Genomic DNA, 57,671 nt, shown 5'->3' on the forward strand with positions numbered 1-57,671 from the left:
CGTTCGCGCTTGCGGACGGCCAGCGTCCAAATGGCGGCTACCAAGAGGGCAATCAGCAGCGCCACGCCCCAGTTGGCATAGCTCGCCAGCCCCCAGCGGCCGCTTTCGCCCGGTATTTTCACAAAATCCACCCGGTAACCGTTCAATGCCGAGAAGAATTCGAACAGTGTTTTAGCGGTGAAAAATTTGGTGTACCATTCCACACTCAGCGGGATGATCAGCAGCCCGAAAAAGACTACCGCGATGCGGAAAAGGATCCGCTCCCAGCCGGCCCACTGCGGAAAAGCATTCTTCGCCGTTGCCGCGGCCAGCTCCGGTCCCGGTTTATCCATTTGTATTTCAGCCATGGTGTTGCTGTTTAATGTATCTCAATTGATTTTAATAGGTCGCCGGCGCCCTTCGTTGAGCAGATATTTGCGGTTGATTTTCGAGAGCACAATGCGCACCGAATCCTGGTTTTCATTCCTTCCCGACAGCACGATCGTGGCCGAATCCGGGCGCGCGTAGCGAAAATGCAGATCCGGCGAAGCACTGTTGCGGGCGTGCAGCGTAAGTTCACCGACCAGGGTGTCGAGCTCGTAGCTGTAAAAATGCCGTGACGCATTGCCTGCATACTCGTAATTCCGCTCTGTAATGGACGGGACAGAAAGGTCGAGCCGCGCAGGCCGGTTCCTCTTGATACTTATCGTGTTCCATTTTTCAAAAACCACATTATTCCAACGTTCGGGATCGGTGAGCGAATAAGGAATCGTGTCCTGATTGACCCGATATTCAGACACATTGTAAAAACCATAGGCATTGCTCAGCCCCGCTTTTGCAGGAAATGGCCAGTTATCGCTGCCTGCATAGGCCTTCACCCCGTAAACCACGAGAAACACCGCGACAAGTATTTTAACCGCGAGCTGAGCGCGGACCACCCAGTTGCTCGCAAATGCAGGTTTGAAGCTCTCAGCACGCGTAAACTGCCTTTTGACGAATACGTTGTACAACCGCGGCAGGTCATACGCAAGCAAGAAAAGCGCAATGCTGAGCAAGTAGGCGCTGTATACATGCTCGCCGAACTCGTAGGCGAAGTTGGCGATCACAATGTTGGTCAATACAAAGATCGCGATGGAAGCACCGATTGTCGCGGTTTTTCTGAAAAGCAGCAACACCGCCGCCGCCAGCTCCACCAGCCCGATCGACTGCTCGTAATAAGCCGAGCCGATGCCGGTCGTCAGTGAATAGATTTTCCAGGGCAGGTAATCGCCGTAGCTGCTGTGCAGGTCGCTCAATGTCGGCTCCGGCAGCTGGATTTTGAACAATTTCAGAACCCCATAACCGATCAGGCCCACAGCCAGGCGGTACCGGAGCAGCACGCGCAGCCCGTAATAGAGCACGTTGTATTCGCTCGGCTCTCTTTCAAGAAATCCCCACAAAACGGCCCCTGCCACCGCGATGACCAATGCAATAAGCCAGTTCGCAAAGCTTTCGATACCCCACACGCCCGCCGAAACGAATGCGGGCATGTAAGTAGTGAGGGCAAAAAGGTCGTGAAACTGCGGGTTCAGCCAATTGGTGCCGAAAAAGCGTCCGTCGAGGGGTAATACCTGGATCACAAAGTAGATCGCCGCAACGCGGAATGCCACGATTTCCGCCCTCGACCATGATTTCAATGCTGCCATAGGATTGGATTGAATGAAAGCGTAAATCAGTAGCCTTTGTTCTGCACCAGGTCCTTATCCGCGGCCAGGTCGTTGAACGGGATCGGGAAAATCCATTTGTTCGCATCGTTCACGCCCAGTACCGCCCCTGCCCTGCCCGTCCGCACGAGGTCGAACCAGCGGTGCGGCTCCAATGCAAACTCGGCGCGGCGCTCGTCCTCGATCGCCTTCTCGATGGCCGCTTTGTCGATACTTGCAAAAACCGGGACTTTGGCGCGGTTTTTCACGGCATTCAGGTCGGATACGGCTCCCGCGAGGTCGGGCGTGGCCTTTTTAGCACGGGCTTCGGCGCGGATCAGGTATTGCTCGGCAATGCGGAAAATATACGTCGGGTTGTCGTTCGTTGAGCGCCAGTAGAGCAGCTGCACGTAGTAGTTGAGAATGGCCGGCGTGGAAATGTCCTTGATCAGCACTTTGCGATCGCCGCCGGTGGCAGGATCTTGCAACAGCTTATACAAGGTAGGACTTGGGCAAAACTGGTTGCGGTAGCCGTCGCTGGACCACGCGCCATAATGCGAACTACGATCTGCTGTGCTGTAAGCGAGCTCAAAAATCGATTCTTTCGAATTTTTGCTGTTGATAAATGACGACCAGCTGATGAGCTCGTAGTTCGAATCGGAGATCAGTTTAGTCGCATATTCCTCCGCTTTTTCATATTCACCCAAATACAAATGCAGCCTCGCCTTGAATGCAAAAACAGTCTTCTGCGTCACCCGGTTGCGATCGGTGGTGTTGCCGAGCAGGCCTTCTGCCTTGGTAAGGTCTGCCAGGACCTGCCGGTACACCTGCTCCTGGGAGCTTTGCTTCACACCATCGAAATCGTTGGGAGAAGTAGTCGGTTTGAGCACTACCGGCACATTACCCCAGGCGCGGGCGAGGTCGAAGTAAGCCAGCGAGCGGAGCACGTAAGCTTCCCCGGAAATCTGCTTGCGCTGCGCCTCGGTAATGGCCTTGGCATCGAGCTTTTCAACCTTATCGATCACATTGTTGGCGCCGTTCACGACGGTGAAGATCGAGTACCAGACGCTGTTGAGCAGCGTATTGTCGGAGCGGTAAGTGTGTGTGATGAATGTCGCATAATAGTTGAGCGTACCCACCCACAGGTTATCCCCGCCGGCCAGGTAAGCGGCCGCCTGGTAGCCGTCGCCGCCGTAGTAGTTGCCGCTTTGCACCTTGTCGTACACCCCGAGCAGGGCAGTTTCGGCCGTGGCGCCGTCCACGATCACGGAAGCGTCGGAAATGGATTGCTGCGGCTCGGCATCCAGGAAATACGACTCGCAGGACGATGCCAGCAGGCCCGTAAGCGCCAGCACCGCGATTTTATATCGGAATTGAAAAGTGAATTTTCGCATGGGATTGAATTAGAAAGTAAGATTGATACCGAACTCGATCGTGCGCGGGTGCGGAGGCATGGAGAAATCGAGCCCCTGCACGGTAGCATTGGCCGTGTCCTGCGCCGTGTTGATTTCCGGGTCCGGGCCCGAATATTTGGTAAATGTGAGCAGGTTGGTCGCATTCACGTAAACCTTCGCATTGTCGATCCGGACCTTCGAAAGCCAGTTTTTAGGCAAGAAATAGCCCAGGTAGGCGCTGCGGAGGCGGATAAACGAGCCGTCTTCCATAAACCGGCTGCTTTCGAAGTTATGGTTGTAGCTGCCATCCTCGTTGGGCAGAATGGTCACACGCGGGATGTCGGTAACGTCGCCCGGTTTCTCCCAGCGATCCAGCATGCTCGCCAGCATTGACCACGACGTTCCCCGCGAGCCGGCATGCTCCTGGAAGTAGCGGTTCATGTTGAACACCTTGTTGCCTTGCGAGAAATAGAAATTCACCGAGAAGTCGAAGCTCTTGAAACGCACCGAATTCCGCAGGCTTCCATAGTAAGCGGGCCATGCATTGCCTACGATCTGGCGGTCGGCGGTGGTGATACGGCCGTCGCCGGTGCGGGAATCGTCGTACACGGCATTACCCGTTTGCGGGTCCACGTAAAGCTGCTTGTAGAGCCAGAAAGAATACATCGGTGAACCTTGTTCCAGGCGCACCCAGTCACGGTTGTATTGGGTAAATGAAATGGGCAGTTTTTCGATGCGGTTCGCATTGTGCGCCACGTTGAAGCTGGTCGTCCACTCCCAATTTTTGTTGGATATATTCGTCGAGGTGATCTGGAACTCAAAACCTTTGTTGCTCATTTCGCCCAGGTTCTGGTAGGACGACGAGAAACCGGTTTTAGCAGGCGTAGGCACAGAAAGCAGCAGATCGGTGGTGTACTTGTTATACACATCGAATTCAAATTTCAACCGGTTGTTGGCAATGCCGCCTTCGAGGCCGATGTTCCATTGACGCGTCGTCTCCCACTTCAAACCACCGTTACCCAGCTGGGCCGGCGCGACGCCGGGCTTGTCGAGGTAGTTGTTACCGCCCGACCAAAGGCCCAGCGATGCAAAATCCGGAATGCTCTGGTTACCCGTCCAACCGATGCTCGCTTTCAGTTTCAAATCGTTCAGGAACGTCACATTGTCTTTCACGAAATCCTCTTGCCCGATCCGCCAGGAAGCGCCCACCGAGGGGAATGTTCCCCAGCGGTAATCGGCCCCGAAGCGCGAAGAGGCGTCGCTGCGGACGTTTACATCCACGCTATACTTGTTGTCGAAACTATAATTCGCACCCCCGAAATAGGAAATCAGGCCCGAGTTGGTCACGCCGGTGTTGGTACCGGTGGTAATGGCCGCAGCCGAAATGGTCGTAAACTGCGTGCTCGGGAAGTTGGTGCCCGTGATAACCGAACGCTGGAACTGATTCTTTTGCAAGGTGTTACCCAAAAATACCGACAAGAAATGCCGCTCGCCCAATGGAGCCGTGTAATTCAAAAGCTGCTCGGCGATCCAGGTGCGGTCGAGGGTGGTAGCATCGGTGGCGCTGCCGTTCGAGGCTTTTCCTTCCGTCAGGTTAGCATTGTAATAAACGGCTTCCTTATAATAATTGTCGTCGAGGCTCCAAGAGCTTTTAAAGGTCAGGTCGTTGGTAATGTTCCATTTGAAATACCCATTGGCGATCAAATGCTTGCCGTATGCGTAGTTATTGCTGTTTTCAAACAACACATAAGGATTGTTGAAACGCTCGCTGCGGTTGTAGGAGCCGTCGGCGGCGAAAAGCGGGGTCAATGTGGGCGTGTGCAGACCGGTGTTCAGTATTCCACCCGTGTCGCCCGTGCGTGCAAGCTGGCGTTTGGTCGCACTGTAAGATGTGCTGACCCCGATCTGCACCTTGCTGTTGATATTGTGATCGACATTGATCCGGAAGCCCAGCCGGCGGAAATCCTGCAATTTCAGGATGGAATTCTGGTTCGTCACCTCGCCGCCAAGATAGAACTGCGTCTTGTCATTCCCGCCGGTGACCGACAAATTGTTGGATTGTTGAATAGCTGTGCGAAACACCAGGTTCAGGCGATCGTAAGTGCCCTGATCCTCGGGGTTCCCCTGCCCGCCTTCGCTCACCGGCCTGAATGGCCGCGTCGCAGCCGGGTTACCGTCGTTGATCCACTGCTCGTTCATGATCTGCGCGTGCTGCGGGCCGGTGGTAAGGTCCCACAGCTTGGGCGCTTTAGCGATACCGAGCGAAGTATTGAAGGACACTTTCGTCCTTCCGCCTTTCGCACCGCGTTTAGTCGTGATCAGGATCACGCCATTGGCACCCCGCGCGCCGTAGATGGCGGTCGCATTGGCGTCTTTGAGCACTTCGATGTTCTCGATGTCGGCGGGGTTAATGTCGGCCAGCGGGTTGGTGGTTTGCCCGCCCGTGCGCACGCCCTGCAACGATTGGCTGTTGATAAAAACGCCGTCGATCACATACAATGGGTCGTTACCCGCATTAATGGACGTCGCCCCGCGCAGGCGCACGAGCACGCTCCCGCCCTCCACGCCCGAGTTGGACGAAATCTGCAAGCCGGGTGTAAGCCCCTGGATTTTTTCACTGAAACTCACCCCGTGCTGGTTGGTAATCTCACCACCCCTGATATTCGAAATGGCGCCCGTCGCCGCACCTTTTTTCAGCTGCGTGTAACCTACCACCACGATTTCGTTCAGCTGCTTCTCCGACGATTCGAGATGTATTTCAAAAAACCTGCGACTGCCCAACGGAATCTCCTGCGTTTGGAAACCCACGAAAGAGAATACCAGCACCGGATTGTCTCCTGCCGCCGGCTCCGGCACGTCCAGCTGGAAACCACCCTCGATATTGGTGGAAGTACCGATGCTCGTGCCCTTCAAAACGATGTTCACACCGGGAATCCCCTCACCCTTGTCATCGGTGATCTTGCCGGTGACCTTCCGCAATGGCTGGTTCGCACCGGTCTGGGTCGTGGGCGCAACGGCCCTCACGCCGCGCTCTACGAGTACGATTTTGCCGTTCTGCTCCTGGTAATCCAGGTTGGTATTTTTCAAAACTTTGGCTAAAACCTTCGCCAACGTCTCGTTACCGGCTGATAAACTTAGTTTAGTATATGGACTAACTAGTCTTTCAGAGTAAACAAAAACGACCCCGCTTTTTGCCTGTATTAAATCCAAGATTTCTTTCAGCGATTTCTTCTCGACCTTCACCGAAATCTTGATCTCCTTAATAGAACTGTCGGTAAGCGCAAAGCCCGGGAGCGACGCACCTATGCCACCCAGCAGCATGACAGTCAATGAAATATAACGCAGCCAGGCTCGTCCCGACGGCTTTTTTCGCATAGTTTTCCTCATGTCCGTAAATGCGGGTTAAATGATAATGATTATGTTCTGTAAAATGGTTGGTGCTATCGCGGGGCAAGCGTTATGGTCTTGCCGGATCTGGTATAAGTCAGGTTTTCGGCCAGGCAAAGCACTTCGAGAATGTCGTCCAGCTGCTCCGTCGCCCCGAAACCCGCGCTGAACCGCAGGTCGCCGATCGCCCTGTCGTGAAAGCGGATCGTCGTATCGAAACGGTTCTCGAGGGTCAATGCAATCGCTTGAAGACTTTCATTATTAAACTTTAATTTACCTTCCGTCCAGCCGATGAAATCCGCCGCATTCACGTCCGCCCGATGGAATGTGGTATTGTCAAAACTAGCCTGCTGGTTTTTGACCAGCATTACCGCGTCTTTCGGGCCGTTGCCGGAGGCCGTTACCCCTACCTTGCCACGCATGACGATGACCTTGGTTTCCGGTAGCGAGCGGTATGCTTTCACTGCGAATGCGGTACCCAGTACAGTCGTCTTCGTTTTGCCCGCGTAGACGATAAACGGCGTGGCAGGATCGTGTTTAACATCAAAGTATGCCTCGCCCTCATCGAGGTACACTTCCCGCAATGCGTCGCCGAATGCACTGGAATACCGAAGCCTGCTGGCCGCATTGAGCCAAACCTGGGAACCGTCGGGTAATGATAGCTTTCGCAATTCCCCATTTCGCGTCGCTACTGCCCGGTAATCTACCGCACTCGCAGTCCGTTCCTGCCGGGCCTGATTGCTGCGATAAATCAGAAATGAAAGGCCCAACACGAAGATCACGCTGGCCGCAGCCACGAGCGGATGCCGGAGCCAATGGCGTTGGGCAGCTTTTTGGCCGGCAATGTTTCGTTTGATCTGCTTCCAGGTCGCGGTATGCCGGTTTTTCAGGTCTGCCTGTACAGTGCCCTGCTGCCTGGCATTTTCCAGATACCATTGCTCCACCCAGGATCGCTCCTCCGGCGTGCAGCGGCCTTCCCGGTATTTTTGCAACAGCTTTCTTGTGTCCTGCTTATTCATCGGTGGTAAGACAGCCCGGAAGCGGTTTGGGAGTACGCGAAGGTGATTTTTTTGAACAAATTTTCTTAAACAAAATACAAAACACTGATTATCAAGTAGGTTAATGAATCAACTGCGCGTAAGCTTCAAGCAGCAGAAAGCCATAGGAGATTTTCAGTTTCAGGATTTTCAATGCTTTACTAACCTGCTTTTTAACCGTCTTGTCGGAAACGGAAAGCATCTCGGCAATCTCCCGGTGCGACAGGTTTTCGCGCCGGCTCAATTCGAAGATTTCCCGCATTTTGGGCGGCATTTGGCTTATCTCCGCGTCGATGATCTCTGCCAGCTCCTTCTCAATCACCAACTCATCCACAGATGCTTCCACCGTAGCAAGATAATGCCCCAACGACTCGACATAATGGTCGTGGACGCGGTTGTGCTCAAAGACGTTCAGCACCCGGTTACGCGTGGACGCATACAGGTAAGCCGACAAGCTGGTGGTCAGATCGAGTTCGCGGCCTTTGGTCCAAAACGCCGTAAAAAGCTCTTGAATGAGGTCCTGGGCTTCGTCCGGATCGCGCAGCATTTTCAGGGCGTGCGGGTAGAGCCGCGGGAAATAGCGGTTGTAGATCGCCTCGAACGCAGCCTCTGAGCCGTGCTGGAACTCGGTCAGCAGCTGCCGGTCGGATGGTGCTTCTTTCAATAGCGCGCTCATGGCCGGGTGCATTGTTTAATAGGTTGCATGAAAGGCTCCCGCATGTTGAAATAGCTGCCGCTGGGCTGCCACCGGTTTGCTATATACGCTACAAAGAAACAGGCGGGATTGTGCACATACGTATTGCGATTGAAAGGAGAAAAGCAAGCTTGACCACCTTCGAAATGTGCACTACGGAGCCCCGTGACGAAAAGAAATGCTTTCACGGCAGTGACAGATTAGTAAATCGATTTATTGGTGGTAATAAATTCGAAGATATACTCTATTAATTTGATAGACAAAGTAAACTATGAAAGATCCGAAATGCAAACTATTTATTAATTTTTTTAAAGAGCAGCCGTCGATCTCAAAGGTGTATCGTAGCGGAATGGACAATAGGCTCGATGTGGCCCTGGCCGAATTGTGGCCACTCAAAAAAGCTAGGTAGCCTTGAATAATACCTGGCCATCCGCCTGCAAATACCAGGCTGTGACGGGGTTGAAATGGTAACCCATGTTCCCGCCGCGAGCAGCCATAAGCTGCTTCAAAAACGGCTGCACATAACCGGTTTCATCCACCGTGCGGCTCATAATTTCGGTCGGCTTCCCATCCCAGTGCCATAAATACCGGAATGCGACAATCGCCTTGTCGAGCACCGGGTCCTGTAAGGCTGCATTTTGCCACGTTTTCCCGGTGTCAGTGCTCACCTCTACCCGGGCTACCCTACCCCGGCCACTCCACGCGATGCCCCGTATTTCGATCCAACCTTTTTCGACACTGGCCGGATAAGAAGGATAGGTAATGATCGAGCGGGCGTCCATCGTGAAGCTGAACTGGCGGATTTTACCTCAGCCCACTGCCTCGGTGTATTTAGATGTTTCTTCCCGCGTCATAAAGGGCGCGTCGGCCAACTCGATACGGCGTAGCCATTTCACATTCGCATTACCTTCCCAGCCGGGCAGGAAGAGACGAATCGGGTAACCCTGTTCCGGACGGAGCGCCTCACCATTTTGCCCGTAGGCGATGATGGCGTCGTCCCAGCCCTTGTGCACCGGAATGCTGCGGGTCATCACCGCCGCATCGCCCCCTTCGGCCAGAAACCAGGTGGCTTTCGGCTGCACACCTACTTCTCTGAAAATGGTAGACAACTTCACACCCGTCCATTCGCTCTGACTGGTGAGGCCGCAAATCTCCTGCGGACGTATTTTGCCGTCACTACTGCCGCGGTAGTTACCCGAGCATTCCAAAAATGCAATGCGGGATATGGACGGGAAGCGTTTCAGATCGGCTAATGTAAACACCATCGGCTTCTCCACCATTCCGTGAATAACCAGCTCATGTTTGGCGGGATCGATGGCTGGCACGCCGCCATGATGCCGCTCGTAATGCAGGTCCGAGGGTGTGAGCATGCCATGCAGGTCCTGTAAGGGCGTGCGCGAGGAAGTTTCGGAAAAAGTCTTGACCGGCTTTTCAAATGGGGACCGCGTGCCCAACGCGCCCGGCGGCACGCCCGGTACTTTGGTAGGATCGTCGGCTAGCTCCGAGGCCGTGAGCGCAGCCTGGAAAGCCTTGCCGCTAGTGGTTTGCACGAGTACCACGGAAGCCGCGGCGGCACCTGCCAGCAAGTTCCTCCGGCTCATTTTGCCGGAGGTAATCAGGGTCTTTTTATCGTCGGGTCGATGCATGGTTATCTGATTTCGGGGCCATCCTTTCGGTCGTCGGGTATGAACTGATCGCGGGCGGGCATTTGTATTTTCGGGAGGTTTCGGGCATTCAAAACCGCCGTCTCGTCCCAAAGGACGAAGAAAAGGTAAAAAATTATGTAAAGGCATATCAATCCAAGGAAGTGGAAGCAGCTGCGGCCAAGGTATTCCAGGGCGGCGCGATCAAAGGTTGGTGATTTGCTTGCACCTGATTTTACCGTGATAATCGTGCTTTATGGCTTCCCTCGCTGGTCACGGGCCAATTCCAACTCGATGGCATCTTTCACGGCATTCGCCATTTCTTCGAGCAGTTTAGGCGAAGTCGTCGACGCGTCATCCAGTGGCGTATGAAAAAGGGCGAATGAAGCGGTGCCCACAAGCCCGATGAATCTGGAATAGCCTTTTTGCTGCGCCACCACCAGTTCGCCGTAGGCTTTGTCGGGCGCTTTGTTGATCTTGACATTTTTAAATGCCTCGTCCAAAGGCTTCGAGAAATCACCCGAGTAGTAGACAATGCGGTTGCCGTCTGCTTCGGGTCGCTTTGCTACGCCTCCGGCGGTTTTGACATAATTATGAGTGGCGAAGCTGGCACCGAGGTGAAACCATAGCCGCACATCTTCGGGCTTGGGTGCCTTTTGATGCAGAAAAATGTGCGTGCCCTGGTGCTGGGCCAGTTCATGACCGGAATTGCCGGTAAAGATGAATTTGTAGGGCAATTTCTTCTCGGCTACCCATTTGGCCAATGCATTGAAGGTGGCAATGCCCGGACCACGTTCGCCGCCGCAGGTAAACCAACCGCTGATCGGCGTGGAGATGATCACCGTTTTTTCGCCGCTGCCGATGGTTCCCTGTATATTTCGCGCGGTCACTTCGCGAAGCTCGCCGCGAATGTTCAGCGATGCCGTGGCGCCGTCTTTGAGATGGGGTAAGTCTTTCGGCGCTAATTGTACCACCGGCACAGCCCAGCTATCCCCCGGCGACGTATTGATGGCTGCGATTTCCCCGGCCGCATTGTCCGCGATAAGAACAATGGCCTTCGCGCCGAGATCAATAAACTTTTTGATGACCTTCGCATTGTCCTGGTCGAGAAAGCTGAATGAGCGCTCCTTCGAAACCTGACTGATCCAGACAATCTTATCCTTAACGACCTCTGTGCCGTTCTGCGCATCGACAAGCGCACCGGTGAGTTGTACGTTCGGATTAGCGACCGGCCATACCGGGAATACTTCCAGTGCCTTGCCGCCAACAGTCAACTGCGTTTTTTCAGGAAAAAATTGTTTCACTGGAAAGGTCACATACTCAGTCTTGAAGCCATTTTTATCGAGAATGCCTTTGATCCATTCCGAGGTTTTGTTATCTCCTTCGGTGCCGGTGCGGTGGATGCCGAGTTTCACATAATGCACCACATCGGCATACAGCGCCGCGCCGTCGAACCGGTCGGCGAAGACGTAATGCTGGGCAGAGGTTTGGACATACAGCAGCAACAATGCCAGGAATATCACGAAGTTTTCTACGGGAGTTTGCTTTTTTCTTTCCACCGGGCCAGTGCGTTATTTTTTCAATTCACCAATTGCGATCCCGCTTTCGGCAGCCACCGAATAGAGCAGATACCATTTGCCGTTTTCTTCGAAAAAAGCCGGGTCTCTCAGCTCACGCAGGCGCTCGTGGGCAGCGCCCTCTTTGGAGACCGTCAGCGGAAGGTCGCTGCCTTCGTATTTCGTCTCAGGAATTGCTACTACCTGTGGTTCTGTGGGCTTCCAATTGTTCCAGTCACCGTTCAGATGGATTTTGGACAAATAAATCCGCTCGGGACTGTCGCCAATACGGGAATGGAAGACCCATAGCGTGTCGCCGGTCAATTTCACGGCGGCGTGCCGGAGCGTCGAGGCCGGTTGCTGGATCTTGTCGAAAGGATTGGGCCCGCGTTCGAATGCCTGGATACCATCGGGCGAACGCCATAAGATGCCAAGCCGGGAAATGGCATAATGCTGCCCCTTCCATTCAAAGACACGGAAATAGGATTCGCCGAGCTGCGTCGTTTCGGGTTTGAAATGAATGCCGTCTGCGGACGTCGCTCTGAGTGTGAGTTGTTTGTAATTGCGCTTGTCGGCCTTGTCGCCGCTGACGAATAACGGACAATGAAAGTACATTACCAGCTGCTTATTCACAGGATCGATGTGAAGATCCGGAGATGCGATGTGTCGTCCGGCTTTCAGTTCGTCCGCTTCGCCTTTGCAGGCACAGTCGTCCATTTTGAGTGTGCCGGGCTCGTATACTTTCCACGGGCCTTTCAGCTCGTCGGCAAAAGCAAGCCGGATATACGTCCCATTATGGTCGGCGAAGTACAGGTAGTATTTACCCAGGCGGCCGGTTACCCAGTCGGGAACTTTGATCAGCGACGGGCCATTGATATTCCTCCCGTGGTTACCAGACAGTAATTCGGGGCCGATAATGGGGTTTTGCTCAAAGCGCTGCAAGCGGATCTGCTGACCCGCCGCATTTTGCCCAATCAGAAACGCCAGCGACACTACGGCTAAAAGTCTCCTCATTTTTTGGACGCAGTGTTTTGAAGCTGCTCCGCAGGCAAGCCTTCCGCTTTTAGCTGCTCGAACCCGCCAATGTTGTAATATGACTGAAAATCCAGTGTTTGGAGCGTGTCCGCTGCTTTTCCGCTGCGGTTGCCTGAACGGCAGTAGAGGTATACCGGCTTGTTTTTGTCGAGTTTGGCGATTTGCGATTTGAAATCCGGGCTGTTGAAATTGATGTTTTGGGCGTACTTCAAATGTCCGCCGTCGAATTCCTCGGGCGTGCGCACATCTACCAGATAAGCCTTGCCGGCTTTGATTTTGGCTAGTGCCTGGTCATCGGCTTTCACGACGTTTTTAGGAGCCGCGTGCTGAGCTTGCGCAACGAGTGCCGATGCGAAGAACAGCATGATTAGAAAAGTGAACTTTCTCATGGAGTATAAATGGTCATAAAGTTTCAGGCAGTGAATGCGCTTTCGTGTCACTGGCGGGTCTCATTCTGGTGAGGAATGTAAATGCAGTGGCTGAAACGAAATCTGGTGGTGGCTGGTGGCCAAAACTATCAAAAACTATTTAATCTACCAATTTAATAGTTTAAAAATTTGGAAGCTTTGCAGCGAAGAACCGACCGCTCAAATGGATTGTGATATGAAAGAACAAAGCCAGGCAACCGCATGGATTACCTGGCTTTGACTTGTATACAGGGAGGGTCACCCCTTCATCCCCTCAACACGCTGGAAGAAAAACACCAGCTCCTTGAATGATGTAAAAATGTCCGCCGCGCGAGCATTGTAGCCTAGCTCGCGTTGCGAGAGCCTGCGCGGCCCGGCATATAACCCGTATAGATGTCCCAAAGGTCATCTATCCAGTTTGACGGGCTGCTTTGGGTTAGCAGCTCTGCCACTTCCCGGCCGAAGGCCAGGTGCCGCGAGTCCGGGGACTCGGTGGTGGTTGATAGTGTGTTGTTCATTTTACCTTTGATTTTAGGATAAAACGTGGGGCCCTGTTTTAGGTGTCCTAATGCTCAAAAAGCCAAGCATCCGGGGAGTTTTCACCGATCCCGCACCTTGCGCACAGTCACCAGTTTGGTTAGGCTACTTATCAAGCCATAAATGTCCATAATCAAAAAGATTTGCCGCTCGCAACTACCTTCCTTTGCCATCACCAAGCAATGTACATACGAGTGCGTAAGTATAAAATAAAATCGGACAGGAGGTTGCACTTAACTCCAACCTTCTCGCAACGCCCGGAGTAGGGAAAAAGGTTTGGAGCCGGAAGAGCTACCAGGTTGTTGCTTGAATGCTTCATTGCCTGTTTTTAGCTCCCACAGTAATGGATCCCATTTCAACTCGTCTATTAAATAATGTAAAACGTTACTGCGTGTTGCAAGAAAATTCTTCCTTATCCATGAAGCGCGCGGATCCCGCCCATATTGTATTTTCAAATTTCGGTTGTATGCTCGTCGACTTGCCTGGGAACTATTGTTTTAATGTTTACTCTAATCTTACATAAAGCAGAAAGGTGCATATTTTCGGCAGTTTCCAGAGTATGAGGGCTTGAACTCCAAAAGTAGTGTAAACCAAAACGGAACCACGTCACACTTACAGATATCGAACGAGAGTTTGAACTAACACAACTAAAACTCTGCGTTATGGAAGCTAAAAACTTATAATCAATAGCCCACGTAACGATTCATCAGCATCCCTGTTTCAGTATTTCACCACTCTTTTTGCGACTTATGAAAATTACACTCTGGAATCCAATCCTATTATCGGTGTTTGCTACCTTATCCTATTTGGCACAAGCCCAAAACAACAACATCGTTATTGGCCACATCGACAGCCTCTCCTCAAAAATCCTCAACGAGAAACGTAAAATCTGGGTGCATGTCCCCGCTAGCTATCAAAATGAGGTGTATGCCAAACGACATTACCCGGTAGTTTATCTACTGGATGGAACCGATCACTTTTCGTCGGTGGTGGGCATGATTGAACAACTAAGTGCCGTCAATGGCAACACGATTTGCCCGGAGATGATCGTGGTGGGGATTCCCAATACCAACAGGCTGCGGGATCTAACACCCACACCGGGCGGCGGATTGATTCCATCGGCTGCCGACAGTATAAGACTGAAGAACTCGGGCGGAGGGGAAAAATTCACCGCCTTCATCGAACGCGAACTGATTCCTCACATTGACTCCCTGTATCCCACTGAGCCGTACAAAGTATTCATCGGGCATTCGCTGGGTGGGCTGATGGTTATCAACACGCTCATTCATCACCCAAACCTGTTCAACGCCTACGTGGCCATCGACCCGAGTATGTGGTGGGCTAATCAAAAGCTGCTTAATACCGCTAAGCAGGTTATAGCCAGCCAAAAGCATGCGGGGAAAGCCCTGTTTATCGGTGTCGCCAATACAATGGAGCCAGATATGGATACCTTACGGGTACAGGCGGATACGAGTGGCTCTACCAAACACATTCGCTCCATCTTAGCCCTGGATCGTTTGCTGAAGGCCAATGGACAAACAGGCTTACGCTACCAGGGGAAATACTACGGCCTCGAAGACCATAGCTCCGTGCCACTCATCACAGAATACGACGCGCTCCATTTCATTTTTGATTCCTACCGATTAAAGCTGACCGACCAAGACTATGAGGAAGACAATACCCTGCTAGCCGATAAAATAACAACCCATTTTACTGCCGCCACCAGGCAGTTGGGCTATAAGGTGAAGCCTCAGGAAAGTTTGGTCAATGAACTGGGCCATTATATGGTATCCCAGAAGAAGTTTAAAAAAGCAGAAAGTCTGTTCAAACTCAATGTGGCGAATTACCCAACCAGTTTCAACGCCTATGCCTCGTTTGGCGATTACTTTGTGGCCAAAAAAGACACCGCCAGTGCCATAGCAAATTTTCAGAAATCTCTTTCGCTGAAAGAAACGCTCACAACACGCAAAAAGCTGACGGCTCTTTTAGGTCGGGCCACCCCGGAACCGACAACGAAGAAATAATCCTTAAACTCCGGACAGATCAATCGGAGCGCTAGTTTCTCCTTTCCCTACGCACATCGCATCCGTACACATTTTAACGAAAGTTAAAAGCGCAAACGTTCTGGTCAAGCTGTTGCTGGCTTACCTCGGTAAAACTTACGGAAATCTATATGGCCAGGCGGGCTACCATCACCTGGCCCAAAGATGTGTACCGGAAAAAGGTGGCCTCCCTATTGGCCGCCCGGGGTGCACTTATTTTCTCAAGGTATTTGAAGCCATGGGGGCTGGTGACATGGAGGCTTGGAATCGGTGTGGTAGACGGGCAAGTCGCTTACCTTGGAACACATCAGTGGCTCATTTTAAGTAGTTGTTCAGGGTCTAGTCAGCAAGACCTGTGCCAAATCTTAAGGAGGCCTGTAAAAGCAACTAACTTTGTCAAACCCTAAATATTTTAACGATGGAAAATGACCCAATCGCCGACTTGGAAAAGATCAGAAAGGAACACGGTCGCCTGATTCAGGGTCTCGAGAAGATGGTGCTCAATTTTAGCGCCGTGCACAATATACGGTTCTGGTACGCCTGCCTGTCCAACTTTCCGGTTTCCGAAAACATCTATGAAGATCTCATGCAAATGGATGCCTATACGATGAGCATTATCATCTCTTACGGTCGCTTATTCGGCGAGGGCGACGGTGCTACAAAACTCGACAAGAATATTGTTCCGGAAAATCTTCGGGAGGTACATCAGGATATCCTTGATCTTAGACATTCCCGTTACGCCCATCATGGAAAGCACGATACGATTCAAATAAGCCTGGACTTGCAACCGATCGACTCGTCGATCTTGGTCACACCGCGCATGATCTTTGGAACCTACCTCGGCGCCCCTCCGCAATGGGCTCCACTTTTCGAGTGGCTCGATGGATATATGTATCATGCCCTCCACAAACGCCTGGAAATGCTGACCCTGAAAACCGGGCTGGAATGGAAAATAGAATCCGGACCGGAGCCTCGATGGGGATAAATCCTGACAAAGAGTGACAAAATTGCAAAAAACAACACCTGCAATAGGGTAAAAATATATACGGGTATGTATCGTCTTTTCATCGGCGTTCAAAATAAACAAGATCTCCTGACCCACAAGACGATAGAAATAATGCGAGAAACAACAATAGTAACTTGGCAATTTTCATGAGACAAGGGTGCTGGCTTTTTGCTGAAGTTCTTTCCGGTAAAATTTTGTTTAAGAGGCACTTAGTCTTCCATTATCCATTGAGACAGATCATCTACAGGTCTTGGCAGTCTCCCATGAAGCCACTCAGTCAACAAACCCGGTGAAAAATCCTGTTCTGTTGTCTCAATAACCCAGGACAAAAAATATTCTGGTCCCCCGTTCAGGTAAGGTGCTGGTGAAACAGGAAAAAAAATAGTCGGCAGGCGTTCGTCTATCGACAGGTAATTACATACACAACCAATTTCCTGGACAACTTGCCAGGCAAGCGGATGATTTATATCAATGCGAAACTTAGCCCACCAAAGGCCATTGTCATAATATCCAAAGCTGATGGCACTATCAACAGCTGGCACTCTTGTAAGATACCCTTTCAAAGGGTTAAAAACCCGTTCATCCATCTTTGCTTGATTTGCACGCAATATACGGGATGAAGTCTCGACCCGATTTTGATTACGTCCAGAAAAACACCATTTTGAAAAGCTCATGCTTATGCGCTCCTAACGCGCATAAGAGAGAAAGTAAGCGCGAGTCGCCTTCGATACACAATTGGCCTAATAACATGGATTACTGGAAAGAAATCGAAACACTAATTTCAGATTTGACCTCAACCAACCCAAATGAGGCTGAGGATGTATGTCTTCAAACTAACTTGGACAACAGCTTAGAGAGTATTTTCAGGTTTATAAAGCGATTAATTTTTGGTTTAGATACTGGATTTTGCGCTGCCTGAGGGTCTGAATTTTGATATGCTCCCTTCTTTTCAAAATGAGCTCACCCCGACCAAAATAGACGTCAGCAGGCGTCAGGTTATTCAAGGACTCATGGTAGCGCTGGTTGTTATAGCAGCCTACGAATTGACCGATCGCATCCCTAAAGCTGGTCTGGATGAAAGAAATTTTCGAGCTTGACCACATTTTTCATTGTTCTGTGATAGCGCTCAATTTTCCCCTGGGTCTGGGGATGGGCCGGTCTACCGTGCACTTGCTGCATTTGAAGCGTATTTTTTAGATAATCGCTCAATTCGCTGGATATGTAACACGCTCCGTTGTCTGAGAGTAACTTGGGTTTAACTTTAGTTTTAAAGCGAGCCTTTTTCACAGCAAGCTCAACAGTCCTTTTAACATCGTCGGCCTTCATACTGCTACACAACTTCCAGTGGATGATATACCGGCTATAATCGTCCAAAATCGTGCTTAGGTGATAATATCCCCAACCAACTACTTTGAAATATGTAAAGTCAGTCTGCCACATCTGGTGAACAAAAGCTGTTTTATCTTTGAATTGATCCGATGCGCCTATCAAAATATGGGTTGGGGCATTGATCAAACCACGTTCTTTGAGTATCCGGTAGACGCTTGATTAAGAAATGAATACCTGCTGCTCGTCAGTAATGTAATGGGCCAGTTCACGGGAAGACAGATCTGTTCTGTCCAGGGCTACCTGGACAACCAGGTCTTTCTGCTGTTGAGGGATGCTGTTCCATTGCCGGTTTGACGCTTTCTTAGTGCTCAAAAGGCCATCGTAGCCATGATCCAGGTATTTGCTATACCATTTATAAAACGTGCTTTTGGCAATACCAAACTCCTGCAACGTCTTTTTGACGCCCAGTTCGGATTGGGTTAAAGTCTGGATAATCTCGTATTTTTCTGATGCTAATAATCTCATAAATCTTCGGTATTTGAGGTTTAATCCAGCATCGTCAAACTTTTTTTTACAATATCATACCGCAAAAACAGATCTGCCACCATTTCTTTCAGTCGGGCGTTTTCCTTTCGTAGGTCACTGACTTCGTCGGTCGTGGCTTCACGCGTCAGGTCACCTTCGAGGCGCTTCTTGCAGGCTTCCAGAAACTCCTTGTCGCTTCGGCGATCCGATCCATTTGTAAAATTGAGATTCGTTGATCTGGTGTTTGCGGAACAACTCGGCGACCGAGATCTCCGCACGCAGCGCTTCCATCACGATCAGTACCTTCTGCTCGGCCGTGAAGAGCCGTCTGGTCTTGCGGCGAATGTCCTTAATGCAATTCTCAGGTGTAGGCTTTTTTGTGTTTCCCATGATTCAAAGTACTCATTTTTAGGAAAACACTCTCTTCACTTTCATTCAAAGTTGTCCACTTTTCGCTGACGATTTACAATCGGCCTCGCAAAAAGAGAAAGCGGCCGCCCGGAAAGAAATTCCCGGGTGGCTGCTGAGGAATAAAAAAAGACTAGATTATACCTCTAAGGTTAAATTCGTTTTAGTTATGTATGTTACATAAAAACGACTCACAACACCTCATCTACATTGTTTTTGCCTTGGCCTCTTCAAAGGCACGCATAGCAAAAAGTCCGTTACCTACGGCACCACCTGCCCGAAGGGCGGCTGCAATGAAAACAGTTTCAGCAATTTCCTCTCGTGTAGCACCTGCCTTGATCGCGTTTTCAATATGGGCTTCGATACAATAGGCGCATTGAGTCGTCAGAGCTACGGCTATGGACATTAACTCGCGATATTTCAGAGGGATTACTCCATCGCTGCGCTCAGCAGTATGTTTTAGGTTCAAAAATGCGGCAGCCTCTTTCTTTGCAGCATTGATCAGGGTTTCTGTGTATGCCCTGTCTTTGGGAGTTTGGTACTCGCTCATTAGAACTCTTAATTTTTAGTTTAAGAAAGTTACAAATCAAAGTAACTAAATTTCAAGTACTACTCGCAATTGTATGTACCATGTCGCCCTTGCAAAAAGAAAGCAGCGTACCGGGATTTGCTGAGGAATCAGAAGATAACCAGGTTATGCCTGGAAAGCTGACATTCGATTTAGTTTAGGGTTATTGCATAAAAAAGAGGCTGAAATGGCCAGTCACGGTCCCTGATTTATTTAATCGCCAGTGCCACGTTTTTGCACCTCGCGTACCAGACAGTAGAAATCTGGAATATCTTGATCTCGTGGGTTTCTATAATAGCCATCTTCGTCGTACCAAAAATCCTCCTCACTTCTAAAACGTTTTCTACCGGTGTCCGGGTCAATCTGCATTTCAATTATCTCAACGGTAGTTTTAAAACCGTTAGCAAAGACAAAATGAGGCTCCGCCACTTCATAAAACTTGCCGACTTCCAACTTTAAGGGCTCGCCCGGATCATCAACTTTGTTCGGAGGGTTCGGTGGCATATCGTCGTGTTTTATCACTACATCAACAACGGATTCGGTCGGTTCGAGATTGTAGGGGACGATCTTGAAGAAAGCTGAACGGAGTTTCAAAGAATATGATTACATCGTCACTTCGTTTACTACCAAAGAAAACAGCACCCGACGCATGAAAGGTCCGAACTCCCGTCTCCTCGCTTATTTTAAGATATTGATACGGCATGCAGACACTTCCGAATTATGCCGATCTTCCATCTCTACCCACATCGCGAAATGCATTGATGTTTGCTGGATCAACGCGTCAGCGTTTTCGCGCATGATGCTAGACCTTAACGAGTTGTTTGATCGCCCTGTTGGGATCAGAGTTAATTGAGCTTTATGCCTGTTCAATAGAATATCGCGGGCGGTGATCCTGTCGCTCATAAATTTGCTCCTTTCTGCCAATTGGCGATGTAGAATTTCAGATAGGGCGGCGTCTATGGCTAAATTAGTGAGATAGTCAGAATTGTGACAAATACCCTTCCAAATCAATTGCGATATCCAGGATAGGTTAACAGGTAAGCTTTTACAACTTTGCCATATTCTTCAGTGCTTCGCAGCTTCTTGTCAACAGACCAGCCTGATGTAGACTTAAAAAACCACGCCCCTGCGCACTTGCCTTAGGCGATTTGCGAACAACCATAGCCAATACGCGTTCGATTTTCAACAATGGAACCCCGATGCAACCCGCATAAAATGATCCATTTGAATTGGTTGACTTCCATCCATGATGGTAGTTCTCTTATCACACTCCTATGTGATGAATTTTACGTCGTACGCATCGTCCACACAAATATTTATGGAGTTGTATGAGAGAAAACCTCAATCTTGCATACTGCCTATATACGCATCCCAAACCTGATGCACAAAATCTAAAGTCAGCTGGTCAGAAGCACAAGTCATTGATAGCCGATTGTTGATATACGACGAAGTTAACCCATGGAGAATGCCCCAGAATTGCAATAATACCGTCACAGGATCCATGTATTTAACCTTGCCAGTTGATATACAACTGGTCATTATACCTAGCATAAAGGCGTAAGTCTCATGAAAATTTTTGAAAGGTTGCTCTTTTTCAACCCCTTCCATTGGTGAACGGAGCATAAACATCAGCTCATAATGTTTCGGATACATTACACCAAATTCAATATATGCTTTGCCGAGATTTTTTAATTTTAAATATGAATTTTCCTGTACTTGATTTGAGCATAGACATTTGAGCAGCATAGCAAAAGCCATTTTTTGCATGTCATACAGAATTGCATTTTTGCTTTGATAATGAAGATAGATCGTAGTGGGGCTATAATCTATCTTCTTCGCAATCTTACGCATAGTTGTATGCTCTGGCCCTTCTTGCAAATATAAATCCAAAGCTGCCTGTAGAATCAATTTCCTCATTGCTGTTCGCTCTCTGAATTTCCGTTCTGCTATTCCCATTCTAAAGATTAATTATCAAGGATACTTGTGATTTTTTGGAGTTAAGGTTCAGGCTTCCTAGACATTATGCACGTCCTGCTTTTTAAGAAGCCTTTTAAAGGCTGACAGAAATAAATTTCTATCAGCCCCTATCTATTATTCTTCCTCTTCCAAACTAGGAGGGATCAGCTTGTACATCACCGGCGTGACGATTCTTGAAAGTATTGTCGAGCTGATCAGTCCGCCGATCAGAACAATGGCAAGAGGTGCGATGAGCGGATTCGGGTTGAGTGCAATGGGCAGCAGCCCGCATATAGCTGTAATTGAAGTCAGTACCACTGGCAGAAAGCGCGTTTCACCTGCAATGGCAATGGCTTCATCGATACTATGTCCCTCGGCGCGCAGCTGATTAGTAAAATCAACAAGCAGTAATGAATTTTTAACCTGGATTCCCGAGAGCCCGATAAAACCGATTATGGAGACCAAAGACATCGGGTTGCCGGTCAAAAGCAACAAGGCCACACCGCCCAATATACCCAGTGGTATGATCGACAGTACGATGATAATCCCCTTGAAGTTTTTGAACTGCAACAGTAAAACCCCAATGAAAAGAAACGCACTCAATATGATCACCGACAGAAAATTTCCACCCAGCGCATCACCTTCTGATTCAGCCTCGCCGGATAATTTGTAATAATAGCCTGAGGGCAATTTTAGTTTGTCGAGCTGAGGTACAATGTCCTTCAATATATCGTTGGCCAGAAAATTGTCCTTTGTCAAGGAGGTTACTTTGGCAAAGCGTGATTTATTGAAATGGTTGATAGCTGTTGGAGATGTCTCAAAGGATACGGTGGCAATCTGGTCAATTTGCACCGGAGCGCCCTGGATACTGTTGACATATAGGTTTTTCAAAGCATCAAGGTTTGAAAACTTATCCCGGGGAAGCGTGATGACCACATTGCGCGAATCACCGCGGTCGTCTATATAATCGCCGACGTTTAATCCGGCGACAGCCATACGCACAACCTTGTCTACATCACTGGTAAGCACCCCCAGCGTCCTAGCTTTTTCCTTGTTAATCTTAATTTTCACATCCGATTTGTAGGCGTTCAACTCATTATTTATATAAAATGTGCCGGGATGTTTGCGCAAAATTTCTTCTACTTTAAACGAAAGGGACCGCAGCGTATCTTGGTTTTCTCCAAATACCCTTACGACGATATTCGCTTCAATAGGTGTTCCCTGCTCAAAGTCTTTCACCTCGATCCTGGCGTAGGGGAAATCCTTAAACTTGTTTCTGAGCCTTTTAATCAAATCGGTTTTTGCTCCGGGCGTTGCCTCTTCATCCATTTGTACAAATACCTGCGCAAAATCGGGCTTGATATCCTGCTGATGCACGTTATAGTAAATCTGCGGATTGCCTTTACCGACATTAGAGGTATAATAGACAATTTCCTTGTGCGTTTTCAGCTCATTCTCAACGAGCCTTGTCACACGGTCCGTTTCAGGGATATCAGCCTGAAGCGGCATTTTGACATTGACCAGAAACATGGGTTTTTCTGACGTGGGAAAAAGCTTAAAGCCTGCTAATGGAAAAAGCAAAAAAGCAAGCACGCTCAATGCGATGGACAGGCCAATGGTCACTTTCGGCCATTTCAAAGCTGCTGGCATCACCCCACGGTAGGAAAAACTTAGAAAGCTCTGCAATTTCCTAAGAAAGAAATTACCTTCTCCATTGGCATGCGTTTTCAATATCCGGCTACCAATGAAGGGTACCAGCGTAAGCGCAACGATCATTGAGGCAAGCACACTAGTCATTACCGCCATCGGCAAACTGCGGATAAAATCTCCGGCCACATCAGGCAAAAATGCAAGAGGCAGAAACGCAATCACCAAAGTCGCCGTGCATCCCACAACAGCCACGCCAATCTGCCGGGTACCTTTCAGTACTGCGTCCTTGATCGAGTGGCCTTCCCTGAGCCACCGCTCAATATTTTCCACCACCACAATACTGTCATCCACCAGTAGTCCCAGTGCCACAACGAGCCCCACGATACTTAGCTGATTCAGCGAATAACCCAGCGCGTTCAGGGCGATCAAACCTAAGGCCAGCGAAAGCGGAATGGAAATCATCACGATAAGCGAGGCGCGGAAACCCAAAGGCAGTAGCGTCACCACCACCAGAATGATTGCCAGAACAAAGTCGAAACCAAGGTGTCCCAACCGCCCGGCGACCATATCGGCCTGATCAAAATTTTTGACCATTTTGATGTTCTCAGGCAGGATTTTCTTGAATTCTTCGAGCACAGGCATGTACTCTTCCTTCACCGAACTGATGTTGATATTATCCTTCATTGCGGCCGTTACCAGTACACACCGGTGCCCGTTCAGGCGTGTGATGTGATTGACTGTGCCGTCTTTGTAGCCAACGCTGGCCACATCTTTCAGGTAAATAATTTTTCCATTCGCATTGTAAATGACTGTGTTAGCCACATCTTCCACGTTCTTAAACTTGCCACTGGTTTTTACATTGAACACTTTACTGTCCAGGTTGATGCTTCCACCGGGAATATCGGCTGCTTCACTTTGCAAGCTTCCCATCACCAGGTTCAGCGGTATTTTCAGCCTGGCAAGTTTATCGAGCTGCATATCGATCCGGATTTCCTGCTCAGGCATCCCGGCATATTTTACTTCTTTCAGATTGGTTATTTTTTCAAGCCTGGTTTTCAGTATGTCCGCCTGATCGCGCAGGGTTTTGGCTGAGGCGTTATTTGAAACCAGCGCGACCTGCAAAATCTTTACATCCGAGGAAGATATCTTTTCTGTCTTGATCAGGTAAATATCTTTGGGAAGCTCGCTGTTTTTCAGCGCATTTATTTCAGTTGATATCTCCTGGTATTTATTGTCTACATCAACACCGTATTTGAATTTGGGCTGGATTGCGGCTACACCATCTTCTACCGTGGTCAGTATCTTATCGATATTCTCTAACCCATATATTTTATTTTCGATGGGCTTTACCACCTGCTCTTCCATATCCTTAGGACTGGTCCCCGGGTAAATAACGGTAATCAGATATTGCGGGGGATGCGTAGTAGGGTCTTCGGATCTTGGCATGGTAAAAAGTGTAAGCAAACCAACGACCGCGACAAGAAGAAATATGACCAGGGTGAACTGGTAATTCTTGACGGAGAAATTTGTAATCTTCATGTTTTTAGCGATTTACTCAATAATTTTAATGACCGACTGCTCATTCAGGTAAGCGCTATTGGAAATAACTATTTTATCTACCCCGTCAAGTCCATCTTTTATATACACGTTCTCGTTGTCGAACCTGACAATACTTACCGGCAGTTTTTTGACTTTGTCTTTGCCAACTGCCGTGAATACAAACCCCTTCTCCCCATCGGCTTCCACCAGCGAGCCGTATGGGATCACAGTGGCACTTTCCTTTTGATTGGTCGCTATTTCTGCCTTTCCAAACATGCCGACGGCAGGAACCAGCTTGCCCAGTTTCAACTTTAACTCGATCTGAAAAGAGCCGATTTCCCTGTCTGCTGCTTGCAGTTTTCTCAGTACAGTGGCACTAAATATTTGTCCCGGAAAGCCATCCAGGGTCACTTTGGCATTTTGGCCGGTTTTTACCGCGGCCCATTCCCGGTCTGTTACACCCACTTTGAGCAGATAACCATTGTTTTGTTCGGCTGCATTGGTAAGCAGCACCGGCATGCCCCCGCCAATCACTTCACCTTCGTTTGCCATTTTTTTAGTCACAAATCCAGAAGATGCCGCGTAAATTTTCGAGTAACGCTCGTTAAAAGCGGTGGCCTCTCTGGATTTTTTGGCCACTTCCAGGGCGGTCAAAGTATTCTGCAACTGTTCCAGCGTAAAAACACTGTCTTTGTAAAGGTTGGAGGCCCGGTCATAATCGCGCTGCGCTTTGTTAACACCCAGGTCGGCCTGGGCCAGACCAGCCGATATCTCTGTCGTATTGAGCGTAGCCAACAACTGACCTTTTTTGAAAAACTGTCCTTCATCAACAAGGATCCGGCTAATAACCCCGCCAATCTTAAAGGCATAATTGGCCTCGTTTTCAGTGCTGACAAGGCCTGTTGCCTGAATAACATCAGGAACATTGAATGTAGACAATGGAGCTATCTTGACAGCAATGACATCTGGCTCGCCCAAGGGATTCGTATTTTTGTGCTCTTCTTTCTTACACGAGAATAAAAGCAATGCCGCTGCGGCGAGTGTTAATTGAAATGTTTTCATGTTTTTATGGTATGTTAAAACTGGCGTTCGCACGTTCAATGGCGGTATAAGAAGCCCAGGTGTCAAATAGTGCAATATTGGCTTGAAGCTGAGCATCAACCCACTGATTCTGGGCATCTAATAGCTCGATGTATATCGCCATTCCTTCCTTGTATAGCTTTGCGACATCGTTGTAGTAGGTCTGGCTTGTTTTTATTTGCGACTGGGCTGCCTGATATTGGGCGACTGCGCTTTGCATAGCAGCCTGCCGGACTTTAAGTTCTGTCAGTAATTGCTGCTGTACGTAATCGGTTTGGGTAATTATGGCTTGTTTGTCAGCCATGGTCTGTTTAATGCGGTAATTGTTTTTACCAGAAGAGAACACATTCCATTCCAGTGATACTCCCAGAAAGTAATAGCGGCTGTTTTGATTAAATTTCCAGTCAAATGCTTGCGAACCTAAATCTATATACGTACCTACTTTGGGAATGATATATGATTTGGCAAGCCCATTCAGATTTTGGTTAATCTCTTTTGAGATGCCAAGTTTTACCAGTTCCTCGCGGCCGTTAACATCACTGTTTTGCAGCAGGTCTTGGGCAGGCAGGTTTACAATCTCATCAACCAGGATGCTGTCCGTTAAAGGCCGGTTAAGCAGAAAATTAAAATAGTACCGGGCAGACTCTTCATTTTTTCCGGCTGTTGTAAGTGACGCATTGATTTTGGAGACCTCATTCTCGCTTCGGATGACTGCCGTCCGGTTGATCTTATCATTCCCATAAAGCTTTTTGTTAACCCGTTCGCCTTCCAACACCAGTTGCAGAAAAGTCTGGTAGATCCGAACCGCATTGGCTGCTTTCAGATAATTGTAGTATGCCGTTTTGATCTCCTTGACCAGCTCCCGTTTATAGAGCAGTACTTCCGTTTTTTGCAGGTCGACCTGCTGCGATTTGATCCGCTTATTGTAGGTAAGCTCTGCGTTCAGAATGGGCATGCTCGTTCTAAACTTAGCATCGTAGAAGTTGTCCGGGTTCAAAAGAATCCGTTCATTTTTAAGCTGAGGAAATGCGTCCGTGCTTGTAAGCTGGTTGAGCGTAGCATAAACCCCGTTCAGTAAATCACCGGTAGGAAAGTCAATCGTGCGGCCTCCACCTGCCTTCGTGTAGGCCGTCGAGAAGGTCACGCTGGGCAAAAACATGCTTTTTGCCTCGCCGAGCGCGTGGATATTCTTTTCAAGAATAAAACCCTGCTGTTTGATGCTCTGGTTCGAGGCGATACCTTGGCGAATGTACTCATCGAGTTGCCCCTGGGCATTTGCCAGGTGCGTGGCAAAAACCTGCGCCACCACCATTAAGACAACCCGGTAAAAGGTAGCTGATACTTGTCTCATTTTAATCACTGTTATAACTTTAAACGATGTTTAATAGCGGGGCAAAAAAATTTATCTTTTTTAGATTTAACACCACCGCTACGAAAATGAATGTAGGCCGATTATTTTGTTCTTACCCTGTGCTTAGGCATGGCCCAGTTCCTGTGGTTTAATTCTTTACTTGCTTTCTGACTGTTCTTTCAGCCTTATTAACCAATTCTTAAGATCCTTACTAACCATATTAGGTGCGAAAATTTTCTCAATTTTTGTTTTAGGTCCATTTTGAGATTCTTCTGAAATAACCTTGCAGCCTTCTGCGGTTGGGATAATCATCCATGCATTATAAATGGTCATTTTCTTATTATCGGTTTCCCCCAGCCAGGCTACGTTATAAGGAGGTTTGAATTCCTTTATAGTGGACTTGAATTTCCCCGCCGGAGACCAGATAAAAACACTAGATGAATTAAGCTTACCATCGGGTGAATTTATCAGCTTGATACCTTCGGCCTTTTTGTTCAATTCTGGCCATTTGGCAGCATGGATGAAAATATCCCAAACTACCTGAGGCGAGGCTTTAATGTCTATTTCGTTGTGGATAAAAAAATCAGATTCTGCTGGTGTAAATCCTTCCGGCCAGTTGATTTTTTCGGAATAAGGTAAACTTGATTGAACTACTTTTTTGTGTGAATAACATGAGGGAAGTAGCAATGACATACTAGTTAAGCTAGCTAGTGTAAATAATTTTGTCGTTCTCATTTTTTCGAATGTGTTATTTATAACTTAATTATGATCTAACACTTGCGAGATTCTTTTTGATTCTCATCATAATACTATCAGGCATAAAACGAGGTAGGTTGGAGTTAAGCCAGTTTTGAAAGCCCACTACTTTTTTCCCTTTTCCAGATAAAAGATGTTTCACACCTTGCGCTGCCACTTCTTTGGGGTGCATGGGCTTGGCTTTATGAAGATTTGTAGATTGCATTTCAGCTGTGGTAAAGCCTGTGTCTACCGTGCCTGGGTAAAGCGATGTAACGATTACGCCAGTGCCATCCAATTCGGCAGCAAGCGTTTCGCTAAATGCCTTTACAAAAGCTTTGGTAGCAGAATAAACAGCAAAATATGGCATTGGTAAAAATGCTACCACTGAAGATACATTCATAATTCTGCCGGATTTGCGGCTAACCATATCTTTCGCAAAGAGCTTGGTAAGTGCCACCAAACTGGAAATATTTAATTCAATCATGCTGAGTTCTTCTTCCAATGACGTTTCAATAAAATTACCATAGTTACCTACCCCGGCATTATTGATCAAACCAGTCACCAAATAGTTTTCCTGTTTCACCGCTTTATAAAGGCCTGTCGCAGCATTTACATCAGTGAGATCTGCGGCGAAATATTGCACCAGAATTCCATACTTGTCTGTTAATTCAGCTTGCATTTGCTGCAATTTGGTTTCCGTGCGGGCAACCAATATCAGATTCATTTTTTTGGCCGCCAATTCATGCGCCATTTCGTAACCGATTCCGGATGAGGCACCGGTGAGCACAAAATATTCATTCATCTTTTTAATTTTTAATTGTATTGTTAGACAAATTTTCAATTAATTATTCACTGTAATAATTTTAAACACTGTTCAATAAATATCTAAAATAATAGGCTAATTATTTAGGGTGAAAAACACCCTGTTACAATCGGCCCGTATTAACTCATTCTGACTAAAATATAAATGCTGCTGATCCTAGCTTTTTTCTATCAGCGCAATAAATGTTTCATATCCATGGAGCATCAGCTCTTCACTTGATTTTTCAAAAAATCCTGACATCCGGTCTTTACAGTATAGCGAGCAAATACCATGTACCAACGACAGCGTCATAAGTGTCAGATACTTATTATTTAATCCTTGAAATCTTCCCTTGTCCTGACACTGCTTGATCACACCAGACAAATGTTCAATCGAATCCTGCGCTATCTGAAATCCTTCCCCCTCTGATTTGCCCGTTTCACTCACCAGGAACATCAAATTGTAATAATCCGTATGGTTTTGTGCAAAACGAATAAAGACCAAACCCAGGGCTTTGTAACGTTCGTAAGGGTCTTCAATAATATCCAAAGCTTTCATCTGGCTCAAAAACAACCGAAATCCCTCTTTATGAAGCTCATGAAAAATCTCGTTCTTATCTTTAAAATAGAAATATATTGAACCGGGACTGTAATTAATCTCACTGGCAATGTTACGGATACTGGTCTGCTCATATCCTTTTTCAAGAAAAATCTTACGGGCACTATCCAGTATTCGTTTGTGCATTTCTATTTTTTCCTGCTCTTTTCTTTTCGCTATCGACATGTCAAACTCATTTGATATGCAAATCTATTAAACAGTGTTCAATAGAAAAAATTATATGGGATTTTTTTTGAACAGTGTTTAAATTAAGGAATTTAATATACTAATAATCAGATAGTTAAATACGAAAAATATTTAACATGAGCTGTATTTAAGCTCATTCTTCATTCGAGAAATCTGATGATTTTTTAGTCCTCCACCGGTAACTTCTCTGGAATTGTTGAGGGTGAAGGGTATTTTTCAATCCAAGGACGTTGACACTATGACCTCCTCCCAGGTATTCAGACGGCTGAAAGTAGAGTTTCCGGCGTTCCAGCGGGACAACTGATAGCGCTTCAGAGAGCGCTTTTTTCATTCATAATAGTCGCTATTGTGATTTCTTAAAAAGATTTACGTGTAATTTCGATTCAATTCAGGTCAAAATATCTGGTAACCTTTTCGGTAACCTGCCTAACCTGAACTAGTTTGGTTAGCGTTTCGCAAAGGGAACCCAATACTGTTTCTGAGCAGTATAGATCAACATTTCTTTCCGGCCTCTATTGCGCACCATATGGTGGGCGACCCTGCATTTAACTTAATCGCGTAGCTGGTCATGCTTCCCCGGGCCATTGTCTCTTATATTTGTTACGGTCGGCTCAGGCAGCATAGCCTGATCACGGCTTGATTCTCAACCATAGCAATCAATTATCTAGAAACCATGACAAATCAAGAGGCTATTGAACTAATCGGTGGCGGTGCCAATGGCGAGCATGCGCAGTACTGGTTAGATTTAGGTTGTGGGAAGGGGACTTTCACCGAAGCCTTGGCGACAATGCTGCCAGCGCAAAGCAAGATTACCGGCGTGGACAAAAACAACCACCAGCTTCCGCCACAAATGGGTAACCAGGTTTCGATCAAATTCATCGAGGCCGATTTTGAAACAGCGGCGTTGGAGGTGACGGGATTAGACGGGATCCTGATGGCGAACTCCCTTCATTTCATCAGGGATAAAGAATCCTTAATCCGGCGTCTGGAAAACCATTTTAGTAAAGGTAGAAGGTTTTTGATTGTCGAGTATGACACAACAGCATCCAATCCCTGGGTGCCATATCCCATTGACTTCAAAGGTTTAAAAAGCATTTTCGGCCGTGTCGGGAATTATTCGATATCAAAACTTGGGGAGCGCAGGTCGTTGTATGGTTCCGCGATGCTCTATGGTGCGCTAGTTACGTCCCCGGTCCAATCAATAAGCTGATCCCAAACCGCGTCCCGCAAATAGATCCAAGCATCACGGTCTAATTCAAGCTTTCACGGTATTGTATCGGAGACATGTTCGTCTTGTTCTTAAATAGCTTATGAAAGGATTGCGGATACTCAAAGCCCATCTGATAGGCAATTTCGTTAACCTGTAAGTTCGTCGTCGCCAGTAGCTGCTTCGCCTTGTCAATCACCCGGGCTTGGATATGCTGCTGCGCTGTTTGTCCTGAAACGGTCCGTAACATATCGCTGAGATAATCAGCGGACACGTTCAACTCCCTGGCGACCTGTTGTACAGTTGGTAGGCCTTTCTGCGATTCCAGAAACCCGTTTAGCACACCTTCTAATCGGATCAGGATCTCGTCGTTAGCCACTTTTCGCGTGATAAACTGACGGGCGTAGAACCTGCTGCTATACTGCAACAAAAGCTCAATATGGGCAACCATCACTTCGTGGCTGAAATGATCTATGCTGCTTTGGTATTCCGCCTCTATGCTGGCAAACAGATCCTTGATCTTCGCCTCTTCCTGCTCTGACAAATGAAGGGCTTCGTGGAGCTCGTAGGAGAAAAAGCCAAAATTTCGGATTTTGGTAGCCAGCGAAGTGCCTGCAATGAAATCCTGGTGAAACATTAGTGTCATGCCACCCGGCGGCTTGGATCCCGGGTCCAGTTTCATCAGCAACTGGTTGGGAGAAATAAAGGCCATCATCCCTTCCTCAAAATCGTAATGGCGATGCCCGTACTTCAACTTGCCGTCATAGTCCGTTTTGATGGATATGCAGTAAAAATTGAGGGTAAAATGTTGCAGATCGACCAGTCTGGCGTAATCAGCATTTTCATGCCGGAATACGCTGATCAGCGGATGTTTAGGCTTAGGCAATCCGAGAAGCCGGTGCTGCTCGGATATGGAATTGATGAGGTATGGCTTGTTCACTGATTGAAGTTACAGGGTTTTCATATCAATGACAAAACGGTAGCGGACATCACCTTTTTGCATTCGGTCATAGGCAGTGTGAATATCCTTGATATCGATCAGCTCAATGTCGGAGACGATATTATGTTCTGCGCAAAAGTCTAGCATCTGTTGTGTTTCGGGCAGGCCTCCGGCGCCAGACCCGGCGATAACCTTGTTGCCCGTTGCCAGCGAGAAGGAGCTTACCTCCCAGGGCTTGGCCGGCATACCGACATTGACGTAAATGCCATTGCTTTTTAAAACGGCCAGATAAGGATTGACATCACTGTTGCCCGAAACGGTATCCAGCACAAAGTCAAATGTTTTGAAGGCTGCTTTCATCTCTGCTTCCTCCCTGGAAATGATAAAATGATCAGCCCCGAGCCGCATGGCCGCTTCCTTTTTGCCGGGAGAAGTGCTCAATACCGTTACTTCTGCGCCCAAAGCTTTCCCAAATTTAACGCCCATGTGGCCCAGTCCACCTAAGCCGACCACAGCCAGTTTATGCCCTTTACCTACATTCCATCTTTTTAGCGGTGAATAGGTAGTTATCCCCGCGCAAAGCAATGGGGCCACTCCGGCCAGGTCGAGCTTTTCAGAAATGCGATGCACGAAGTCTTCATGGACAACAATGGTATTGGAATATCCGCCGTAAACAGGCTGGCCATCGTGGCCCAGATTATTGTAGGTTTGGACCGGGGCTACACTGCAAAACTGCTCTTGCCCGTTCTTGCAGTCAGGGCACTCCCGGCAGGAATCTACCATCACGCCCACGCCACCCAGATCACCGATGCTGAACTTTTTAGCATGAGCACCCAGGGCACTGATACGGCCAACGATCTCATGCCCTGGAACCATCGGGAAAATTCCTTCAAACCATTCGTTACGGGTCAGGTGAATATCGGTATGGCAAACCCCGCAGTATAGAATTTCCATCTGTACATCTTGCGCGCCGAGCTCGCGTCTTTCAAATTCCCAGGGCGTTAGTGGGCTCTCTGCCGTTTGCGCCGCATATCCTTTTGCTGTTATCATCATAGTTGTTTTTATGATGCAAACTTAGGAAGCAGCTGGCGGCCACAATTATCCAAATCCGGGGAAAAGGTATCCGAATTTTCCAATGCTGCGCAGCACACGGTTTATGGTTACAAAATATCAAGATCGCGGGCCACATAGTAGCTTGGCACCAATGGCCGGAAGCCGGTTTTCCTTCGAAGTTTGGAAATATCCTGAACGCCATGGAAAGGGTCTTTAAGCGGACCTTCTATTTCATCAAAGGTATCTGCTGCTTTTCCGACAGACTCAGCCAGTTCGTAAAAAGTGATTGGTGCATCGTCGGCTACGTTGAAGATTTCTCCATCCAATCCCTCGGTGGTGAGCAGCAGGATCAGTGCCTGCGCGACATCCAGGTGATGTACCATGTGCATGCGTGAACCAGAATGCATGTTCAGCTTTTTAATATATGGGATAATTTCGGCGATGTGCGGGTCCTTGTCACCGTAAACAAAGCCAAGACGCAAGATACGGACGTCAAATCCCTGGTTTTGCTGCATCCCGATCAATTCCCTTTCTGCGGCGATCTTGCTGGAAGAGTAGGCCCGCGGATCGTTAACATCCACCTGTTCGTCTTCTTTTGCAGGCCGGTGGTAACCTGAACCGTACACATTTGAGGTGCTGGTAAAAACAAATCGTTTGACTCCGGCCTCCTGTGCTGCCTGCGCTAACGCGATACTTCCCTCGCGGTTGGTTTTGACGATACCTTCATTATCTGTAAAGGTCCGGAATAACGCGGCAAGATGGATCACGGCATCCATACCGGATACGGCCGCCGGCAGTGTGGCTGGCTCAAACAGGTCGCCGGTTATGGGTGTCGCACCGAGCTCAATCAGACCGCCAGCTTTTGCAATGTCCCTGACCAATATCGATACATCATAGCCTTTGGCTATCAGGCGTGGCACTAAACGGCTTCCTACTTTTCCTGTTGCTCCTGTTACTAAAATTTTCATTGTTGGATGATTTAATAATGATACGGCAAAATTAGACCGTAGCTTGGCAGACAGCCAATCAATATCAAACCAGTAACTATGATTTTCAAACCTTTCGGAAAGTATTCGGTGTGCTGCCAGTCAACCGTTTGAAATAGTTGTTAAAGTAGGCAGGGTATTCAAACCCAAGCGCGTAAGCGATCTCGGCCACGGCCCAGTCACTATGTTGCAACAGGGCTTTTGCTTCGGCAATAATGCGCGAGGATATATTCGCCGAAGTGGTTTTGCCCGTCGTTTCCCTGACAGACCGATTCAGGTAATTGACATGTACATTTAAATGTCTGGCATAGTCCTGTGGACTGCGTAAGCGGAGCGGTTCGTCGCTGCGCTCTATTGGAAACTGCTTTTCCAGCAGGTCAGTGAATTGGTGTGAAATGCGGCTTTCGCCATTTCTGAAGGCAGGGACATGCTGCGCGGGCTGTATTCGAAGGGCCTCGTGGATGATGAGCGCAATGTAGTTTTTGATCAGATCGCTTTTATAAAGATAGTCGCCATCGTATACTGACAGCATTTTCTTAAAAAGGCCGGTCATAAATGCAGCTTGTTCCGCATTAAGGGATACGACTGGGTTTTCGCCGACCCTGAAAAGGGGGGAGTCTTGTAAGTCCCGCCCATTGAGGAAGGTTTCGGTAAAGATACAGGCGTAACCACTGGTACGGTTGATACGGCGGACAAGAGCGTGCGGTACATGCGGGTTGACGAAAAACAGTGCTGTTCCTTTGATGTCCAGTAGCTGGCCACCATAATTAATGGTCATCTCGCCATTGACCAAACCCATTTTGTAAAAGTCGCGCCGCCCAGCTTTAACTGGGACTTCTGTTGATTCCGGAAGGGCATGAACTTTAAAACCTTTGAGTCGAAGGTCCACTTCATTCAGCCAGGGTATTCTAGTCGTTTCTTCTTCTAGCATGCGGCAAAGTTAATAAAATCAATCCTCTGCCATTCTTACTTTGACTCCCCTGAGCGAATATTTTTAGGTGAACGAAGCCCTAAACTCCATCGGAGATTGATTGGTTTTGTTTTTAAATAGCTTGCTGAAACTTTGCGAATGTTCAAAACCGAGCTCATAAGCAATTTCGGACATGCTTAGCTGCGTCGTCGTCAGCCGCTCTTTTGCTTTCTCGATTAATTTTTTGTAAAAGGGCCGAACCTATGGTACAATCCTGGTGGACCTACATCAGAATAGGGTTATCGGCTTATGGGAAGGTCGCAGTGCCGAAGCGCTTGAAGCTTGGCTCAAACAACACCCGGAGGTGTATACTGTGGCCAGGGACCGGGCATCGACCTATGCAATAGGTATTCGCAAAGGTGCCCCGCAAGCTAAGCAAGTGGCCGACCGCTTTCATTTGCTGGTTAACCTTAGAGAAGCACTCGATAGAGCAATGCAAAGACAAAGCGAAACGATCAAAAAATGTTTCGTAGCCTTTCATGACAAGCAAAAAGCACATAATCAATCCATTCCTCTTAACCATGAAACTGCAACCAGCAAGCGCATGCAAACTGAAAATTCTGGATTGTTTACGGGAAATGTTAACCCCCGTAGGCAGTTTAAATTTGAGCAAACCAAGAAACTCTATGCTCAGGGGCACAGTATCAACGCAATAGCTGCTCATCTGAAGTCCAACAGGAAATCCATAAGGAGATACATCCATTTGGATGTCTTGCCAGGTCGGAATACCCCACCCACCTCTGAACATTCGACCAATTTTGATCACTTCATTCCATACATCCAACAGAATTACCGGCCACAGACGACTTATAAGCAGCTTCTTGCAGACATGATAGCACAGGGCTTTAACGACAAATACACCAGCTTTTGCGAAAGAATGAACCGGCTTGTGGCGCAAAACTTAGTGGGGCAACCCCTGGATAAACCCCAGGACTTGCCAGACAGCCAACCTGGTCAATCACCGATCTGGAATTCTTTACTTTTCTCTGCCAACACAGTGCTCAATTCAGAAGGCGGCCGAGCTTGCCCAACAATTCAAAGCGCTCTTGGGTAAGCAGCACCACGCCAGTTTTGACGAATGGCTGGAAAGTGCCTCGCATCCCGACGCGCTTTTGAAAAACTTTGCAAAAGGCATCAAGAATGACCATCATGCCGTTGAGCAAGCAATTAATTCTGATATCTCAAGCGGAAAAGTAGAAGGCCATATTAATAAGATGAAAACAATCAAGAGATCTATGTACGGACGGGCCGGAATTGACCTGCTTACAAAAATGTTACTGGCTAAAAACAGATAAGCCCACCATCAAAAGTGACGAAGAACCCATATTGGCCGATAATTGCTTCCATCCTGCCGATGCTTTTGAAATTTTCCGGGTCTGAATTGATGGTGTGGACTTCTTCAAATAACTGTTGGAGCTCGCTGATTTTACCATGATCGGGTTGGGTCCGCTTCATTTCCTTTCTACGCTCCCTTGAAGAATAGGATATTAATTCATTCAGAAGTGAATTCGTAGTTTCTGTTAACACATACCAGTCCAATGGGTTTGCCGGGCCAGCGAAGTCAAGCTCTTTCCCTGCTAAAAGCTGTTCGATTTTGAGCCATTCCTGGTAGTCGATTAGTACCGAAACCGGTTTGCCATTCCCGTCATTAATCACTTGTCTGGACATATTATCTCTCCTTTGATGTTCTCCCAATGATTCAAGTTTAGCGATATTTGGATTGAAGGACAAGGTGTTTTGCCGGTGAACGGCTCTTTTGAGAGCCCTTATCTGCACAAAGAGAAGGCTAACTTGCGATCGTCAATCGCATTCAAACACTAAACACGGTCGTTTAAAGCCTACCGGGTTGCTCTTGCCGCAACAACATATTTCACTGAATACGCTTCGTGCAGCTTAGGGACTTCCCATTTCGCCAGCATCCTCTCTAACACTTTGGCAGGCACCATTTCTTGTCTCGATCCATTTTGAAGCTTCCATTGCTTATAGGGCTGCTCGATATAAACGATCCTTACGCGGGCGCGGTAAGACGCGAACAATTCAATGAGCTGGCTCCGCATCTGCTTTGAAATATTGGTCGCATTCCAGACAAAATCAGTCTTCGCACGCAGATATACCCGCGCCTGTTCCTTAGCTTGCTGAGCTACCCAGCCGTTAGCAGAAGTATCCTCGGGTTTAATCTTATAGGCCTGACGGATTTCATCCAAACTGATTACCGGAAGCCCCGACAAATGCTGCTGAATATAGCTGTCTTTTCCCATCCCTGGCAAGCCACTCATCAACGTTACCTCACATGTCGTGTCATCGAAAGGAACGTAATCCACGGAAGGTGACTCTGCATGGAAATAGTGAAAGCGGGACAGATCCGTAGCAAAGGGAAATGGCTGGCCAGCGCATCTTTGTTCCCGGCAATACTCCTCAAAAAGGCTTATGCGGTCAAGGAGCTCCTGCTGGTCGTTGCATATCCGGCCTAATACATCTGCTTTGGCCAGGATTGCCACCAGGTTCGTGTTTACTTCCAGCGATGCCTGCAAAAGCGCTTTTTGTGGATCAGGCTTGTGAAATACCCATAGCGGCAAACCATGGTGTCTGACGAGCCCGACAATTTGTTCCCGGGTTTCAAACGGAACGTCAAATTCTTTGAATAAAACTTGCCGTGCAGTCAGTGCCCCCTTCTTGGCATGACCGGGCGAAACGATGCTTCCGTTGGTTTCCTGATAGGTCGTGCTGCGCTTCTCTACATCATGCAGCAAAGCAGCAATCCACAATATTGCTTTTTTCTCTTCCGGCAAGTCTTTAAATTCTTCCAGGCCCACCAATGCGTCGAGTACCATTTGCGTGTGGATTGCCACATCTCCCTCTGCATGATGGACCGGGTCCTGTGGCACGCCATGCATATCTTCGATCCAATCGTAACGTCCCGCCAGCTCTTCCCAGTTTTTATATAATAGTTCTTTCATGTCCTTGATGCTAATATTGATTAATAGGTCTGGCAGGTCGCCAATTGCGCGTCCAATGCTCAGAGGTCTGCACATGGTCCTTGCGGACGTATTTCAATACATGTGTTGATAGCTGCCCCACGGGAAAGGCGTAGAAATCGCGCACGACTACGCCCTCCCGGTTGCAATGCAGCCCGGTATTCGCATCGATCGATCCAAACACGCTTTCCGAGCCGGCAAATTCCAGCACCGTCTTTTTGAATGTTTGCTCATCTGCGGGTACGGATAAATCGCCCAGAACCGGTACTACTGATAAGCCGAGCGCATCTGCGTAAAAGCACACCTCATCCCAATCCAGCCATTGATCCAGGTACCGGGCTGCAAAGACGAAGAAATAGTCTTCCAGCCGCGTATATTCAATGGAGTGCACAGCATACACATTCTCTCCAAATATTTCTAGCTCACCCAGATCGCCTTTGATATGCGCCCATCTTTCCCGCAGCCGCGCTGTCCAGGGAGAAGTCGTAGGTACGGCATGCGAGCGTGCAAAAACGCCATAGCGGCTGAGGCAGTTGTTTTCCCCATCGAGCTTTTCGGTAAAGACGACCTGATTCATCCGGCTCAAATGTTGCCAGTAATCTATTTGAACTTTGTCGTCACTGGTTATGCCCGGCGACCAGGGTAAATGATATGTCCTTTCGTATTTTCTTGATTCCATAGCATAACGCGTTTGGTCCAAAGCAATTTGCCTTGGAAAAGCGGACAACAGTCAGATGGGTATAGCAATACCATCCTACAAGTCGTCTGCATTCTTGGTTGAATTAAACAATTGCAAGCAAGCTGCCGGTTGACAGCTGGGATTGGCGATATGTTAGAAGGTCACAGGCACTTAACGCGGTGCATTTATGGAGTTTCCGAAGAATTTTGGGTGCAAAGATAATTTTATTTGAAATAAAAGCGAAACTCAAAACACACTGGATATTTTCGCATCAGTCGGCGCAATGATATTTACTGATTTAGAGTTTAGAAATGAGTAAAATGATCCGACTCGTCATGTTCGTTCATGCCAATAGACTTTTTCTTGCGACTATCTATCAAACAGTGCTACTGACAGTGGCGGCTGGCAATCTGGTCTTCTCACAGCAAAAAGTCAAGGTCGACTTATTTTATCTCGAACCACAGCTCGCTAAGGCCGCTTACCTAGACGAGCCTGACTCCGTAACACTTTATGTCAAGGAACCCTTTCAACCGGTACGGGAGTATGCAGACGCTGACCTTGGTTATTCAATGATTTTCGAGATAACGGTAGACGAATACTGTCCTGTCGAAGTGTGTAAGAACAACCGATGCTTTTATATTTTCATTGATTCCGATCATGTTCAAATATCAATTGATCCACAGAACTTTCGGCAAAGCAAAGCCGTGAATTCACCGTTGAGTCTACGCTACAAGTCGATATTATCCGAAATGCAGGAGCTCTATCACCAACGCTCGGATTCACTTGCCTCGCTTATGGGTAATCGCAGCAATTCAGGCGCAATTTCATCGATGTTTGCACATTATAATAACCTTAGTAGACAATTCATCAGAAACCAGGTTACACAAAACAGCGATAATGCCGTGGGATGGAACTTGCTCCTACGTAATCCTGAAGAATTTACAGAGCACGAAATTTTCCAAATGAGCGACCGGTTCAATGCAGTTCTGAGGTTTCCATCGACTGCACTAATTCAAGACCGGTTAAAGAAATATCGCAATCAGCCGAAACTGGCAAAGACTATCTGCGAACTCTTTCAATCTTTCTGACGGGTCAGCCAAAGGCGTTTGCATTTCTTTGGGGTAGTTACTCGCTACCGAGGTTCCTATTCCGACACTTTTATTTCTTTAAAATTTTTTCTTACAACCCCTCCGTAATTGCGAGAGAGGTTTGCAAGAAAAAATTTGGTTAACTCCTATGAACGATGATTGATAAGTTTCGAGCTAGAAATCTGACCACCAATTTCATCGATGCATAACTGCTCGCAAGCGAAAAAGCTGTTTTTGAGGCGAAAACGTCTTGATTGAGCAAAAAGCAGCCCGGAAAGCGCCTAAAGGAGCATTTTTGTCCCAAACGATCTCGAAGACGCATTTCTGACTAAATTTTCTTTTTCCCGCTCAATTTGACTCAATATTGACGCTTCGGGCGCCAACGCCTGCTTTCAGATCTGGAATTTCTCTCAGAGCAGACATTCAAAAATTAGATGCTACCACCTGTCTTTCCGTGGTAGGCCAGATGTACCGTTTTTATACAAACGGGGAATCTGGCTCTGCTAGGCAGCCTCATTCGGAACTCATTCGGCTTTGGTTAGAAGACGTAAATTTTGGATTTTAGAGACTTAAACCATCGCAAAAGCCTTCAAACAGGGATGCGGAAATATCTATTATTAGAAACAGTTGAACATCCAAAAATCGATCATCTTTTCGCGGCGACCTGCCGGAATGAGCGTAAATACGAAGCCCGCTGTTTTCGTGAGGTAAGTGGACGACATTCGGATTTACTCCTTTACAACCGTAAATCGCCTTTCTCCCTCTTTTGATATCACTTTAATCACATATAGCCCGTTGGCCAGGTCCGGTGAACCGAGATCCACTTCCAGAGCAGGCATAGCTTTCTGAAATTCCAGTCTCTTGCATAGCTTGGCATTCAGGTCAATCACTTCAATTAGAACCGGCCCCGGTATTTCCGTTTTCCGTTCAAGCCTGAAAATTCCTTTTGATGGATTTGGGAAAATGTGCCATTCCTGATTGTGATCGAAAGCGACTGATTTGATGGACGAATAGGCAAAACTACTGTCGGAGCGGTCCGTCGCGCGATCAACCATTTTCAGCCGGTAATAGCGTGTTCCCCAGGAACTCAATGGGCCATCGGTAAAAGTGTAAAGGCGCGTTCCATTTCCGCCCTGTCCAGCGATCGTCCCCAGATCCTGGAAAACTCCCTTTCTGACATTTTCCGCACCGGTCGCGACCTGCACGACGAAATGGCTAAAATCCGTTTCCAAAGCGGTGGACCATTTCAGGCCGACGACTGCGCTTTCCCCGGAAATGCTTTTCTCCGCGACAAAATTGATTAGTGTCACAGGTAAGGGCTTGCCCGTCCCTATGTAATTTCTCGCCACCCAGAATTCCGAGAAGCTTTTTGTTTCAAATTCCAGGTAGTAGCCGTTTAAATACGGGACTTTTGTGACTTTATCGGGCGCGAAATAGTCCCATCCTTCTCTTGCATTGTTCTCCAGCGAGCCGTCCTGGTTCGCACCGGAGTACTTCGTTACGGCAAGGTCATAAGCCGACTTGGGTTTCGTTACATTCGGTTGGTCTGCCGCGGCGATCAGTCGTTGGATATCCGTTTCAGGAACATACAGCCGCACCATGACCGGCTTTTCAAAGGTTTTAGCAGAATTAAATACAAAATTCCGGTCCATTGCCAACTCATTTTCACTCACCCGTAAAGGCCCGTCGTTGACGAAGGTCTGGAGGGTTAGCCCCGCAATGTCCTGTCCATGCGTATTGACAGATGCCACAATGAAGTTTCCCAATCTGAAATGCGACCAGGCGTCATAAACAGTCGGAACCGGTGCGATTGCGTTCGGCGGCGTTGCCCCATAGTAAATCTCAGAACTCAACATATCGGCGATATTGATGTCGTCGATTACCGCCCCCTCGGTCGTTCCCGCCCCATTGCTTTTGAAAACAAACCGGAGTCTCAAGGAGCTGGTACGCGGTAGCTCCGCTGAAAATACCCGCCATCCGTCGGTCACCTTGCCCTGCCAGAAGCCCTGGCCACCGCTCTCGGCATTATACCAATTTACGCCACGGTCTTTCATACCGAGTCGGAACCATCCATAACCGGTGTTACATTCGATGTACAGCATGTCGCATGGTTCGCCGTTACATCGTTCGATGTCCATCTGTGCGATGAAACTCAGCATCGGCGCTTGCAAATATTGCGTATCTAGGCAGGGAGAATAAAGATAGGATTCCTCGTTATTGTGGTAGAGCCCTGTCAGATTGGTTTTCCATGCATTACGACCGCTGACGACATCCGAAAAACCTGCGCTTGCAGGCGCGCCATACGCCCATGAGGAGTTGGTTCCGCCGGTATACCATCCGCCATTTCCCGATTCGAAGCTTTCACGGTACGGGCTGGCGTTAACTGTTCCAGTCGTGAAGAACTCAGCTGTGAGCGTATCATTGGCCGGGTTGATATCCATCGCTTTTTCGGACCAAACCTTCATCACATGCTTTCCCGCCTGATATACTTTTTCCGGGTATATAAATCCTATCTCGCTCTCGCCGTCCTTCGCGATGAAAGCTATCGCGCGATCATATACCTCTCCGTCGAATGACAGCTTAAAAGGCAAGTCATAACAATCGTGTGTACCATTATTTTTAAATACCACCTTCATCTCGGGGCCGATGGGCAAATCACAAAGTGAGACAGAGGGGGCAACCAGCGTGGTTGCTGTAATATCGCTTTTCGCTTTTAAGAGCTGTATGTCACCGAACACGACGCCATCAGATGGGAACATGCCGAATGCCTGACTGCTCCACCTCACCTGGAAATCCGTCGTAAATTCCTGTCCGTTTTTTCGAAGCAATGGAGTGATTTCCACCTGCGCTATTTTGTAACCGTCATCAGCGTTCCCGTAATCCCAGTATTCCTGAATATCAGCAGTAATCCAGGGATCGCTGCTGCTACCACGAATTTGCGGAGCGGCATTACGATGGAAATATCCCCATGGGTACCTGAACCGCAGCAATACTTCGTCGTCTTGCACCCGGTAACCCGAGAGATTGAACGTCCCATCCAGGTAACTTCGGGACAACGTAACCGGAAACGGGATGGCATCCAGGACAAATCCCCCCTGGGAAGCGTAACCTGCATCCCCACCGGTCCTTAAACGGCTGCTGCCGGCGACAATGGTAAAGTCAAATGCATCCGCGCCGGGAATCCCCGCGGTGGAAACTCGTATATCCTGAGAAGGAACGGATTTCAAATCCTGCAAATAAGGCAACACCAGCTTTGGATTCGGGATCTGGCGCAGCTTCACCACGAGCGAGTCATTGATTCGCACGGGATCCCCCGCATGGCGTACGCGTACCTGTAATGTCGCTTGACTGACCGACGCCAGATTCTCGCGCCGCTGAAAAGTGTAATCGGTAGTCGCCGTCGGCGGCAACGTGATATTGACCTGCTCCCAATGCATGGCCCCGCCCAGCGAATAACCGACCTCGAATGGTTTAGTTTGTGGTTGATCGTCGAGGTTTTTGATGCGAACGGTTATGGCCTGTTCGGTAGTGTAAATTGATTTGGTAAAAGCTCTTACCGCTGGCAAAGGCGCTACGACAGCCTCGATACCGAGATCGTTATCCGAAATGGTGCCCTGGCAAGTGCCGTTATCGGGCTTTCGGATCAATGCCACCGACCGACGGCCCGGCGCCTGATCTTTCCGCGCCCTGACCGATACATAATAGGTCGAGTCTTTTGACAGAGACGACAATGTGAATTTCAACGCTGCTGTGACACCAGCCGACTTCATTTCATCGCCGGTCGAGATCATCACCTCGTAATCGGAAGCCCCGCTAACCGCATTCCATTGTAATGCTATATACCCCTCGCATTGAACGGCTTGCAAGGTAACTGCAGGAATACCGAGCACGGCAAAGGAGCCGCCGGTATTCGTAAAAGCCGTCCCGTTCCGCATGATCCGCACCTTCGCGGTTCCCGTGGCGGCGTCGGGTACGGTCCAGGCCAATTGCCGCTGATCTGCCGCAACGTTGGCATTGAGCGTGGTCCAGGCCGTCCCGTTATTGAGGGAATAGGCCACGTTGAAGGTGCTGAGCGTGTCGCCGTAAGAATCCCAGCAGATATTAACGGCATCCCCTTTCGTGAGATGCTCTCCCGCCAGGGGGTAAGTGACAGTTAGCGAAGACTCAATTACATCGTACACCAAGAAATACTCCTGCACACCCTGCGGAATGCGCGTCGCTTCGACCTTGATCGAATAGGTGCCCGCCGCCGGTTCTTCCAGCACGACCTGCTCGATATTGTTGACCGAATCGACGCCGGGAACTGCCGCAGCAAGGGGCGCCGCCGCCGAAGGGAATTTGGGTAAAACTTTGGTATTTCCGGGGCGGGTTACCGACAGATCAAGGTTGTTCACCAATGTTTTACCTCCTGCGAGCATAGATGTGGCTGGGTCATTCCAGTAAAGCATTACCTTCAATTTGGCCGTGTTCTCTGGCACGACGATCTCATGCGTATTGATGCCAGAATGGGTTAGCTGTCCATTATAGTAACGGCCTTTATCAAGCATTTTTACCGATCGGAGCAGGTTCATAATGCCAAAACCATGGCTGAAATCGGGTCCTGGCAAACCCATGTCAGTAGCGCCGTTACATATCAGTGCCTTGACCAATGCATTTTTGGGATTATTCAGCTGATGCAATTGACGGTACCGCTCGTATAATAGCGCTACGCCGCCCGTCACCGCCGGCGTGGCCATGCTCGTTCCCGAAGCCGACTGATAGGCATTGTTCTGAATGGTTGAGACAATGCTGCCGCCGGGAGCGATCACCTCCGGCTTGATCCGTCCGTCGGTAGTCGGCCCTTTGGACGAAGTCGGACTAATGATCCCGACTGGCAGGGTGCTGCCCACGGTCAGGATATTTTTCGCCGACTGAAAATCGCCAAGAACGGTACCGAAACCAGCCGGATAACCTAGGCCCTGACAGTTCGTCTCTGTTCCACTGTTACCGGCCGCAAAAACATGCTGCAAGTAAGGGAATTCAGACGCTTGCTGATCGAGTGCTGCGGCTCCATCCGAATAAATACCCATACCAGAACACCTGCTTAAACCGCCATATGTATTGCTGGTGACTACCATTCCATGGTCCCTGATCAGCGACCCGGCATTGGTCCAAATATTCGCCGTCGTCTCGAATACGACCTTCGATTTTGGCGCATAACCCCGGTATTTCTCGTTAAGCAAGCCAGATCCAACTGCCGTTCCGCCCACATGTATGCCATGCCATGTGTTGTCGCCTAGAGACTGGTAGCTGATCACCCGCTTACCAATATCCGGGTGTAGCAACGGGTTGGCATTATCACCCAAGCCTATCACCACACCCTCGCCAGTCAGTTTGTAACCCAAAAGCGCCACGGAACCCAGCACATTGGCCTTGGTACCCGTCGTGCTCTTGTCGTTCAGCATTTCGGAGGGGCGCGCCACGGGGGCGATGTATTGTACCCACGGAAGTTCGGCAAGGCGACGGATACTGCCCTCTGGAATTCTGACGTCCATAACCTGATATGATTTCAGGCCGTCGTTGATCACCTCGAAGCCATTTTGGATAAGGTCACGCGTCACTTCATCTAGGGAAAATGATCGGGCAAAGCTCAGTTTCACATCTGTTTTACCTGCGACTTTGCGGGCATGGTCTGGTATAATCCCAGACAACAATGAAGGTTCTACGATATCCTCCGACCTTGGTCTGAACACGGCCCGTACGCCCAGCTTTTTCAGGGCTTTTCCATCAACGGGCCTGGTCAGCGTTGCGGTATACGCATGATCGGGAACATATTCCAGCAATTCAATGCCATAATCCTTCAATCGCGACTGCGTTTCCTGATCGGGTATTTTGTTAAACTGAATAATCACCAGCGATTTTCGCTCAGGCGTCGACCGCTGATGGCCGTAGCTGGTAACTATTTCGTCTGCGGTGCTTTCAGGCAGTGTTACCACTCCGTTTTTCAGAAATAATTGATGCCCTGACGAGCGTTGAGCAATGCTTTTGAGTGAAGAGAATAATAGCAGGAGTAATAGACAAGCCGTCTGCTTTCTTGAAATCATACAATTGTAACCGATAGTAAGGGATATGCGAAAATAGCTAATAAAAGCTGATTCCCAACGCGCAACCAGATCTGCCGTTTTTATTCATTGAGGTTTCTTAGCTATCGAACTGAGCGCATGTGGTGTCCTTTGGTTTTAAAGGTTTCTAGCCACAGCTCTTCGTAAAGTGCCAGGGAAGCCGGAAGCTTCCCTCCTATATATTAGTGGACAAGTCGGGGAAAATTGTGACGATCCATGCAAATCGACCGTCCGACCGGGAGGCTTTGTACAAGCAAATCGAGCAGTTATTGTGAAAAAAGATCTGGCGCATATTCGCTGCATTTTCGTGGACGATGAGCCCATAGGCCTAAGCGTTTTACTAGCCCACGCGAGCAGAGTACCTATTCTGAATGTTCTGGGCTCGTTTTTCAGCGGAGCGGAGGCATTGGCTTTTATTAAAAATAATCCGGTGGATCTGATATTTCTGGACATCCAGATGCCCGATTTGTCGGGCTTGGAACTGGCCCGGATACTTTCTCCGTCGGTACATATTGTCTTTACCACTGCTCATCCGCAATATGCCGTAGAGGAGTTTGACCTTGCTGCAACGGATTATTTGCTGAAACCGATAGGCCTTGGCCGCTTCTTGCAAACCACCGACCGGATTACTGCACAATTTTCGAAGGTTGTAAACGGGTTAAAGCCATGTGATTATATTTTCGTCAAAACCGGTTACGACTGGGCGCGCATTGATCTCGACTTGCTGCTTTATATTGAAGCCGACAGGAATTACCTCACTTTCCATACATCCGGCCGGAAGGTGCTGACCCGAATGAAACTTGCAGAGATTTTTGAAAAACTACCTCGTGAAGCGTTCATGCAGATTCATAAATCTTTTGTCATATCTATATCCAAAATCGATAAGATTGAAAGACATCAGATCACCCTGGCCGATCGTGTCCTGCCGTTGTCCGCTACCTTCCGAGATGACTTGCTGACCAGGCTAGGATGATCAGAGAACATGATCTATGGGTTCTATGGCACAAAACGGGGTGTGTCTAGGTAGAATAGCTAAGTTTCGAGAATGAAACGTATTTCGACAGGCTGTTTGACTTGAATAAAGATTACCTCTATTCTCAAATTCTGAATATCTTAATCCAATAATTCTTTTAGTTTGGCCTCTAACTTTACATCGTCACCTCCATGAAAACGAGCAACAATCTTTCCCGAACGGTCAATCAATATTTTAGTGGGAAATGAATTGACGGCGAAACGTTCCGCAATCGTCTTTTTTTGCTTAGTATCATTTATCTCCTTTTGATCTAAATCTAGAATATGTTTCCAAATACCGATGCCATCTTTTTCAATAGCCTTTGTCCAGGGGCTAAATCGATCCTGGCAGGCAATTCCAATAAACTCGAGATGATCCCCACTGAATTTCTCGTAAAGTTCTATCAAATGTGGGTTCCCCTCGCGGCATGGGCCACACCAACTTCCCCAAAAATCCAATAAAACATACCGTCCTCTATAATGTGATAATGTGATAGCCGAACCGTTAACATCAGTTCTCGAAAAGTCCCTTCTCTCTCACGACCCCTCCGATTGGTGAGAGGGGATCGCGAGAGAAAAGGTGAAAATAACCGGCTGGTAATATTCGGGTAGCTCCTAATAGCCAAAGTTATCTTCCAGCATCTTCTTATCTACAAACTCCTCCCAACTGTCGTATAACTCTGTACTTGGCCATAAATGGTCTCCGGAATTCCCCCAGGTTAAATGCACAACTGCCAACTTCCCGGTGCTTAAACTGACCAGAATATCATCGTTTGCCTCGCTGCGGCCGATAGGCATAAGCTGCAAACCAAAAAGAGGGTGAGTCGACGTAATTTCTTTGACCAATTGGCCTTTGAAAAACATAGCCTGATCGTCAGAAATCTTTTCCCAAGGTTCTAACCATTCTCTATCCATAGCGACCTCATTTTATTTTTATCCATATCAATTACGTACACCATATCAACGCAAGCGAGGTGCTTTGCTGCTCAAGTGGGAACGCTTGACTGTACCGATAAATTTCACTTTTCCGTTGTACGTTAACAGCCTAACGGTTAACCCCAGATTATTGATTGCCTCATACCCGCAATTGGCCAGATGTCAGATTGTATCATAATCTCATCTAGCCGCTCAAACGCTACGAAGTCGCTGGCGGGAGAGTTTGTGAAAATTCCAATCTCGTGAAAATGATCGCTTGGGCAGTTGAACGAAATGCTTGGGCTAATTGCACACTCTAACTTGAAACAAACAGACACCTGATTACGTCAAACACAAACGAATTTACGTATATTAATGGCGGCCAATAATCCAAAGAAGAACCGTGGCAGTGCAGTACACATCGAAGTTAGAATGATAGATCTTAAACAAAAGCACTACCTAGGCGGGTATTTTCTGACAAGGCTTATTCCGATGAATTTTGGAACATATAGCGACGCAATGATTCACACTTGTAGTAAGTGTATTAATGATCATCTGGTCAATATTTGGTCTTACAGCTGGACAACTGATAATGATGAACAAGCAGAAGAGGCAAAAGAAAATTTCCAGCTTTCAAACAGAGAGATCGACTTAGTCAGGGCTTGGGTTGACAAGAATCACAATGAACATAAATTAGGTTGGATCAATGTATTCACCGACATTGACACGGCTTTGGAATACAAAAATACGTTCTTTCCTCATTTAAGTGATATTAAAGTATTCGCTCTGTATTTTAACGAACGCGAGCGTGCTGACCTCCTTGACGAATTTAAACCTCAGTCGGACGGAATGGGGGAAATCGGACTTCGGCTTACACTTCTGAAAGGCATTGAAGAAACAAACAATGATCAGTTTTTAGGCTTTGATTATATAGGTATCGAGTTCAGCGGAGACTTTCACACTTTTCATTGTCATGATCTCGGAGGAGAATTTTCAAACAAATTCGACTTGAACTTGAACGAATATGGACTCTTTGACAGTGACATGAATTCCGGTCAAGTTCTTGCCTATCTAAATGACGAAAGCAATGGCTGTGAGCCAGTCCCTTGGTTTGTTGCGAAAACGAAACTGGTCGTAAGTATGTAATAGCCGACCGGGCAGTAGACGGAAGTTTTCGCAAGTACAAAAAGTGTTGCTGTACTTTCCCCGGAAGTCCTGCTCCTGAAAACATTAATGTGACGATTTCGAATGACGCGTCATTGCCATACCATCAATGTAAAGCTACGTTTGCCTCTTACCCGCAATCGGCCAGATGTACAATTGTCGGACAATTGAATCTGGCCGCCCATTCGCTCCGAAGTCGCGGGCAGGAGAATTTTTATAAATATTCCAAGTCCACCTCAAACGGAGGCCCTGGTCTCCGAGAACCCTAAAAATAGAAATATACACCAGTAGATCTGGTAAGTGCTTCTTTGAACATGGCTTCAATTCGAGCTAAAACGTCAGACAAGCTAGCAGGATAATTGCCAGGTTCAAAAACATGGCTCTCGAGTATCGCTTGCAGCTGCGATTGTTCTACTATCATTTCATCCTCGAATTCATCAATAATCTTGTTTGAAAGAGCATTGATCTTATCAAAAAGGCCACATTTAGCCAATTCATGGAATGTCTCATCCTCCAATTTCATCTCTATTAAATCTCCGGGCTCGGCAACATCATAATCAAGGCGGCGCACAGCGGAATGAGTTAAAGGAACAGTGATTACCTTCATAGGACGATAATTTGACTTATACATGCACAAGTTAGTAAACTCACTTCTTCCTTCAGTCCTCCTGATAAACCTAATTTCCTCGAAATTAGAAATCTCGCGAGGTCAATGGGCGATACATACTTGATACCCGTTAATATTTCAGGAAAGCCTTCACGATATTCTCTATCTTTGAGGCAATTGCAAGCCGACCACCACAAATTGGTGAGTGACAAGGTGAGTAAAAGATTTGACAGGCCTTAAAGAGTTGATAAACAATTTGTTGCTTCGAATTGTATGATCCCAGCGGGATAATCCAGAGCGACTTAAAGGTCGCTTTTTTCATTCAAAAAAGTAGTTATTGTGGGTTTTTAAAAGATAAGCCCATCATTACGGTCTAATCCACGTCAAAGCATCTGGTAACCTTTTCGGTAACTCGCTTTGTTTACAACTGCTTGGTAGGCTTCTAGCTCATCAACCAATAGACACTTCTGTGCAATAGGATTGTGGAGATTGCGCCATCAACGGTTTAATTTGACGACTTCCTTTGGAGAGTGTCCAAACCGCTTTCTTACCTTCGAAAGATCTTCCTCAGAAAGGCCGATAATTCGAAATATGTCTGGTACTTTCGTTTGCGATGCAAATGTCATGGTAGTAGAAGTCTGTTGACGAAGTGAGGTGATGGATATTTTGGTATCATTTTGTGACATCACAAATATCTTTTTCCATAAGAGACTCAAGTATCTATCGCGAAAAATTATCGAAAGGGATACTTGATGGTATCATACACACTTGTCAGTTCCTTCGCGTTCATCACGTTTTGGATTTAATTTTTGATCATCCAAAACGCCTCTCAAACCATCCACAGGAGAATTTTCCCAAGACTAGCTGAACTATGGCCGTGTTTCGCAAGACCATTTCGGCTACAACATTTTCCACATCTGCTACAAGCGCCGGCCGCGCGTCGCGGAAATTTGCCTTACTAAAATAACAAGTGAGACAGATGACAAAGACGATTTTTATTACCGGTGCTTCAACAGGTATAGGAAGGGCTACGGCCAAATTATTTGCAGCCAAAGGCTGGAAGGTGATCGCAACCATGCGCAAGCCCGAAAATGAAACGGAACTCAATGCGCTGGATAACGTAACCTTGCTGCCGCTCGATGTAACCAACCTGGCGCAAATCCGCGAAACCTCACAGCAGACACTGGCTTTGGGCAATATTGATGTGGTGTTTAACAATGCGGGTTATGGATTGTTCGGCGCATTGGAAGCGATGACCGACGAGCAGTTGGTGCAACAAATGGACACCAACTTCTTCGGTGTCGTGCGGGTGACGCAGGCCTTTATTCCCCATTTCCGTGAGCGGAAAGCGGGACTTTTTATCACAACCGGCTCATCGGCAGGGCTGATGGGTTTCCCGGTAAGCTCGATGTATGATGCCAGTAAATTTGCGCTGGAAGGCTGGGCTGAAAGCTTGTCTTATGAGCTGAATGAGTTTGGAATTGGGATTAAAACCATCGAACCCGGATTGGTGGCGACCGAAATCGGCACGAAGTCGGTGTTTGCCACGCACGCGGCTTATGAGGCATTGACGAACAAATTCAAAGCGATGCTGGCACCTGACAAAGCCGCGACGACGTCCGAACAAATCGCCGAAGTGGTGTACGGTGCGGCTACCGATGGTACCGACACATTAAGATACGTCTGTGGCGACGATGCCAAGGAATGGTATGCGCAGCGCCTGGCTAAGGGCGACGAGGCTTTTCGCCAAACAATCAAACAATTGTTAGCCGCTGTTTAAAATCAAATGGTCTGCCGGCGTGGGTTGGAACGATTTGCGCCGGCAGCCAATTATGTGATTATGAAAAGGGAACATCTTAAACCGCGCGTGTACCGCTCTATTGCAGAAATGCAGCGGGCATTTGGCCTGCCGCAACCTTTGCACCCGCTGATCAGCTTGCTCGATTTCAATAAGGTGCAGATCACGGCCGAAATGCTGGCTGATACTTTTGCCATGGATTTTTATAACATCACCTACAATGAATCGGCGGGCTGCCGGATGCGATACGGGCAAACCACCTACGATTTTCAGGTAGGCGGGATGTTTTTCTCCTCGCCGGGCCAGCCGCTGACGGGCATTCAAGTGGCCGAATCGACCCTTGGATTTACCTTGCTGGTCCACCCTGATTTCCTCAGAAACTATCCACTGGACGCCAAAATCAAGCAGTATGGCTTTTTCTCCTATTCGGTGACCGAGTCGCTGCATTTGTCCGACAAAGAAAAGTCGATCATCGAAGGCATTGCCATGCACATCGGCGACGAGCTCGAAACGGCGATCGACGACCTGAGTCAGGATGTGCTGATTTCACAGTTGGAGTTGATGCTGAATTACAGTCAGCGCTTTTACAAACGCCAGTTTATCACCCGCAAGTCGATCAACAATGCATTGCTGGAAAAGCTAGACCAGTTGCTGAACAATTATTTCAACGACGAAACTGCCTTGCTGAAAGGCCTGCCAAGCGTCCAGTATCTTTCTGACCAGCTGCACGTTTCGCCCCGCTACCTGGGCGACATGCTCCGCGCACTGACCGGCCAGAATACGCAGCAGCACATCCACAACAAGCTTATCGAGAAAGCAAAAGAAGTGCTTACATTCAGTGACCTGACAGTAGGAGAAATAGCCTACCAGCTCGGTTTCGAACACCCGCAGTCTTTTAGTAAATTATTTAAATCAAAGACAAACTTTTCCCCCCTGGAATTCAGGGCGAGCTTCAACTGAGGCACAAAGAGCTGGTTAATTGATCTTGGTAAGTTCATGATTGTTCCAATTAATCTCGTAGACGATCCGAAGTAATCACTACTTCCGATTGCACGCTGTGATGGGCCGTCATTTAAAAGATCATCAGGCAGTGGTATGTTCTCATTATAAAAAAAGGCATCTTTCTTCTAAATCCGCCAAAATAATCCACGCAGGTGTATGGTCTGGATTTTTCGCAACCCCGGACGTGCTTGTCTACGCCTGCCGCGACAAGACGCGGAGCAATTTGGGGGACTCAAAAGTAAATGATCTAATCCTAGACCGGCATTTCGGCGGTAAGCATTTCTAAGATAGTCCCAGAAAGTGTCAATCGTTTCGTCGGGATAAAGATGTCCGATCGAATCGATCCATCCCTGGTCAACCAGATCTTTGTAGGCTTTGCGAGGCTATGGGAAAAACAATGCGTTATCTATCCATCGTTCAGGTCTGTAAACATCCTTCCCTGTCGGGACCGCGATATACGGCGAGCTATCCCGATAGCCACTACTGGAATGAAAGCCACGGAACGCTCTGGAAAGGCACCTACAGGGGAATTGTTGCTGAAGGTTTATTTACCTACCAAATGCGGGTTGTAATGCCTGGCGGAATGAAGCATAGTTATCGTGGTTCATTAATTTCTTTACATTAGAGTGGTATTTGGTACACCAGGATCTACAACCGCAAGCCATTGATAGTGATGAAAAATCCTGTTTCGCCGGATCTCCACTTGACCTTTTAAAAAAGTATATTTTAGTGTACTTTTTCGACTAATGCTCTACCTCAGATCAGCTCACTTCACAAAAGTACATCATAATGTACTTTTTATAGAGAACTCGCAAAAAAACAATACCTTTACACAAAAAAGAACACTATAATGCACTTTTTATCTATCATAGAGGCGATCAAAGCAAGGCGGGAATCACTGCAGGTTACGCAAAAAGCACTTTCCGACTTATCTGGTGTAGCGCTGGGCGCTTTAAAAAAATTTGAGTCTGGCAGAGGCAACCCTACTTTATCAACACTGAAAAAGCTGTGTGACGCCCTAGGCCTTGAAATCACGCTAAGCGTAAAAAAAACAATTAATCCATGAGAGCTGCAAAAGTTCTTTTCAGGGGAGAAGAGGCTGGTATTCTATCACAAGATGACAACGGTACGTTTGAGTTCCAGTACCACAAAGAATGGGTAGAAGAAAGTTCGAAACCTGCTATCAGTCTGACTTTACCAAAAACGATTGAAGCCTATCAGTCTGAATACTTATTCCCTTTTTTCTATAACATGTTACCGGAAGGCTCCAATAAACAATTGGTATGTCTCCTAAACCGAATAGATCAAAACGACTACTTTGGCTTGCTGCTCACGACTGCAAAAAGCGACACGATTGGAGCTGTGACAATTATTAAAATCGAAAAGCAATGAGCTTACCGGATATTAAATTTTGCCCAGGCACATTGGCGCCGGGCTATGACACTTATAGCAAAAATTGCCTAAAGCGGGTCTTCGATGGTAAGCGTGTAAGCCATATCCTGAGTTATCGTTCGCCGACGACCAATCAAGATACCGATGAACTTTTTGAAGAAAACCGCAAGCGGATCTCAATATCGGGTGTTCAGGAAAAGTTTTCTGTAACCCTTGATAAGAATAAGCTACGATTGATCGAAGAAGGTGAGCAAGGAACTTATATTTTAAAGCCGATACCGTCCGCCGGTCGCCGGCCAGATCAGATGCCGGCCAACGAACATCTGACTATGCAGATCGCCAGGCAGGTTTATGGTATCGAAACAGCGGAGAACGCATTGATCTTTTTTGCGGACGGAGCCCAGGCCTACATTACGAAACGATTTGACAGGCTTGCTGATGGCAGGAAACGTGCGCAAGATGATTTTGCATCACTGGCGGGACGCACGCCCCAAACCCATGGAGAACACTATAAATATTTAGGAAATTATCTAGATATTTTTGAGCTGATGCAAAAGTTTGTTCCCGCCTACACAGTCGAATCACCAAAATTGCTCCGCACAGTAATGTTCAACTATTTATTCTCTAACGGTGATGCGCATTTCAAAAACTTCTCATTGCTTGAAACAGATCAGGGAGATTATCGTTTGAGTCCAGCTTATGATTTGCTCAATAGCCGTATACATATCGGCGATAAAGATTTTGCACTGGACGACGGCCTTTTACCCAAAAAACTAGCCCAGGGTACGGTGATACAGCAATTTGTCTTACTAGCTCGGATAGCAGGAATTAATTCGAAAGTATTGGACGGAATAGTTTCACGTATGCTCAGCGGATCCGAACAAGTGGAGCAGTTAATTTTTGCATCATTCCTTGACCAGACAACAAAACGAAATTACCTGCAGGCTTATCAGGGCCGGCTCAAACAGCTTCAGAATACCTAGTTAGTTCTCTAAAAAAGCTTGATCAAATGCATCGATAGTATGCTGGTGACGAGATTTTTTGTTGGCATGTCAACACTTCGTTGCTTATAGTCGGAACTGTTCGGAAATTCCGAACAGTTCCGACTTCACCCAGTTCATTGGATAGAAAAATATGCTTTTTGTGCTCACTTATGTTAGCCTTACAGAATCTGTTTTCCGACCAAGATTCGGCTTTCACACAGACTCTCTCCATGCGAATTCCGAATGAAATGAATCAATTTGATTTCGGTTCGATACAAACGCTCCTACTATTTCTCCCCAAAGTCCATTTTGGCCGCCAAAAAAGGCAACACGCGTTGATAAAACCTCCCCCCCTGGCTCCACGTATTTTCGTTCGGCCCGCCGGCATACTCTTCCGCCTGATGGGTAATACCCAGGTCCTGCAATTTTCTGCTGAGCTCACGATTGGAATCCACATGTGCGTAGATGGCATCAAACCTTCCCCAATCAAAGGCCAGCCCTCGGAGCTTTTTCAGGTTATCTGTGTATTCATCCAACGACTCCCCAATGATAAAGCCGCGCCTTGCCTTGGCCATATTAATAGGATTGGGTATGAACGTATTCCCTTCGGGCTGCATAAAAAAGTCACAATAGTATGGCGGTCGGTCAGGGTTGGGAAGATAAGTCTGGCAGACAGCAACAAAGATTTGTGCAATTCCGTCCAGGCTTGCCGGCGAAGTTGTTTTTTGATCATAAATCTTTTTCCAGTCGATCTGTGAATAACTCCATGGAAGCTCACCCATGCCGGTTGCGACAGGGTGCATTGCGTAGACCAAGCCAAACACATCCGGTCGCGCCATCGCAAACTTCAAAGCACCTCTGCCGCCCATCATCTCGCCGATCACAGCCCTGCTTTCACTTTTGGCGATTGTCCGGAATTTTCGGTCGATCAGTGGTATGACTTCCTCGGTCGTGTAATCCAACCACCGGCCGCTTACCGGCGAATTATCGTAAATGCTTCCGGTAGTTACCGTGCGATAGTCTGGGGCGACCAGAATAAACTCCCCGACAAGACCACTACCGAAAGCACTGTCGATCAGCTCCATAATCCGTCCATCCTCAAACATGCGGTCATTGTTCCAGAAGATATTGTGAAGCAAATACACAACCGGGTAACGTCTGGTAGAACTGTGGTAGCCCGTTGGGAGATATACTTTCAGGTTTCGTTCGGGATTTATACCGATCTTGTTCTCCTTCAATATCTCTGAAATCAAATTTTGGGTCACCAGTTCGCCTTTGGCGGGGTGATCACCCTGGGCATTCCCGGCAATCCAGACGGAGCTAAGCACAGTCAGTCCTAGTGACAAGATGAGGGTCGGTATTTTTTTAGACAGCTTCATTTGGTGTCCTGATTTGGCACTAAAACAGCACTGTTTTTGGTTACCCCCCAAAAATGATTTACGTAGATGCAGATTTAATTGATCAATGGCCTTAGAAAGCGGACAACAGCTTGGCATTCTCGATGATGAATTATCCGGGGCTTTTTTCGCAACGGCAGCCTGGAAATAGCCATAAACTGTCTGGTAGTAATCAGGCTGCCATTGGATGCCCCAACTCACGGGTCGCAGCCTGTCGACACTCAAACGGGATTTTACAAAGATTTTTGAAACGACGCCCGAAAAGTGGTTTTAACACAAGCATTTGGAGCAAGCACATTATCTGATTTCAAAAAGGGAGATGCGGCCTTCGGAAATTTATCTGGAAGTCGGTTTTGAAAATCTGTCGCACTTCTCATTCACCTTCAAAAAACATTTGGCCTTAGGCCAACCGAGTTAATTGAAAAAAACGGGACCGTCCGCTGCTAACAAATAGTTGGTTGCATTAACTTTAAAAAATAAATAGATCGTTTAGCGAAGAAGATTATTGCCTACTTCAAGTCTGTCCACATATACATACCTCGTAGTATAGAAACTCAAAGATTAGAGCTATTGTACTGATATACAGATTAACTTACTATGGGTACGTCCAAATCGGAATTTACAGCATGTCTTAAAATTACATCCCGTAAACGGTCTTCATGTTCATTACTCCATTGCCCTAATGCGGCAATCACAGGGATCATCGTCTTACCAAAATCGGTAAGGCTGTATTCTACTTTTGGCGGTACAACGGGATAAATTTTTCTCGTAATCAGTTCATGTTCCTCCAATTCTTTCAACTGAATATTCAAAACCCTGCGTGAAGCGTCGGGGATTTTGCGCTGCAATTCGCTTGGGCGTTTATGACCCTCATTGATAAACCACAGCAAACGGATTTTCCATTTGCCGTAAAGGACCTCACCTATCAGATCAAGTCCACAATTCAAGTTCGGTATCGTTTTTCTCTCATACATAATGCAAACATAAGCGTATGTTCCGATTTGGACAATAGGAGAATAATTTATCCCTATATGAATCGTAATGCCGTACTTGTCTCAACTTCTTTTATACGTCAATTTTGTCCTATAATCAATTCTTAAAAGTAGGACAATAGATGGAACAGTTTAAGTTCAACAATGAGCTATCAGGCAAGATCGCCTTGGTAACAGGAGGTACAAAAGGGGCCGGAAAGGCAATTGCAGAAAGGCTTGTACAAGCTGGTGCAACGGTTATTATTACCGCAAGAAACGCACCGGAACAGGAAAACAGCAATTTTCATTTCATTCCTTCGGATTTAAGTAAGGCAGAAGGATCACAAAAGGTGATAAGCGAGGTGCTATCAACTTATGGTAGGCTGGATATCCTTGTAAACAATCTGGGTGGTTCATCAACACCCGCCGGTGGTTTTTCAGCATTGAATGATCAGGATTGGATATCAACTCTGCAAGCTAATTTACTTGCTCCTGTCCGGCTTGACAGAGGATTTTTGCCGCAAATGATCGATCGGAAAAGCGGTGTTATTATTCACATAGCTTCCATACAAGCCATATTGCCGCTGTACGATTCTACGTTGCCATATGCAGCTGCAAAAGCAGGGTTGATCAATTACAGTAAAAGCTTATCGAATGAAGTTACGCCAAAAGGTGTCCGCGTGCTGACTGTTTCACCAGGATGGATAAATACTACTGCATCGATAGCCTGGTTGGGCGAGATCGCAAGAAACGCTAATAGTACTGTTGAAGAAGCTCAGCAAGGTGTCGTAGATGCATTGGGTGGGATACCTTACGGCAGGCCCGCCAAACCGGAAGAAGTAGCCGAATTGGTTGGCTTTTTGGTTTCACCAAGAGCCAATTATTTAACAGGAACAAATTTTGTCATTGACGGCGGCACAGTACCAACCATTTAATATCCTTACATAAAAAATATGAACTTACCGAAGGTAGTATCAGACTTAGTAAAGACACAAAACGCCTTTGATAGCGTTGCTTACTCAAATTGTTTTTCTGAAACAGCCGTAGTCTATGATGAAGGCAAAACGCACAGGACGGAAAGAGATAGAACTTTGGATTGCGGATGCCAACGCGCGATACGAGGCTACCATGCAGCCTGTCAGCTATAAAGAAAAAGGAACGGAAAGCATTTTAAAGGCGGAGGCTTCGGGAAAATTTGACGGAAGCCCTATTATATTGAGCTATCACCTGGAAATAGTTGATGATTTGATACAGTCGTTGAGAATTACAGGATAAATGGGAAT

The 57,671-nt window shown here is 47.6% G+C and carries 48 protein-coding genes and 4 pseudogenes (1 of these 52 only partly in view); 15 read left to right on the plus strand and 37 right to left on the minus strand.

Features of this window, described 5'->3' with window-relative positions:
- From ACTJJJ_RS28600 to ACTJJJ_RS28655, 12 genes are all read right to left on the minus strand, one after another.
- Positions 1-347, minus strand: the start of a protein-coding gene (locus ACTJJJ_RS28600) for a hypothetical protein (protein ID WP_426293853.1). The gene continues 1,132 nt to the left of window position 1, outside the view; 347 of the gene's 1,479 nt are visible here — the first part of the coding sequence; the start codon lies at positions 345-347; the stop codon falls past the left edge of the window.
- A 21-nt stretch (positions 348-368) separates the two neighbouring features.
- Positions 369-1,664 carry a DoxX family protein gene (locus ACTJJJ_RS28605; protein WP_426293852.1) on the minus strand — a complete coding sequence of 432 codons (1,296 nt, stop codon included), beginning with the start codon at positions 1,662-1,664 and terminating at the stop codon, positions 369-371.
- A 26-nt stretch (positions 1,665-1,690) separates the two neighbouring features.
- Positions 1,691-3,055 carry a RagB/SusD family nutrient uptake outer membrane protein gene (locus tag ACTJJJ_RS28610; RefSeq protein WP_426293851.1) on the minus strand — a complete coding sequence of 455 codons (1,365 nt, stop codon included), beginning with the start codon at positions 3,053-3,055 and terminating at the stop codon, positions 1,691-1,693.
- A gap of 9 nt (positions 3,056-3,064) precedes the next feature.
- Positions 3,065-6,442: a TonB-dependent receptor gene (locus ACTJJJ_RS28615; protein WP_426293850.1), complete on the minus strand. Its 3,378-nt coding sequence runs from the start codon at positions 6,440-6,442 to the stop codon at positions 3,065-3,067.
- Positions 6,443-6,495: 53 nt separating this feature from the next.
- A complete protein-coding gene (locus ACTJJJ_RS28620; RefSeq protein WP_426293849.1) occupies positions 6,496-7,461 on the minus strand; it encodes a FecR family protein in 966 nt (321 codons plus the stop codon).
- A 100-nt stretch (positions 7,462-7,561) separates the two neighbouring features.
- Positions 7,562-8,155 (minus strand): RNA polymerase sigma factor, encoded by a 594-nt coding sequence (locus ACTJJJ_RS28625; RefSeq protein WP_426293848.1) that lies wholly within the window; start codon positions 8,153-8,155, stop codon positions 7,562-7,564.
- A gap of 419 nt (positions 8,156-8,574) precedes the next feature.
- Entirely contained in the window at positions 8,575-8,955 is a 381-nt protein-coding gene (locus tag ACTJJJ_RS28630) for a hypothetical protein (RefSeq protein ID WP_426293847.1), read from the minus strand.
- A gap of 27 nt (positions 8,956-8,982) precedes the next feature.
- Positions 8,983-9,819, minus strand: a complete 837-nt coding sequence (locus tag ACTJJJ_RS28635; protein ID WP_426293846.1) for a molybdopterin-dependent oxidoreductase — start codon at positions 9,817-9,819, stop codon at positions 8,983-8,985.
- 251 nt (positions 9,820-10,070) lie between these two features.
- Positions 10,071-11,375: a hypothetical protein gene (locus tag ACTJJJ_RS28640; RefSeq protein WP_426293845.1), complete on the minus strand. Its 1,305-nt coding sequence runs from the start codon at positions 11,373-11,375 to the stop codon at positions 10,071-10,073.
- 12 nt (positions 11,376-11,387) lie between these two features.
- On the minus strand, positions 11,388-12,386 hold the full coding sequence (locus ACTJJJ_RS28645; RefSeq protein WP_426293844.1) for a hypothetical protein: 999 nt from the start codon (positions 12,384-12,386) through the stop codon (positions 11,388-11,390).
- Positions 12,383-12,796 (minus strand): rhodanese-like domain-containing protein, encoded by a 414-nt coding sequence (locus ACTJJJ_RS28650; protein ID WP_426293843.1) that lies wholly within the window; start codon positions 12,794-12,796, stop codon positions 12,383-12,385. The genes ACTJJJ_RS28645 and ACTJJJ_RS28650 overlap by 4 nt, the downstream gene beginning before the upstream one ends.
- 362 nt (positions 12,797-13,158) lie before the next feature.
- Positions 13,159-13,332 carry a hypothetical protein gene (locus tag ACTJJJ_RS28655; RefSeq protein ID WP_426293842.1) on the minus strand — a complete coding sequence of 58 codons (174 nt, stop codon included), beginning with the start codon at positions 13,330-13,332 and terminating at the stop codon, positions 13,159-13,161.
- 768 nt (positions 13,333-14,100) lie between these two features.
- Here ACTJJJ_RS28655 and ACTJJJ_RS28660 point away from each other — a divergent pair.
- Together ACTJJJ_RS28660 and ACTJJJ_RS28665 are read left to right on the plus strand one after the other, a co-directional pair.
- A complete protein-coding gene (locus tag ACTJJJ_RS28660; protein ID WP_426293841.1) occupies positions 14,101-15,375 on the plus strand; it encodes an alpha/beta hydrolase-fold protein in 1,275 nt (424 codons plus the stop codon).
- Between the two features lie 436 nt (positions 15,376-15,811).
- Entirely contained in the window at positions 15,812-16,378 is a 567-nt protein-coding gene (locus ACTJJJ_RS28665) for a hypothetical protein (RefSeq protein ID WP_426293840.1), read from the plus strand.
- A gap of 230 nt (positions 16,379-16,608) precedes the next feature.
- Here ACTJJJ_RS28665 and ACTJJJ_RS28670 read toward each other — a convergent pair whose 3' ends face one another.
- The 11 genes and pseudogenes from ACTJJJ_RS28670 to ACTJJJ_RS28720 all read right to left on the minus strand — a co-directional run bounded on the left by ACTJJJ_RS28670 (position 16,609) and on the right by ACTJJJ_RS28720 (position 29,128).
- Positions 16,609-17,073: a hypothetical protein gene (locus tag ACTJJJ_RS28670; RefSeq protein ID WP_426293839.1), complete on the minus strand. Its 465-nt coding sequence runs from the start codon at positions 17,071-17,073 to the stop codon at positions 16,609-16,611.
- Positions 17,074-17,268: 195 nt separating this feature from the next.
- Positions 17,269-18,643, minus strand: a pseudogene (locus tag ACTJJJ_RS28675) (IS3 family transposase).
- Positions 18,644-18,866: 223 nt separating this feature from the next.
- The gene (locus ACTJJJ_RS28680) at positions 18,867-19,211 is read right to left on the minus strand and encodes a carboxymuconolactone decarboxylase family protein (protein WP_426293838.1); all 345 of its coding nucleotides are present in this window, start codon (positions 19,209-19,211) and stop codon (positions 18,867-18,869) included.
- A 231-nt stretch (positions 19,212-19,442) separates the two neighbouring features.
- The gene (locus ACTJJJ_RS28685) at positions 19,443-19,823 is read right to left on the minus strand and encodes a hypothetical protein (RefSeq protein ID WP_426293837.1); all 381 of its coding nucleotides are present in this window, start codon (positions 19,821-19,823) and stop codon (positions 19,443-19,445) included.
- Positions 19,824-20,570: 747 nt separating this feature from the next.
- Positions 20,571-21,185 (minus strand): TetR/AcrR family transcriptional regulator, encoded by a 615-nt coding sequence (locus ACTJJJ_RS28690; protein ID WP_426293836.1) that lies wholly within the window; start codon positions 21,183-21,185, stop codon positions 20,571-20,573.
- Positions 21,186-21,320: 135 nt separating this feature from the next.
- On the minus strand, positions 21,321-24,374 hold the full coding sequence (locus ACTJJJ_RS28695) for an efflux RND transporter permease subunit (protein WP_426293835.1): 3,054 nt from the start codon (positions 24,372-24,374) through the stop codon (positions 21,321-21,323).
- Between the two features lie 12 nt (positions 24,375-24,386).
- Positions 24,387-25,436: an efflux RND transporter periplasmic adaptor subunit gene (locus tag ACTJJJ_RS28700; protein ID WP_426293834.1), complete on the minus strand. Its 1,050-nt coding sequence runs from the start codon at positions 25,434-25,436 to the stop codon at positions 24,387-24,389.
- Positions 25,437-25,440: 4 nt separating this feature from the next.
- Entirely contained in the window at positions 25,441-26,805 is a 1,365-nt protein-coding gene (locus ACTJJJ_RS28705) for a TolC family protein (RefSeq protein WP_188927948.1), read from the minus strand.
- A 156-nt stretch (positions 26,806-26,961) separates the two neighbouring features.
- Entirely contained in the window at positions 26,962-27,540 is a 579-nt protein-coding gene (locus ACTJJJ_RS28710; RefSeq protein ID WP_426293832.1) for an SRPBCC family protein, read from the minus strand.
- A gap of 28 nt (positions 27,541-27,568) precedes the next feature.
- Positions 27,569-28,345: an SDR family NAD(P)-dependent oxidoreductase gene (locus tag ACTJJJ_RS28715; RefSeq protein ID WP_188927943.1), complete on the minus strand. Its 777-nt coding sequence runs from the start codon at positions 28,343-28,345 to the stop codon at positions 27,569-27,571.
- Between the two features lie 177 nt (positions 28,346-28,522).
- Positions 28,523-29,128: a TetR/AcrR family transcriptional regulator gene (locus tag ACTJJJ_RS28720; protein WP_188927942.1), complete on the minus strand. Its 606-nt coding sequence runs from the start codon at positions 29,126-29,128 to the stop codon at positions 28,523-28,525.
- Positions 29,129-29,822: 694 nt separating this feature from the next.
- Here ACTJJJ_RS28720 and ACTJJJ_RS28725 point away from each other — a divergent pair.
- Complete coding sequence (locus ACTJJJ_RS28725) at positions 29,823-30,359, plus strand: class I SAM-dependent methyltransferase (RefSeq protein ID WP_426293831.1); 537 nt, start codon at positions 29,823-29,825, stop codon at positions 30,357-30,359.
- 40 nt (positions 30,360-30,399) lie between these two features.
- Here ACTJJJ_RS28725 and ACTJJJ_RS28730 read toward each other — a convergent pair whose 3' ends face one another.
- From ACTJJJ_RS28730 to ACTJJJ_RS28750, 5 genes and pseudogenes are all read right to left on the minus strand, one after another.
- Positions 30,400-31,296, minus strand: a complete 897-nt coding sequence (locus ACTJJJ_RS28730; RefSeq protein ID WP_188927940.1) for a helix-turn-helix domain-containing protein — start codon at positions 31,294-31,296, stop codon at positions 30,400-30,402.
- A gap of 9 nt (positions 31,297-31,305) precedes the next feature.
- Positions 31,306-32,346 (minus strand): NAD(P)-dependent alcohol dehydrogenase, encoded by a 1,041-nt coding sequence (locus ACTJJJ_RS28735; protein WP_188932051.1) that lies wholly within the window; start codon positions 32,344-32,346, stop codon positions 31,306-31,308.
- Between the two features lie 110 nt (positions 32,347-32,456).
- Positions 32,457-33,317 (minus strand): NAD-dependent epimerase/dehydratase family protein, encoded by an 861-nt coding sequence (locus ACTJJJ_RS28740; protein ID WP_188927939.1) that lies wholly within the window; start codon positions 33,315-33,317, stop codon positions 32,457-32,459.
- An 85-nt stretch (positions 33,318-33,402) separates the two neighbouring features.
- Positions 33,403-34,266 (minus strand): helix-turn-helix domain-containing protein, encoded by an 864-nt coding sequence (locus ACTJJJ_RS28745; protein WP_426293830.1) that lies wholly within the window; start codon positions 34,264-34,266, stop codon positions 33,403-33,405.
- A gap of 63 nt (positions 34,267-34,329) precedes the next feature.
- Positions 34,330-34,494: pseudogene (locus tag ACTJJJ_RS28750) on the minus strand (helix-turn-helix domain-containing protein); the annotation flags it as partial.
- Positions 34,495-34,507: 13 nt separating this feature from the next.
- Between ACTJJJ_RS28750 and ACTJJJ_RS28755 the strand changes: the two are divergent.
- Together ACTJJJ_RS28755 and ACTJJJ_RS28760 are read left to right on the plus strand one after the other, a co-directional pair.
- Positions 34,508-35,359: pseudogene (locus ACTJJJ_RS28755) on the plus strand (transposase); the annotation flags it as partial.
- On the plus strand, positions 35,352-35,600 hold the full coding sequence (locus ACTJJJ_RS28760; protein WP_188927932.1) for a transposase: 249 nt from the start codon (positions 35,352-35,354) through the stop codon (positions 35,598-35,600). The pseudogene ACTJJJ_RS28755 and the gene ACTJJJ_RS28760, both read left to right, overlap by 8 nt.
- Here the strand turns inward: ACTJJJ_RS28760 and ACTJJJ_RS28765 are convergent.
- From ACTJJJ_RS28765 to ACTJJJ_RS28775, 3 genes are all read right to left on the minus strand, one after another.
- Positions 35,587-35,973 (minus strand): hypothetical protein, encoded by a 387-nt coding sequence (locus ACTJJJ_RS28765; protein WP_188927930.1) that lies wholly within the window; start codon positions 35,971-35,973, stop codon positions 35,587-35,589. The two genes, ACTJJJ_RS28760 and ACTJJJ_RS28765, sit on opposite strands and share 14 nt — an antisense overlap.
- Before the next feature lie 170 nt (positions 35,974-36,143).
- Positions 36,144-37,262, minus strand: coding sequence for an AAA family ATPase (locus tag ACTJJJ_RS28770; protein ID WP_188927927.1), 1,119 nt, complete (start codon positions 37,260-37,262; stop codon positions 36,144-36,146).
- A gap of 10 nt (positions 37,263-37,272) precedes the next feature.
- On the minus strand, positions 37,273-37,959 hold the full coding sequence (locus tag ACTJJJ_RS28775; protein WP_188927925.1) for an RNA ligase family protein: 687 nt from the start codon (positions 37,957-37,959) through the stop codon (positions 37,273-37,275).
- 320 nt (positions 37,960-38,279) lie between these two features.
- Here ACTJJJ_RS28775 and ACTJJJ_RS28780 point away from each other — a divergent pair, with 320 nt between their 5' ends.
- Positions 38,280-39,047, plus strand: coding sequence for a hypothetical protein (locus ACTJJJ_RS28780; RefSeq protein ID WP_188927923.1), 768 nt, complete (start codon positions 38,280-38,282; stop codon positions 39,045-39,047).
- A 728-nt stretch (positions 39,048-39,775) separates the two neighbouring features.
- On the opposite strand, the gene ACTJJJ_RS28785 is transcribed toward ACTJJJ_RS28780, so the two are convergent.
- On the minus strand, positions 39,776-45,130 hold the full coding sequence (locus tag ACTJJJ_RS28785; protein ID WP_440703722.1) for a S8 family serine peptidase: 5,355 nt from the start codon (positions 45,128-45,130) through the stop codon (positions 39,776-39,778).
- A 289-nt stretch (positions 45,131-45,419) separates the two neighbouring features.
- Here ACTJJJ_RS28785 and ACTJJJ_RS28790 point away from each other — a divergent pair, with 289 nt between their 5' ends.
- A complete protein-coding gene (locus ACTJJJ_RS28790; protein ID WP_426293828.1) occupies positions 45,420-46,121 on the plus strand; it encodes a LytR/AlgR family response regulator transcription factor in 702 nt (233 codons plus the stop codon).
- Positions 46,122-46,261: 140 nt separating this feature from the next.
- Here the strand turns inward: ACTJJJ_RS28790 and ACTJJJ_RS28795 are convergent.
- Together ACTJJJ_RS28795 and ACTJJJ_RS28800 are read right to left on the minus strand one after the other, a co-directional pair.
- A pseudogene (locus tag ACTJJJ_RS28795) lies at positions 46,262-46,675 on the minus strand (TlpA family protein disulfide reductase); the annotation flags it as partial.
- Positions 46,676-46,774: 99 nt separating this feature from the next.
- Positions 46,775-47,074 carry a hypothetical protein gene (locus tag ACTJJJ_RS28800; protein WP_188927919.1) on the minus strand — a complete coding sequence of 100 codons (300 nt, stop codon included), beginning with the start codon at positions 47,072-47,074 and terminating at the stop codon, positions 46,775-46,777.
- Positions 47,075-47,449: 375 nt separating this feature from the next.
- On the opposite strand from ACTJJJ_RS28800, the gene ACTJJJ_RS28805 reads away from it, so the two are divergent.
- Positions 47,450-48,220 carry a hypothetical protein gene (locus ACTJJJ_RS28805; RefSeq protein ID WP_188927916.1) on the plus strand — a complete coding sequence of 257 codons (771 nt, stop codon included), beginning with the start codon at positions 47,450-47,452 and terminating at the stop codon, positions 48,218-48,220.
- A 283-nt stretch (positions 48,221-48,503) separates the two neighbouring features.
- Here the strand turns inward: ACTJJJ_RS28805 and ACTJJJ_RS28810 are convergent, their stop codons facing one another.
- Positions 48,504-48,845 carry a hypothetical protein gene (locus ACTJJJ_RS28810; protein ID WP_188927914.1) on the minus strand — a complete coding sequence of 114 codons (342 nt, stop codon included), beginning with the start codon at positions 48,843-48,845 and terminating at the stop codon, positions 48,504-48,506.
- 979 nt (positions 48,846-49,824) lie between these two features.
- Between ACTJJJ_RS28810 and ACTJJJ_RS28815 the strand changes: the two genes are divergently transcribed.
- The 5 genes from ACTJJJ_RS28815 (at position 49,825) to ACTJJJ_RS28835 (ending at position 54,020) form a co-directional block, all read left to right on the plus strand.
- Positions 49,825-50,625, plus strand: coding sequence for an SDR family oxidoreductase (locus ACTJJJ_RS28815; protein ID WP_188927912.1), 801 nt, complete (start codon positions 49,825-49,827; stop codon positions 50,623-50,625).
- Positions 50,626-50,685: 60 nt separating this feature from the next.
- The gene (locus ACTJJJ_RS28820) at positions 50,686-51,603 is read left to right on the plus strand and encodes a helix-turn-helix domain-containing protein (protein WP_188927910.1); all 918 of its coding nucleotides are present in this window, start codon (positions 50,686-50,688) and stop codon (positions 51,601-51,603) included.
- 892 nt (positions 51,604-52,495) lie between these two features.
- Positions 52,496-52,711, plus strand: coding sequence for a helix-turn-helix domain-containing protein (locus ACTJJJ_RS28825; protein ID WP_188927908.1), 216 nt, complete (start codon positions 52,496-52,498; stop codon positions 52,709-52,711).
- Complete coding sequence (locus tag ACTJJJ_RS28830; RefSeq protein ID WP_188927905.1) at positions 52,708-53,037, plus strand: HipA N-terminal domain-containing protein; 330 nt, start codon at positions 52,708-52,710, stop codon at positions 53,035-53,037. Before ACTJJJ_RS28825 ends, ACTJJJ_RS28830 begins: the two co-directional genes overlap by 4 nt.
- The gene (locus tag ACTJJJ_RS28835; protein ID WP_188927903.1) at positions 53,034-54,020 is read left to right on the plus strand and encodes a HipA domain-containing protein; all 987 of its coding nucleotides are present in this window, start codon (positions 53,034-53,036) and stop codon (positions 54,018-54,020) included. Before ACTJJJ_RS28830 ends, ACTJJJ_RS28835 begins: the two co-directional genes overlap by 4 nt.
- 287 nt (positions 54,021-54,307) lie before the next feature.
- Here the strand turns inward: ACTJJJ_RS28835 and ACTJJJ_RS28840 are convergent, their stop codons facing one another.
- Both ACTJJJ_RS28840 and ACTJJJ_RS28845 read right to left on the minus strand, forming a co-directional pair.
- The gene (locus tag ACTJJJ_RS28840) at positions 54,308-55,399 is read right to left on the minus strand and encodes an alpha/beta hydrolase (RefSeq protein WP_188927901.1); all 1,092 of its coding nucleotides are present in this window, start codon (positions 55,397-55,399) and stop codon (positions 54,308-54,310) included.
- A gap of 605 nt (positions 55,400-56,004) precedes the next feature.
- A complete protein-coding gene (locus tag ACTJJJ_RS28845) occupies positions 56,005-56,391 on the minus strand; it encodes a winged helix-turn-helix transcriptional regulator (protein ID WP_188927899.1) in 387 nt (128 codons plus the stop codon).
- Between the two features lie 140 nt (positions 56,392-56,531).
- On the opposite strand from ACTJJJ_RS28845, the gene ACTJJJ_RS28850 reads away from it, so the two are divergent.
- Both ACTJJJ_RS28850 and ACTJJJ_RS28855 read left to right on the plus strand, forming a co-directional pair.
- Positions 56,532-57,323, plus strand: a complete 792-nt coding sequence (locus ACTJJJ_RS28850; protein WP_188927897.1) for an SDR family oxidoreductase — start codon at positions 56,532-56,534, stop codon at positions 57,321-57,323.
- A 115-nt stretch (positions 57,324-57,438) separates the two neighbouring features.
- Positions 57,439-57,663, plus strand: a complete 225-nt coding sequence (locus ACTJJJ_RS28855; RefSeq protein WP_426293827.1) for a hypothetical protein — start codon at positions 57,439-57,441, stop codon at positions 57,661-57,663.
- Positions 57,664-57,671: the final 8 nt, after the last annotated feature.

It is taken from the genome of Dyadobacter sp. 22481, assembly GCF_052044875.1.
Lineage (GTDB): Bacteria > Bacteroidota > Bacteroidia > Cytophagales > Spirosomataceae > Dyadobacter > Dyadobacter endophyticus.

What these genes read in the sequence shown, in the direction of transcription:
- ACTJJJ_RS28705 (WP_188927948.1), bottom strand. Translation starts at nt 26,805, where the DNA reads ATGAGACAAGTATCAGCTACCTTTTACCGGGTTGTCTTAATGGTGGTG.
- ACTJJJ_RS28715 (WP_188927943.1), bottom strand. Translation starts at nt 28,345, where the DNA reads ATGAATGAATATTTTGTGCTCACCGGTGCCTCATCCGGAATCGGTTAC.
- ACTJJJ_RS28805 (WP_188927916.1), top strand. Translation starts at nt 47,450, where the DNA reads ATGGCGGCCAATAATCCAAAGAAGAACCGTGGCAGTGCAGTACACATC.
- ACTJJJ_RS28605 (WP_426293852.1), bottom strand. Translation starts at nt 1,664, where the DNA reads ATGGCAGCATTGAAATCATGGTCGAGGGCGGAAATCGTGGCATTCCGC.
- ACTJJJ_RS28710 (WP_426293832.1), bottom strand. Translation starts at nt 27,540, where the DNA reads ATGAGAACGACAAAATTATTTACACTAGCTAGCTTAACTAGTATGTCA.
- ACTJJJ_RS28650 (WP_426293843.1), bottom strand. Translation starts at nt 12,796, where the DNA reads ATGAGAAAGTTCACTTTTCTAATCATGCTGTTCTTCGCATCGGCACTC.
- ACTJJJ_RS28670 (WP_426293839.1), bottom strand. Translation starts at nt 17,073, where the DNA reads ATGAGCTTTTCAAAATGGTGTTTTTCTGGACGTAATCAAAATCGGGTC.
- ACTJJJ_RS28855 (WP_426293827.1), top strand. Translation starts at nt 57,439, where the DNA reads ATGATGAAGGCAAAACGCACAGGACGGAAAGAGATAGAACTTTGGATT.
- ACTJJJ_RS28630 (WP_426293847.1), bottom strand. Translation starts at nt 8,955, where the DNA reads ATGGACGCCCGCTCGATCATTACCTATCCTTCTTATCCGGCCAGTGTC.
- ACTJJJ_RS28740 (WP_188927939.1), bottom strand. Translation starts at nt 33,317, where the DNA reads ATGAAAATTTTAGTAACAGGAGCAACAGGAAAAGTAGGAAGCCGTTTA.
- ACTJJJ_RS28735 (WP_188932051.1), bottom strand. Translation starts at nt 32,346, where the DNA reads ATGATAACAGCAAAAGGATATGCGGCGCAAACGGCAGAGAGCCCACTA.
- ACTJJJ_RS28820 (WP_188927910.1), top strand. Translation starts at nt 50,686, where the DNA reads ATGAAAAGGGAACATCTTAAACCGCGCGTGTACCGCTCTATTGCAGAA.
- ACTJJJ_RS28815 (WP_188927912.1), top strand. Translation starts at nt 49,825, where the DNA reads ATGACAAAGACGATTTTTATTACCGGTGCTTCAACAGGTATAGGAAGG.
- ACTJJJ_RS28620 (WP_426293849.1), bottom strand. Translation starts at nt 7,461, where the DNA reads ATGAATAAGCAGGACACAAGAAAGCTGTTGCAAAAATACCGGGAAGGC.
- ACTJJJ_RS28830 (WP_188927905.1), top strand. Translation starts at nt 52,708, where the DNA reads ATGAGAGCTGCAAAAGTTCTTTTCAGGGGAGAAGAGGCTGGTATTCTA.
- ACTJJJ_RS28770 (WP_188927927.1), bottom strand. Translation starts at nt 37,262, where the DNA reads ATGAAAGAACTATTATATAAAAACTGGGAAGAGCTGGCGGGACGTTAC.
- ACTJJJ_RS28655 (WP_426293842.1), bottom strand. Translation starts at nt 13,332, where the DNA reads ATGAACAACACACTATCAACCACCACCGAGTCCCCGGACTCGCGGCAC.
- ACTJJJ_RS28720 (WP_188927942.1), bottom strand. Translation starts at nt 29,128, where the DNA reads ATGTCGATAGCGAAAAGAAAAGAGCAGGAAAAAATAGAAATGCACAAA.
- ACTJJJ_RS28690 (WP_426293836.1), bottom strand. Translation starts at nt 21,185, where the DNA reads ATGGGAATAGCAGAACGGAAATTCAGAGAGCGAACAGCAATGAGGAAA.
- ACTJJJ_RS28840 (WP_188927901.1), bottom strand. Translation starts at nt 55,399, where the DNA reads ATGAAGCTGTCTAAAAAAATACCGACCCTCATCTTGTCACTAGGACTG.
- ACTJJJ_RS28780 (WP_188927923.1), top strand. Translation starts at nt 38,280, where the DNA reads ATGATCCGACTCGTCATGTTCGTTCATGCCAATAGACTTTTTCTTGCG.
- ACTJJJ_RS28725 (WP_426293831.1), top strand. Translation starts at nt 29,823, where the DNA reads ATGACAAATCAAGAGGCTATTGAACTAATCGGTGGCGGTGCCAATGGC.
- ACTJJJ_RS28700 (WP_426293834.1), bottom strand. Translation starts at nt 25,436, where the DNA reads ATGAAAACATTTCAATTAACACTCGCCGCAGCGGCATTGCTTTTATTC.
- ACTJJJ_RS28680 (WP_426293838.1), bottom strand. Translation starts at nt 19,211, where the DNA reads ATGAGCGAGTACCAAACTCCCAAAGACAGGGCATACACAGAAACCCTG.
- ACTJJJ_RS28615 (WP_426293850.1), bottom strand. Translation starts at nt 6,442, where the DNA reads ATGAGGAAAACTATGCGAAAAAAGCCGTCGGGACGAGCCTGGCTGCGT.
- ACTJJJ_RS28810 (WP_188927914.1), bottom strand. Translation starts at nt 48,845, where the DNA reads ATGAAGGTAATCACTGTTCCTTTAACTCATTCCGCTGTGCGCCGCCTT.
- ACTJJJ_RS28835 (WP_188927903.1), top strand. Translation starts at nt 53,034, where the DNA reads ATGAGCTTACCGGATATTAAATTTTGCCCAGGCACATTGGCGCCGGGC.
- ACTJJJ_RS28785 (WP_440703722.1), bottom strand. Translation starts at nt 45,130, where the DNA reads ATGATTTCAAGAAAGCAGACGGCTTGTCTATTACTCCTGCTATTATTC.
- ACTJJJ_RS28625 (WP_426293848.1), bottom strand. Translation starts at nt 8,155, where the DNA reads ATGAGCGCGCTATTGAAAGAAGCACCATCCGACCGGCAGCTGCTGACC.
- ACTJJJ_RS28635 (WP_426293846.1), bottom strand. Translation starts at nt 9,819, where the DNA reads ATGCATCGACCCGACGATAAAAAGACCCTGATTACCTCCGGCAAAATG.
- ACTJJJ_RS28695 (WP_426293835.1), bottom strand. Translation starts at nt 24,374, where the DNA reads ATGAAGATTACAAATTTCTCCGTCAAGAATTACCAGTTCACCCTGGTC.
- ACTJJJ_RS28745 (WP_426293830.1), bottom strand. Translation starts at nt 34,266, where the DNA reads ATGCTAGAAGAAGAAACGACTAGAATACCCTGGCTGAATGAAGTGGAC.
- ACTJJJ_RS28660 (WP_426293841.1), top strand. Translation starts at nt 14,101, where the DNA reads ATGAAAATTACACTCTGGAATCCAATCCTATTATCGGTGTTTGCTACC.
- ACTJJJ_RS28825 (WP_188927908.1), top strand. Translation starts at nt 52,496, where the DNA reads ATGCACTTTTTATCTATCATAGAGGCGATCAAAGCAAGGCGGGAATCA.
- ACTJJJ_RS28775 (WP_188927925.1), bottom strand. Translation starts at nt 37,959, where the DNA reads ATGGAATCAAGAAAATACGAAAGGACATATCATTTACCCTGGTCGCCG.
- ACTJJJ_RS28845 (WP_188927899.1), bottom strand. Translation starts at nt 56,391, where the DNA reads ATGTATGAGAGAAAAACGATACCGAACTTGAATTGTGGACTTGATCTG.
- ACTJJJ_RS28850 (WP_188927897.1), top strand. Translation starts at nt 56,532, where the DNA reads ATGGAACAGTTTAAGTTCAACAATGAGCTATCAGGCAAGATCGCCTTG.
- ACTJJJ_RS28665 (WP_426293840.1), top strand. Translation starts at nt 15,812, where the DNA reads ATGGAAAATGACCCAATCGCCGACTTGGAAAAGATCAGAAAGGAACAC.
- ACTJJJ_RS28800 (WP_188927919.1), bottom strand. Translation starts at nt 47,074, where the DNA reads ATGGATAGAGAATGGTTAGAACCTTGGGAAAAGATTTCTGACGATCAG.
- ACTJJJ_RS28645 (WP_426293844.1), bottom strand. Translation starts at nt 12,386, where the DNA reads ATGAGGAGACTTTTAGCCGTAGTGTCGCTGGCGTTTCTGATTGGGCAA.
- ACTJJJ_RS28610 (WP_426293851.1), bottom strand. Translation starts at nt 3,055, where the DNA reads ATGCGAAAATTCACTTTTCAATTCCGATATAAAATCGCGGTGCTGGCG.
- ACTJJJ_RS28765 (WP_188927930.1), bottom strand. Translation starts at nt 35,973, where the DNA reads ATGTCCAGACAAGTGATTAATGACGGGAATGGCAAACCGGTTTCGGTA.